The organism is Nonomuraea phyllanthi (assembly GCF_006334985.2).
In the GTDB taxonomy this organism is placed as follows: Bacteria; Actinomycetota; Actinomycetes; order Streptosporangiales; family Streptosporangiaceae; genus Nonomuraea; species Nonomuraea phyllanthi.
Window position 1 is genome coordinate 113760 of the sequence record NZ_VDLX02000019.1, and the last position, 56440, is coordinate 170199.

At 71.4% G+C, this 56440-nt stretch carries 55 protein-coding genes (2 of these 55 only partly in view); 20 read left to right on the forward strand and 35 right to left on the reverse strand.

The genetic code is table 11. The features are described 5' to 3' along the window. The 5 genes in view from FH608_RS39005 to FH608_RS39025 are tightly spaced (at most 59 nt apart) and all read left to right on the forward strand, a layout consistent with a single transcriptional unit that may run on beyond the window. Positions 1-993, forward strand: partial view of a sensor histidine kinase gene (locus tag FH608_RS39005; RefSeq protein WP_226900286.1) — the 3' portion only. It extends 213 nt beyond the left edge of the window; only the last 993 of its 1206 coding nucleotides appear in the window; its start codon lies beyond the left edge, outside the window; its stop codon occupies positions 991-993. A 59-nt stretch (positions 994-1052) separates the two neighbouring features. After that, on the forward strand, positions 1053-1619 hold the full coding sequence (locus tag FH608_RS39010) for a hypothetical protein (protein WP_139635433.1): 567 nt from the start codon (positions 1053-1055) through the stop codon (positions 1617-1619). After that, positions 1619-2671, forward strand: coding sequence for a peptidoglycan-binding protein (locus FH608_RS39015; protein WP_139635434.1), 1053 nt, complete (start codon positions 1619-1621; stop codon positions 2669-2671). The genes FH608_RS39010 and FH608_RS39015 overlap by 1 nt, the downstream gene beginning before the upstream one ends. A gap of 59 nt (positions 2672-2730) precedes the next feature. Further along, positions 2731-3414, forward strand: a complete 684-nt coding sequence (locus FH608_RS39020) for an ABC transporter ATP-binding protein (RefSeq protein WP_317135604.1) — start codon at positions 2731-2733, stop codon at positions 3412-3414. Position 3415: 1 nt separating this feature from the next. Continuing rightward, entirely contained in the window at positions 3416-4597 is a 1182-nt protein-coding gene (locus FH608_RS39025; protein WP_139635435.1) for an ABC transporter permease, read from the forward strand. A 54-nt stretch (positions 4598-4651) separates the two neighbouring features. Here FH608_RS39025 and FH608_RS39030 read toward each other — a convergent pair whose 3' ends face one another. After that, on the reverse strand, positions 4652-5545 hold the full coding sequence (locus FH608_RS39030) for an ADP-ribosylglycohydrolase family protein (RefSeq protein ID WP_317135605.1): 894 nt from the start codon (positions 5543-5545) through the stop codon (positions 4652-4654). Between the two features lie 308 nt (positions 5546-5853). Here FH608_RS39030 and FH608_RS39035 point away from each other — a divergent pair, with 308 nt between their 5' ends. Then, a complete protein-coding gene (locus FH608_RS39035) occupies positions 5854-8250 on the forward strand; it encodes a DUF4132 domain-containing protein (protein WP_139635437.1) in 2397 nt (798 codons plus the stop codon). 153 nt (positions 8251-8403) lie between these two features. Here the strand turns inward: FH608_RS39035 and FH608_RS39040 are convergent, their stop codons facing one another. After that, on the reverse strand, positions 8404-9192 hold the full coding sequence (locus FH608_RS39040; RefSeq protein WP_139635438.1) for a hypothetical protein: 789 nt from the start codon (positions 9190-9192) through the stop codon (positions 8404-8406). A 215-nt stretch (positions 9193-9407) separates the two neighbouring features. Beyond that, positions 9408-9755, reverse strand: a complete 348-nt coding sequence (locus tag FH608_RS39045; RefSeq protein WP_139635440.1) for a hypothetical protein — start codon at positions 9753-9755, stop codon at positions 9408-9410. Between the two features lie 99 nt (positions 9756-9854). Between FH608_RS39045 and FH608_RS39050 the strand changes: the two genes are divergently transcribed. The 6 genes from FH608_RS39050 (at position 9855) to FH608_RS51910 (ending at position 14956) form a co-directional block, all read left to right on the forward strand. Next, complete coding sequence (locus FH608_RS39050; protein ID WP_226900287.1) at positions 9855-10694, forward strand: alpha/beta fold hydrolase; 840 nt, start codon at positions 9855-9857, stop codon at positions 10692-10694. A 354-nt stretch (positions 10695-11048) separates the two neighbouring features. Beyond that, positions 11049-12752: a family 43 glycosylhydrolase gene (locus FH608_RS39055; RefSeq protein ID WP_226900288.1), complete on the forward strand. Its 1704-nt coding sequence runs from the start codon at positions 11049-11051 to the stop codon at positions 12750-12752. Positions 12753-13027: 275 nt separating this feature from the next. Further along, complete coding sequence (locus tag FH608_RS39060; RefSeq protein ID WP_139635442.1) at positions 13028-13252, forward strand: hypothetical protein; 225 nt, start codon at positions 13028-13030, stop codon at positions 13250-13252. A gap of 221 nt (positions 13253-13473) precedes the next feature. Beyond that, complete coding sequence (locus FH608_RS39065) at positions 13474-14010, forward strand: MauE/DoxX family redox-associated membrane protein (RefSeq protein ID WP_193318871.1); 537 nt, start codon at positions 13474-13476, stop codon at positions 14008-14010. A gap of 15 nt (positions 14011-14025) precedes the next feature. Continuing rightward, entirely contained in the window at positions 14026-14574 is a 549-nt protein-coding gene (locus FH608_RS39070) for a peroxiredoxin family protein (RefSeq protein ID WP_226900302.1), read from the forward strand. A 241-nt stretch (positions 14575-14815) separates the two neighbouring features. Then, positions 14816-14956: a hypothetical protein gene (locus FH608_RS51910; protein ID WP_153264594.1), complete on the forward strand. Its 141-nt coding sequence runs from the start codon at positions 14816-14818 to the stop codon at positions 14954-14956. A 71-nt stretch (positions 14957-15027) separates the two neighbouring features. Here the strand turns inward: FH608_RS51910 and FH608_RS39075 are convergent, their stop codons facing one another. From FH608_RS39075 to FH608_RS39095, 5 genes are all read right to left on the reverse strand, one after another. After that, a complete protein-coding gene (locus FH608_RS39075; RefSeq protein ID WP_193318872.1) occupies positions 15028-16962 on the reverse strand; it encodes an AfsR/SARP family transcriptional regulator in 1935 nt (644 codons plus the stop codon). Between the two features lie 181 nt (positions 16963-17143). Further along, positions 17144-20386 (reverse strand): lantibiotic dehydratase, encoded by a 3243-nt coding sequence (locus FH608_RS39080; protein WP_139635448.1) that lies wholly within the window; start codon positions 20384-20386, stop codon positions 17144-17146. 30 nt (positions 20387-20416) lie between these two features. Next, entirely contained in the window at positions 20417-21766 is a 1350-nt protein-coding gene (locus tag FH608_RS39085; RefSeq protein ID WP_193318873.1) for a lanthionine synthetase C family protein, read from the reverse strand. Positions 21767-21902: 136 nt separating this feature from the next. Next, positions 21903-22652: an AfsR/SARP family transcriptional regulator gene (locus tag FH608_RS39090; protein ID WP_193318874.1), complete on the reverse strand. Its 750-nt coding sequence runs from the start codon at positions 22650-22652 to the stop codon at positions 21903-21905. A gap of 306 nt (positions 22653-22958) precedes the next feature. Then, the gene (locus FH608_RS39095; protein ID WP_139635452.1) at positions 22959-23489 is read right to left on the reverse strand and encodes a TetR/AcrR family transcriptional regulator; all 531 of its coding nucleotides are present in this window, start codon (positions 23487-23489) and stop codon (positions 22959-22961) included. 93 nt (positions 23490-23582) lie between these two features. On the opposite strand from FH608_RS39095, the gene FH608_RS39100 reads away from it, so the two are divergent. After that, positions 23583-24290 carry an MBL fold metallo-hydrolase gene (locus tag FH608_RS39100; RefSeq protein WP_139635453.1) on the forward strand — a complete coding sequence of 236 codons (708 nt, stop codon included), beginning with the start codon at positions 23583-23585 and terminating at the stop codon, positions 24288-24290. A 116-nt stretch (positions 24291-24406) separates the two neighbouring features. Here FH608_RS39100 and FH608_RS39105 read toward each other — a convergent pair whose 3' ends face one another. Beyond that, positions 24407-25066 carry an NAD(P)H-dependent oxidoreductase gene (locus FH608_RS39105; protein ID WP_139635455.1) on the reverse strand — a complete coding sequence of 220 codons (660 nt, stop codon included), beginning with the start codon at positions 25064-25066 and terminating at the stop codon, positions 24407-24409. Continuing rightward, a complete protein-coding gene (locus tag FH608_RS39110; protein ID WP_139635456.1) occupies positions 25063-26169 on the reverse strand; it encodes an LLM class flavin-dependent oxidoreductase in 1107 nt (368 codons plus the stop codon). The genes FH608_RS39105 and FH608_RS39110 overlap by 4 nt, the downstream gene beginning before the upstream one ends. Positions 26170-26216: 47 nt before the next feature. Here FH608_RS39110 and FH608_RS51915 point away from each other — a divergent pair, with 47 nt between their 5' ends. The 3 genes from FH608_RS51915 to FH608_RS39120 all read left to right on the forward strand — a co-directional run bounded on the left by FH608_RS51915 (position 26217) and on the right by FH608_RS39120 (position 29398). Then, complete coding sequence (locus FH608_RS51915) at positions 26217-26360, forward strand: hypothetical protein (protein ID WP_193318875.1); 144 nt, start codon at positions 26217-26219, stop codon at positions 26358-26360. A gap of 64 nt (positions 26361-26424) precedes the next feature. Beyond that, positions 26425-27003 (forward strand): dihydrofolate reductase family protein, encoded by a 579-nt coding sequence (locus FH608_RS39115; protein ID WP_139635457.1) that lies wholly within the window; start codon positions 26425-26427, stop codon positions 27001-27003. A gap of 139 nt (positions 27004-27142) precedes the next feature. After that, on the forward strand, positions 27143-29398 hold the full coding sequence (locus tag FH608_RS39120; RefSeq protein WP_139635458.1) for a helix-turn-helix domain-containing protein: 2256 nt from the start codon (positions 27143-27145) through the stop codon (positions 29396-29398). Between the two features lie 48 nt (positions 29399-29446). Here the strand turns inward: FH608_RS39120 and FH608_RS39125 are convergent, their stop codons facing one another. Further along, a complete protein-coding gene (locus tag FH608_RS39125) occupies positions 29447-30094 on the reverse strand; it encodes a dihydrofolate reductase family protein (RefSeq protein ID WP_139635459.1) in 648 nt (215 codons plus the stop codon). 106 nt (positions 30095-30200) lie between these two features. Between FH608_RS39125 and FH608_RS39130 the strand changes: the two genes are divergently transcribed. Further along, the gene (locus FH608_RS39130; protein ID WP_139635460.1) at positions 30201-31067 is read left to right on the forward strand and encodes a LysR family transcriptional regulator; all 867 of its coding nucleotides are present in this window, start codon (positions 30201-30203) and stop codon (positions 31065-31067) included. A 320-nt stretch (positions 31068-31387) separates the two neighbouring features. After that, positions 31388-31684, forward strand: a complete 297-nt coding sequence (locus tag FH608_RS39135; protein WP_139635461.1) for a hypothetical protein — start codon at positions 31388-31390, stop codon at positions 31682-31684. An 80-nt stretch (positions 31685-31764) separates the two neighbouring features. On the opposite strand, the gene FH608_RS39140 is transcribed toward FH608_RS39135, so the two are convergent. Beyond that, on the reverse strand, positions 31765-34056 hold the full coding sequence (locus tag FH608_RS39140) for a polysaccharide lyase 8 family protein (RefSeq protein WP_139635462.1): 2292 nt from the start codon (positions 34054-34056) through the stop codon (positions 31765-31767). Positions 34057-34407: 351 nt separating this feature from the next. Between FH608_RS39140 and FH608_RS39145 the strand changes: the two genes are divergently transcribed. Next, the gene (locus FH608_RS39145) at positions 34408-35490 is read left to right on the forward strand and encodes a cellulose-binding domain-containing protein (protein WP_226900289.1); all 1083 of its coding nucleotides are present in this window, start codon (positions 34408-34410) and stop codon (positions 35488-35490) included. Positions 35491-35555: 65 nt separating this feature from the next. On the opposite strand, the gene FH608_RS39150 is transcribed toward FH608_RS39145, so the two are convergent. The 16 genes from FH608_RS39150 to FH608_RS39225 form a co-directional block, all read right to left on the reverse strand. After that, on the reverse strand, positions 35556-35888 hold the full coding sequence (locus tag FH608_RS39150) for a cupin domain-containing protein (RefSeq protein WP_139635464.1): 333 nt from the start codon (positions 35886-35888) through the stop codon (positions 35556-35558). Between the two features lie 117 nt (positions 35889-36005). Beyond that, positions 36006-36929: an oxidoreductase gene (locus FH608_RS39155; protein ID WP_139635465.1), complete on the reverse strand. Its 924-nt coding sequence runs from the start codon at positions 36927-36929 to the stop codon at positions 36006-36008. 162 nt (positions 36930-37091) lie between these two features. Then, positions 37092-38027, reverse strand: a complete 936-nt coding sequence (locus FH608_RS39160; RefSeq protein WP_139635466.1) for a hypothetical protein — start codon at positions 38025-38027, stop codon at positions 37092-37094. Next, positions 38024-38515: a hypothetical protein gene (locus tag FH608_RS39165; protein ID WP_139635467.1), complete on the reverse strand. Its 492-nt coding sequence runs from the start codon at positions 38513-38515 to the stop codon at positions 38024-38026. Before FH608_RS39165 ends, FH608_RS39160 begins: the two co-directional genes overlap by 4 nt. Before the next feature lie 4 nt (positions 38516-38519). Continuing rightward, a complete protein-coding gene (locus FH608_RS39170; protein ID WP_139635468.1) occupies positions 38520-39740 on the reverse strand; it encodes a macrolide family glycosyltransferase in 1221 nt (406 codons plus the stop codon). Next, positions 39737-40747: a patatin-like phospholipase family protein gene (locus tag FH608_RS39175; RefSeq protein WP_139635469.1), complete on the reverse strand. Its 1011-nt coding sequence runs from the start codon at positions 40745-40747 to the stop codon at positions 39737-39739. The genes FH608_RS39170 and FH608_RS39175 overlap by 4 nt, the downstream gene beginning before the upstream one ends. 116 nt (positions 40748-40863) lie before the next feature. Then, positions 40864-41580: a sigma factor-like helix-turn-helix DNA-binding protein gene (locus tag FH608_RS39180; RefSeq protein WP_139635536.1), complete on the reverse strand. Its 717-nt coding sequence runs from the start codon at positions 41578-41580 to the stop codon at positions 40864-40866. A 289-nt stretch (positions 41581-41869) separates the two neighbouring features. Then, positions 41870-42196: a cupin domain-containing protein gene (locus tag FH608_RS39185; RefSeq protein ID WP_139635471.1), complete on the reverse strand. Its 327-nt coding sequence runs from the start codon at positions 42194-42196 to the stop codon at positions 41870-41872. Beyond that, positions 42193-42633 (reverse strand): cupin domain-containing protein, encoded by a 441-nt coding sequence (locus tag FH608_RS39190; protein ID WP_139635472.1) that lies wholly within the window; start codon positions 42631-42633, stop codon positions 42193-42195. The genes FH608_RS39185 and FH608_RS39190 overlap by 4 nt, the downstream gene beginning before the upstream one ends. A gap of 100 nt (positions 42634-42733) precedes the next feature. Beyond that, positions 42734-43231 (reverse strand): hypothetical protein, encoded by a 498-nt coding sequence (locus tag FH608_RS39195; RefSeq protein WP_139635473.1) that lies wholly within the window; start codon positions 43229-43231, stop codon positions 42734-42736. A gap of 100 nt (positions 43232-43331) precedes the next feature. Next, the gene (locus tag FH608_RS39200) at positions 43332-43727 is read right to left on the reverse strand and encodes a peroxiredoxin family protein (RefSeq protein ID WP_226900290.1); all 396 of its coding nucleotides are present in this window, start codon (positions 43725-43727) and stop codon (positions 43332-43334) included. A gap of 103 nt (positions 43728-43830) precedes the next feature. Beyond that, on the reverse strand, positions 43831-45060 hold the full coding sequence (manD, locus tag FH608_RS39205; protein WP_139635474.1) for a D-mannonate dehydratase ManD: 1230 nt from the start codon (positions 45058-45060) through the stop codon (positions 43831-43833). Positions 45061-45103: 43 nt separating this feature from the next. After that, a complete protein-coding gene (gene dgoD, locus FH608_RS39210) occupies positions 45104-46252 on the reverse strand; it encodes a galactonate dehydratase (RefSeq protein ID WP_139635475.1) in 1149 nt (382 codons plus the stop codon). 5 nt (positions 46253-46257) lie between these two features. After that, the gene (locus FH608_RS39215) at positions 46258-47073 is read right to left on the reverse strand and encodes a carbohydrate ABC transporter permease (RefSeq protein WP_139635477.1); all 816 of its coding nucleotides are present in this window, start codon (positions 47071-47073) and stop codon (positions 46258-46260) included. Next, positions 47070-47978, reverse strand: a complete 909-nt coding sequence (locus FH608_RS39220; protein WP_226900291.1) for a carbohydrate ABC transporter permease — start codon at positions 47976-47978, stop codon at positions 47070-47072. The genes FH608_RS39215 and FH608_RS39220 overlap by 4 nt, the downstream gene beginning before the upstream one ends. Positions 47979-47980: 2 nt before the next feature. Next, a complete protein-coding gene (locus FH608_RS39225) occupies positions 47981-49231 on the reverse strand; it encodes an ABC transporter substrate-binding protein (RefSeq protein WP_226900292.1) in 1251 nt (416 codons plus the stop codon). Between the two features lie 172 nt (positions 49232-49403). Here FH608_RS39225 and FH608_RS39230 point away from each other — a divergent pair, with 172 nt between their 5' ends. Further along, entirely contained in the window at positions 49404-50165 is a 762-nt protein-coding gene (locus FH608_RS39230) for a FadR/GntR family transcriptional regulator (protein ID WP_226900293.1), read from the forward strand. 48 nt (positions 50166-50213) lie between these two features. On the opposite strand, the gene FH608_RS39235 is transcribed toward FH608_RS39230, so the two are convergent. From FH608_RS39235 to FH608_RS39265, 7 genes are all read right to left on the reverse strand, one after another. Then, positions 50214-51401 carry a sialidase family protein gene (locus FH608_RS39235; RefSeq protein ID WP_139635480.1) on the reverse strand — a complete coding sequence of 396 codons (1188 nt, stop codon included), beginning with the start codon at positions 51399-51401 and terminating at the stop codon, positions 50214-50216. Between the two features lie 92 nt (positions 51402-51493). Then, positions 51494-52363: a dihydrodipicolinate synthase family protein gene (locus tag FH608_RS39240; RefSeq protein WP_139635481.1), complete on the reverse strand. Its 870-nt coding sequence runs from the start codon at positions 52361-52363 to the stop codon at positions 51494-51496. Further along, a complete protein-coding gene (locus FH608_RS39245) occupies positions 52360-53895 on the reverse strand; it encodes a tripartite tricarboxylate transporter permease (protein ID WP_139635482.1) in 1536 nt (511 codons plus the stop codon). The genes FH608_RS39240 and FH608_RS39245 overlap by 4 nt, the downstream gene beginning before the upstream one ends. After that, the gene (locus tag FH608_RS39250; protein ID WP_193318876.1) at positions 53892-54389 is read right to left on the reverse strand and encodes a tripartite tricarboxylate transporter TctB family protein; all 498 of its coding nucleotides are present in this window, start codon (positions 54387-54389) and stop codon (positions 53892-53894) included. Before FH608_RS39250 ends, FH608_RS39245 begins: the two co-directional genes overlap by 4 nt. Positions 54390-54415: 26 nt before the next feature. Then, the gene (locus tag FH608_RS39255; RefSeq protein WP_139635485.1) at positions 54416-55402 is read right to left on the reverse strand and encodes a tripartite tricarboxylate transporter substrate binding protein; all 987 of its coding nucleotides are present in this window, start codon (positions 55400-55402) and stop codon (positions 54416-54418) included. A gap of 130 nt (positions 55403-55532) precedes the next feature. After that, the gene (locus tag FH608_RS39260; RefSeq protein WP_139635486.1) at positions 55533-56201 is read right to left on the reverse strand and encodes a GntR family transcriptional regulator; all 669 of its coding nucleotides are present in this window, start codon (positions 56199-56201) and stop codon (positions 55533-55535) included. Between the two features lie 232 nt (positions 56202-56433). Next, on the reverse strand, positions 56434-56440 hold the final stretch of the coding sequence (locus FH608_RS39265) for a M81 family metallopeptidase (RefSeq protein WP_139635488.1). The gene runs 1454 nt beyond the window's last position; only the last 7 of its 1461 coding nucleotides appear in the window; its start codon lies off the right edge, out of view; the stop codon is at positions 56434-56436.

The window sequence follows — 56440 nt, forward strand, 5'->3', positions numbered from 1 at the left end:
GACTCCAAGCTGACGGCGGCGGAGCAGCGCGTCACCGAGGCGGTCCGGGAGCAGGCTGTCCGGCAGCAGACGGAGCTCATGCATCAGCTGCTCGTGCAGTCCGGCGTGGCGCTCGCCGTCATGTCGGTGCTCTCGGCCGTGCTCGGCTGGCTGGTGGCCGGGCGTGTGCTGCGGCCACTGCAGACCATGACGAAGAGCATCCAGCGCATCTCGGCGCGAAATGTGCACGAGCGGCTGGCTGTCACCGGGCCGCGCGACGAGCTCAAAAGTCTGGCGGACACCGTGGACGGGCTGCTCGGCCGGTTGGAGGCCGCACTCGACTCGCACAAACGGTTCGTCGCCAACGCCGCACACGAGTTGCGTACGCCGTTGACGCTGGAGCACGCCCTGCTGGAGGAGACCGCCATCGACCCGGACGCGACGGCGGACTCGTTCCGGGGGCAGTTCGAGCAACTGATGGCCGTCAGTGAGCAGCAGGCCCGGCTCCTTGAATCGCTGCTCGTCCTGGCGACCAGCGAACGCGGCCTGGACCGTCCGGAGAGCGTTGAGCTGTCCGGGCTGACCGGCGACGTGCTGCGGGCCGTCGGCCCGGAGGCGCGACGACGAGACCTGGCCGTCGCAGCGGAGGTCCGGCCCGCCCGAGTCACCGGCGACCCCGCCCTCATCGAACGGTTGGTGGCCAACCTGGTCGACAACGCGATGAGTTACAACGTCCCGGATGGACGGGTGGAGGTGGCGACGGGCACGGAGGGCGAGCGCTCCTTCCTGTCGGTGACCAACACCGGGCCGCCCGTCCCGCCGGAGATGGTGGACCAGCTTCTCAGCCCGTTCCAGCGGCTCGGCCGGGCGGCCGACGATGACGGTCATCACGGCCTCGGGCTGTCCATCGTCCAGTCGATCGCCGCCGCCCACTCGGCGGACCTGACCGTGCGCGCCCGGCCGGAGGGCGGCCTCGCGATCAGGGTGCTTTTCCCCGCTGCGGAAACCACGTAAGAGCGGTCAAGCGTTTTTTGTGCCCGTCGTGTGACCGGTCGAAGCGTAGAACAAAACGCATGTCCACGAATACGAAAAAGCCGCCGGCGAGGAAGACGACGACGCGACGAACGCTTGCCGCGGTTGCTCTGATGCTGGCCGTGGGAATGACGGGTTGCGCCCGTCATGACGACCCGATGGTGGCGACCGCCGGCTCCGGCGCGCCCAAGGCCGGCGCCGGCGCGGCGGCGGGAGACGATCAGGCCTCGGCCCTGAAATTCTCGCAGTGCATGCGCGACCAGGGCCTCACGTGGTTCCCCGACCCGGATGCCGAGGGCAATCTGGGGGTGCACGCCCCCGAGGGCACAGACCAGGGCAAGGTCGACAAGGCGGAGGAAGCGTGCAAGGCGTACTCGCCCTGGAGGGGCCGGCAAGGCCGGCCGATCAGCGACGCGGATCTCAAGAAACTGCGGCAGGTTTCGCAGTGCATACGCGACCACGGATTCGCGAAGTATCCCGACCCCGATGCGAACGGCTCCATCAAAATCCATTCCGACGACATCGAGCCTGAGGACCCGGCCTTCCAGAAGGCGAGACAGGAATGCGATAAATACATGCCGGCTCCGCGGGGCAGGGAAAACTCCTGATGGGTGCCCGACGCATCGCGGGCATGGTCGCCGGCGTGCTGTCGGCCGGTGCCGTGGCCGCCGCGATCACGGTCTTCAACCTGCCCGTGGCGGGGGAAAGCCCCGGCTCCGCCGCCAGCACGCCGGTGGCCACCGTTGAGATCGCCAAGCTGACGCTGGTCGACCGGGAGAGCCACGACGGCACGCTCGGCCACGGCGACACCACGTCGGTCTTGTCGCGCGGCAGCGGCACCGTGACCGGGCTGCCCGCGGAGGGCGCGACGGTCACCCGCGGCAAGGCGATCTTCCGGCTCGACGACAAGCCGGTCACTCTGCTCTACGGCTCGCTCCCCGCCTACCGCACGCTCTCGACGGGGGTCAAGGGTGCCGACGTCAAGCAGTTCGAGCGGAACCTCCGGGCGCTCGGCTACCGCGGCTTCACCGTCGACGGCACCTACAGCTGGGCGACCGCCTCCGCAGTCAGGGACTGGCAGGACGACCTCGGCCTGACCAGGACCGGCACGGTGGATCCCGGCCAGATCGTGTACGCCACCGGCGCGGTGCGTGTGGACTCTCTTACCGCGCAGGTGGGGACCGTGGTGGGGCCCGGTGCCGTCGTGGAGAAGGTCACCGGCACGTCGCCGATGGCCACGGTCAGGCTGGACACGAGCTCGGGACGGCTCGCCAGGCGGGGCGCCACGGTGCGGGTCACGCTTCCCGATGGGAAGGTCGTCCCAGGAAAGATCATCAAGGTTGCCACGTTCGTGAGCCAGGGCGAGAACGGTGAAGCGGACACCACTGGGATAAAGGTGACGATCGGCTTCACCTCGAAGGTCAAGAGCAGGGGGGCGGCTGCCGTCACCGTCGCCTTCACCGCCGGCAAGCGGCCGAACGTGCTGGCCGTTCCGGTGGCTGCGCTGCTCGCGCTCGCTGAGGGCGGGTACGGGGTGCAGATCGTCGACGGAAGCCTGACGCGAGTCGTGGGGGTGGAGACCGGGCTCTTCGCGGACGGCAAGGTGGAGATCACCGGGAACGGGCTGCAGGCCGGCATGAAGGTGGCGGTGCCGTCGTGAATCCCCGCGAAACCGTCGCGAGTCCCTCCGAAACCGTCGCGAATCCTCTCGAAGCCGTTGTGACCGCCCGGGACACCCTCGTCGGCCACCCGGTGATCGAGCTCGCCGGTGTCACCAAGACCTACCCCGGCGGGGTCACCGCGCTGCGCTCGGTCGACCTCGTCGTCGACTACGGCGCGCTGCTGGCGATCGTCGGACCGTCGGGCTCGGGCAAGTCCACGATGCTGAACCTGGTCGGCACGCTGGACCGGCCCTCGCAGGGCACCGTGCGCATCGACGGGCACGACCTGGCGACGCTGTCCGACCGGCAGCTCTCCGCGCTGCGCGCCCGGCGTATCGGCTTCGTCTTCCAGCAGTTCCACCTCGCGCCGGGGCGGGACGCGCTGGGCAACGTCGCCGACGGCCTGCTCTACACCGGCGCCGGCAAGCGCGAACGCGAGCAGCGCGCCGAGGCCGCGCTGGTGCGGGTCGGCCTGGAGGAGCGGCTCACCCACCGCCCTCACCAGCTCTCCGGCGGAGAGCGCCAGCGGGTGGCCATCGCCCGCGCGGTCGCGGGCGACCCGCCGCTGCTGCTCGCGGACGAGCCCACCGGAAACCTCGACTCGGTCTCCGGCGCCGGGGTGATGAAGCTGCTGCGCGAGCTGAACGAGGCGGGCACGACGATCCTGGTCATCACGCATGACCGCGAGATCGCGGACAGCCTGCCGCGGCAGGTGCCGATGCGCGACGGGCAGGTGGTCTGAGATGTCGTTGCACCCCGCCCGGCTACGCCTGTCTGACCTGGCCCGGCTCGGCGGATACGGCCTGCGCTCGCGCCCGCTGCGCGCCGTGCTGTCGGCGCTGGGAATCGCGATCGGCATCGCGGCGATGACCGCGGTGGTCGGCATCTCCGACTCCAGCCGCGCCGACCTCGACCAGGAACTCGCGAAGCTCGGCACCAACATGCTGACCGTGTCACCCGGCAGCACGATGTTCGGCAAGCGTGCCACGCTGCCCGATGAGTCGGTCGCGATGATCGAACGGATCGGCCCGGTGCGGTCGGCCACCGCGACCGGCATGCTCGGCGACACGTACGCCTATCGCAACGACCGGATCCCGGCGGCGCAGTCCGGCAGCCTGTCCGTGCTCGCGGCCAAGCTCGATCTGCTCAAAACGGTCGGCGGCACGCTCGACCACGGTGCCTGGCTCAACGCGGCGACCGACCGGTATCCGGCGGTGGTGCTCGGCGCGACGGCGGCCGAGCGGCTCGGGAACGTGCCCGCCGTCCACATCGGTGGCCGATGGTGGGTGGTGGTCGGGGTGCTGCAGAAGGTGCTGCTCGCGCCGGAGCTCGACTCGGCCGTGCTCATGGGGTGGCCGGCCGCCACCACGTACCTGGGCTTTGACGGGCATCCGACGACGGTCTACACGCGGTCGGTGGAGTCGCAGGTGGAGGCCGTGCGTGCGGTGCTCGCGCCCACGGCTAACCCGTCGGCGCCGGGCGCGGTACAGGTGTCGAAGCCGTCCGACGCGCTGGCCGCGCGCCGGGCCGCGAACGCCACATTTGACGCACTGTTGCTCGGGCTGGGCGCGGTCGCGCTGCTCGTCGGCGGGATCGGCGTCGCCAACACGATGGTGATCTCTGTCCTGGAAAGGCGCTCGGAGATCGGCCTGCGCAGATCGCAGGGCGCCACAAAAGGCCAGGTCCGTATGCAGTTCGTCGCGGAGTCGCTGCTCCTGTCGCTGCTCGGTGGCGCGTTCGGTGCGCTGCTCGGCTATCTGGTGACCGGAATGTACGCCACGACGCAGAAGTGGCCCACGGTCGTACCACTGTGGGCGCTCGCCGGTGGCGTCGGCGCGACGGTGGTGATCGGTGCGATCGCGGGCCTGTACCCCGCGATCCGCGCGGCCCGCCTGGCGCCCACGGAGGCCTTGGCGGCGACCTGACGCGCATTGTCTCAGGGAGGCTCACGAGGCCTCCCCGAAATCTGCTTGCCAGGCTCAAACCCGGCGGCTCCACCTAACTCGGCGTCGTACAGCGTCATCAGGGTCGAGCGGCGGGGCACCTGCCCAGTCCGGCAGGGGTTCGCAGCGTCTCCGCCACTGCGGCGGCAGGCGGATTCCCTCGGCAACGGCGACGATGCCCCCGACGATGGCGCACGTGGTGTCGACGTCCCCTCCGGCCACCGCCGTGGTCCACATGGCCGCCTCGTAGTCGTGGCGTTGACGGGCTGCCACCCAGAGGGTGAACGGCACCGTGTCGTGTGCGGTGACCTGCCGTCCGTTTCCGAGCATCCGGGCGGCGAGCGAGGGGTCGCTGATGGTGAGGAGTTGCCGGGCCTCGGCGATGCCGTCGCGAACCATGCTCGCGGGGACGTGTTCGCTGATGCGATCGAGGAAGTGCCCGGCGGGCAGGTCGGGTTCTGTGGCGGTGACGGCCGTCGCCACCGCCACGGCCACGGCGCCGGCCACTGCCTCGGAATGCGTGTGGGTGACCTGCGCCGACAGGGTGGCCTGTCGGACCACTTCGGCCAGGTCGCCGGCGAACCAGGCGCCGAGCGGCGCCACCCGCATCGAGGTGCCGTTGCCCCACGAGCCCTTGCCGTCGAAAAGCCCGGCGGAAAGCGCCCGCCAGTCGCCTCCTTCGCGTACCAGCCGGAGCATGCGGTTCGTCGCCGGACCGTATCCGCGGTCGAAGTCATGACGGAGGGCGAAATCGGTGGCGAGCTCGTCCTGGTTGACGGTGCCGTGATCCGCCAGGACACGGTAGACGGAGCACGCCATCTCCGTATCGTCGGTCCACTGCCAGGGGGCCGGTGGAAGAGAGCGGGAAGAGAGCGCGTGACGGTTGGCCGGAACGAAGAACTGGGAACCGAAGGCGTCGCCGACAGCCAAGCCATGGAGAGAGGCTGCGGCCCGGGCAAGAAGGTGAGCTGACATTGCTCTCTATTGTGAAGGAGGCATCTGCTCCACCGCGGTGCGACGATGCAGGTTCGCGAGCGAGGCCGAATGTCGGTGCCCGTTGATAACTATGGCTCGTCACGTTGACCGACCGACGACGATGGAGCCCCCCATGGCCACGGCCATCTTCATAGACGAGAGCGCCACCGGCAGGTGCCCAGTCGAGATTCCCCTTCCCGCCCGGCCCGGCACGAGCCCGGCGCGCGAGCTCGTCCGCCTCTCGTCGCGGGCGGGGGACTGACATGGGCGTTCTCGACAATTTTCCCCAGTCCCAGCGCCACCTGATCACCTACCGCGTCCAGGGGCTGCCCCATGAGTGGTTCGCCCGATATGACGCGGGCGGGCGGCCCGGCGCCGACGAGGCCGGGCGCAGGGCGTTCGGCATGTGGGCGCAACTGCGGCTCAGCCTGGGCGACAAGGGTGGCCACGAGCATCCCGAGGAGGTGCTCCGGCTGGTGCGTGAGGTGGCCGGTGGCGACATTCCGTGGACGTTCGAGGACACGCGCTCTCTGTGGGAGATCGCCGACGCGCTGTCGGCTTCCGGCCACACCGGCCACGCCGAGCTGTACCGGATCCCGCTGGCCGCCATCGCGGCGCTCGGATACCCCGAGCGCCGTCAGATCCTTGGTGACGCGCCGTCGTGGCACCCGGCCAGTCGCAGCCCGGGCCGGGCCGCGTTACGCAAGGACCTGGAGCGGGTCCTGACCGAGCCGCCGGAGCACGGGGCGGCCGGAGTGGTGCGCAGCCTGGTCTGGGACGGCGACCCGATCGCCCGCGCCATGGCAGGGAAGTACGCCGAGCGGCTGGCCGACCCCGCCGTGCTCCCCCTGCTGAAACACTGGCGCAAGGCCAAGGCCGGCAGGCCGAGCGAACCCTGGCTCGCCAAGGTCCGCACGTTGCTGACCGACGACGGCGTAGCGGTGCTGCGCGAGATCCTCTCCCGCTTGGCCACGCACCGCGAGAGCCGCGAGCCCGGCGGCAGGGTCTTCCTCGCCCGCCGCACCGCCCTCCCGCTGCGCGGCATGCTGTGGACCTGCGAGGTGATCGACGCGCCCTGGGTGCCCACGCTGCTCGGCGACGTCGCCACGAACTGCGGCATCGGGCGCAACGGCACCGGCGGCGCCGCCGTCTGCCGCAACGAGAGACTGGCCAACGCCGCACTGAACGTGCTGGCCAAGCGGGGCGGCCTCGACACGGTGGGCGTGCTCGCGCGCGTGCGAGCCAAGGTGCGCAGACCGGCCCTGCTGGCGAAGGCGTCCGAAGCCCTCGACGCGGTGGCCGTACAGGAGGGGCTGACCCACGAACAGCTCGTCGACCGGACGGTCCCGGCCTTCGGGCTCGGCCCCGACGGGGTCCGGGAGGAGCGGGTCGGCGACTGCGTCGTCCGGCTCGACGTCGACGGGCCGGTGCTGCGGTACGTCAACGCGTCCGGGCGCGTCGTCAAGTCGGCGCCCCAGTCCATCCGCAAGGACCCAGGGCTCGCCGATCTCAAGGCCACGCTGAAAGACCTCAAGCGCACGCAGGCCGCCGAGCGGCTGCGCCTGGAGCAGATGCTCATCATCGAACGCGAGCTGTCCTGGCAGGAGGCCGAACAGTACTTCTTCGACCATCCGGTCACCGGCCCCTACACCCGCGCCCTCATCTGGCGGCTCCCCGACGGGTTCGCCGGGCTGCCGGTCAGGAGCGGCGGCGGCTGGGCACTGGCCGACGCGAGCGGCGAGACCGTACGTCCGGGCGCCGACACGCCCGTCCGGTTGTGGCACCCGATCCTGGAGAGCGCCGAGGGGGTGCGCGGCTGGCGCGACCACCTGCTGGAACGGGGGATCAGGCAGCCGTTCAAGCAGGCGTTCCGCGAGGTCTACCTGCTCACCCCGGCCGAGGAGCGCACCCGCACCCACTCCGACCGTTTCAAGGGCCACTTCGTGCGCTACGGGCAGGCCAAGGCGCTGCTGGAGCAGCGCGGCTGGAGCGGGCTGTCGATCGGTCACTGGGACTACGAGTGCGACGGCGACGTCGGGGCGGCCGTCAAGACGCTCGCCGGCTGGCAGGCGAGCTGGGGCATGCGGGTCGCCTCCGACCCCGAGCAGGACGCCTGGGGCACGGCCTCCTGTGCCGCCACCGACGCGATCCGGTTCCGCCACGCGGATCTTCCCGGCGACGCGCCGGTCGCCGACGTGCCGCCGCTGGTGTTCTCGGAGCTGCTGCGCGACGCCGACCTCGCTGTAGGGGTCGGGTCCCTGGGGCTCGACCAGCGGGCGGCGGCCGGGCACGACGGCTACTGGCAGTCGTACGGGTTCGGCGAGCTGAGCGAGACCGCCCGCACGCGGCATGACGCGCTGGCCCGGCTGCTGCCCCGGCTGAAGATCGCCGACCAGGTGGAGTTGACGGACCGGTTCCTGCGCGTGCGCGGGCACCTGCGCACCTACCGGATCCATCTGGGGTCGGGCAACATCCTGATGGAGCCGAACGACGCCTACCTGTGCATCGTCCCTGTCCGCGACCGCGCCGCCTCGTCGGTGTTCCTGCCGTTCGAGGAGGACGGCGGAATGCTGTCGGTCATCCTGTCCAAGGCGTTCCTGCTGGCGGACGACACCGGGATCAGCGATCCCAGCATCACCCGCCAGCTCGTCGCCACCTAGGCCCGATGCCTACGAGGGAAGGCGCGGCTCCAATCACGCACCCACTTCGGCCCGATGCCCTCCGGGGTGTCCGGCGAAGTGGTGCGGGCGCCGCACGCGCCCGCGGCCGGGCCGAAACCGGACGCGGCGACGGCGGCGAGTCGCAGACGAGGATCAGCAGCCCACTCTCCGGCTGCTCAGCGCGATGTCGTCCATCCACACGTCGTAGCCGGCCGGGGTCGGGTTCTCCTGGTAGAGCTGCCAGCCCAGCTTGATCGTGTCGAACCGCGGGAAGACGAAGTCCACCGGGTTGCCGCCGTGCTCCCGGGTGGACACGGTGAGCTCCGGCTTGGCCACCCCGTCGAACCACACCGAGATCCGGTTGTCGCCGGCGTCCATGTGCCACTCCACGCAGGTCCATGTCCCGGCGACGGAGGGCGCGGTGGTCTGCCAGTTCGTCCAGTCCCCGGTGGGGCCGCCGTCCGCGCCGACGCCCCAGTACGCGGCTCCCCCGTGGGACGGCGGGGCGTACTGGCCGCCGAGCGGGCGGACGATCTCCGGCCCGTCGCCGGTCGCCTCGACCAGCGTGTAGTGCGCCCAGTCCGGCGCGGTCGGGAACGCGCTCGCCCGCAACCGTACGCGCCCGTAGAAGCTGTTGCCCGGCGCGGCGAAGTCGTCCACCTTCAGGAACGCACGGCCGTTGCCCTCGGTGTGCACGCGCAGCACCTTCTGCCCCCGCCGCCCGGCGCGCTCGACGGTGAGCGTGCCGTGCTTGGTGTCGATTCCCCAGCGGAGACTGCTCGCGCCGCCGACGGGCATCGCCTGGAAGTCCTCGCAGAACAGCAGGTTCGCTCTCGCGCACGTACGCGCGTCCGTGTGAGCCGAGGCGGAGGAGGCCGCCGGGGCGGCCGTAAGCGGCACCATCAGGAAAGACACAACGGCGCGGGCCAACCATGTACGCACGACGACTCCCTCTGACGCGGATGTGGGTGAGCGGGAGTAAGGTACGCCATCCGGCGATCAGGGGAGCGTGCGCGGCGACGGCCGCCGACAACGGCGCTGGTGGAGGGGCTGTGGCTGGGGAAACTTTCAGCCGGAGGCCCATCAGGAGGCTTCATGGCCCTCGTCTCCGCGGGACGTGACCCCGAACAGGACTGCGGCACTGAAAGATCTTGCTTCTAATCCGGCGGTAGCAGGTCCGGATCCTGCGGCGCGTCGCGCCACCCTGGTGCGGCTTGGGCGATCTTGCTTGCCTGCTGTCGAAGCTCGCCGTCAGCCGGCGGAGCCCCACGCAGGGCTTCCCCGTCGTCGATGAGGAGGTTCAGTTCCCAGATCTCCTCGGGGGTGGTCCATTTTTCCCTGAGTTCGAGGATCAAGAAGTCTGCACCCTTGCCGATGGGAAGCGTGCCCTCCGCCACGGCCTGCGCCACATCCCGAGCGACGACCCACGGCTCGCGCTGGAGGTCGATGGCCGGGAAGCCACTCTCCGCGAGCACCTGGCGAACCAGCGGCTCGACCTCTTTCATGGGCCCGACGGACAACGCGTAAGGGTGTGGACATGGGTGCGCAATACGCCGACTGCGAACCCAGTCGAGAAGCTGCGGTACGACTCATACGATCTGGGCGTGACGAGGATCGATGGTCTGGCCTGTGACGAGGTGGGTGAGGGTCCTGCGGTGGTGCTCGTCCACGCGGGGATTGCCGACCGGCGGATGTGGCGCCACCAGCGCGACTTCCTGTCCGATCGTTATCGGGTGATCAGTTACGATTGGCGCGGGTACGGCGAGTCGGCCGAGCCGGCCGGTGATCTCGTTCACCACGAAGACCTGTTGCGCGTGATGGACGGACTCGGCGTGGAACGGGCCGCGCTGGTGGGCGATTCGATGGGGGGCTCCTACGCGGTGGAGGCGGCGTTGGTGGCTCCGGACCGCGTGGCGGGGCTCGTGCTGATCTCCTCTGGGCTGTCGGGCCACACGTGGCCTGACGACATGATGGCTCAGGCGCGGGAGCGGGTGCACAGCACCGTTCCCGCCGAGAGGCTGGCCCGCTATCGGAGCGGCACGGCGGGCAGGGTGCTTCCCGAAGATCTCGATGCCTTTGCCCGGGCGCATGCGCTGTGGCAGGTGGCCGGGCCGGATCGGAGGCTGGACGATCTCGATCCCGAGGTGTGGGAGCTGGCGTTCGCGATGATGCGCCAGGTGTTCGAGCGCTCCTGGAGCCGTCGGCCGGTGCCGGAACGGCACCTGCCGGCCAAGGAGCGACTCCGCGAGATCACCGCGCCCACGCTGGTGATCAACGGGCTGGCGGATGTGCCGGGCATCCAGGCGGTGTCGGATCTGCTGGCCGACGAGATCGCAGGCGCCCGGCGGCTCGATCTGCCGGCGACGGGGCACCTGCCGCCGCTGGAGCGGCCCATGGAGGTCAACGCGGCGCTCAGCAGTTTCCTTGGCGATCTGAGCTGGTGAGCTGCGAGCGCCCCAGGCCTACTTCGGCGCGGCGCCACTGTCGTGTTGGCCGCCGCCACCAGCCCGATGCTGGCGGGGTCGGCGGCGTGACGCGGATGATTCCGTCTCGGTCTTGACGGTCGCTCTGTTCGCGCTAACACTTGCCACCATTCCGGTCCGAGTTCGGCGCTGCTCCCGACCTGGCTGAGGAATGTCAGCCATAACGTTGAGTGGGGTTCCATGAAGCGGTTACGTACGGCACCGCCCGGCACGGCGAGGTTCCCGGTGACGCCGCCGCCACCCACGACGGCGGGAGCGGGTGCACGCGATCCGGCCGGGGGTTGTGGAAAGCCGTCAAGGAACCGCCGCCCCCGCGTGCTGGGCTCTGTGGCCGCACTGCTGGTCGGGGTGCTGATCAGCGCGGCCGCGACGGTGCCGGCAGTCCCGGCCGCCTCGGCTGCCCCGACTGCCCCGGTGGCGGCGGCGGGGGAGCCGTCGGCGCAGCCCTCTCCGGATCCGATCGCCCACGATCCGACCCTCATCAGACAGGGCCGGTACTACTACGAGATCATCACCGGCGACATCGAGACCCGCACCTACCTGCCGATCCGCCGCTCCACCGACCTGGTGCACTGGACGTTCCTCGGAACGGTCTTCACCATGCCGCCGCAGTGGGTGGTGGACGAGCTCGGCGTCACGCCGGGCGACTTCTGGGCACCGGATCTCTCCTACTTCGACGGCGAGTACCACCTCTATTACGCCGCCTCCTCCTTCGGGACGAACAACTCCGTCATCGGTCTGGCCACCAACGCCACCCTCGACCCCGGCAGTCCGGACTACCGCTGGGTGGATCGCGGCATGGTGCTGCGCTCGCGCACGTCCGACAACTACAACGCGATCGACGCCGACGTCACCTTCGACGAGGACGGGGTGCCGTGGTTGTCGTTCGGCTCGTTCTGGGACGGCATCAAGATGCGCCGCCTCGACGCGGCGACGGGTCTGCTGTCGACGGAGGACGCGACGCTGTACTCGCTCGCCTCCCGGGGCGGGGCGGCGATCGAGGGCCCGTCGATCGTCCGCAAGGGACGGTACTGGTACCTCTTCGCCAGCTTCGACTTCTGCTGCCGTGGCGTCAACTCCGACTACCGCATCGTCGTCGGCCGATCGACCAGCCTTCATGGCCCGTACGTCGACCGCGACGGCCGGCCGCTCCTGCAGGGCGGTGGCACCGAACTGCTGCGCGGCTACAACGGCTTCCAGGGCACCGGTGGCGGTGACGTCCTGCTACGCCGGGGCAAGGGACCGGACCTGTACGTCCACCACTACTACGACGCCGCCGACGGCGCGCTGCCCAAGGGCTCGGTGCGGCCGATCTCGTGGGACGGCGGCTGGCCGCGCCTCGGCGACCCGCTCAGCGGCAACCGTGGCCACGGGCGCGGTCCCGCGTACGTGACGCTGGTGAGCCACGACGGTGCGGGGTCGATCGACAACTCCACCTGCGGCTACGAGGGTGCGGACATCCGGCTGACAGCCACGGAGGCGGGAGACGCGTGCCGGCAGTGGCGTCTGGAATATCGGGGCGGCGGCTGGTCGAGCATCCTCAACCGGCACAGCAACAAGGTCGCCGAGGTCGCCGCCTGCGTCAACGCGGACGGTGCGCGCGTGGCGCAGTGGGGCTGGCTCGACAACGACTGCCAGAAGTTCCGGTTCCTGCCCACCGACCATGGTTGGTCCCGCATCGAGAACAAGCTGGCCGGTCGCGTCCTCGACGCCTGCGACCGGCCGGACGGGGCCGTGCAGACCTTCACCTGGCGCGGGGAGGCCTGCCAGCAGTTCCGCATCCAGCCGGTCGGCGACGTCCTGATCACCGACCCGGCCGACCGCAAGCGGCTAGGGGACACCTGGCGCTTCGTGCACATCGACGAGGGCTACTACCGGATCGCCGACTCGCGCACCGGCCGTTCGCTCGGCGGGCGCGGCTCCGTCTGGCGCGTCGAGGTCACGGACGCCGGCACGTACCGCCTGGTCACCCGGGACGGCGGCACCACGCGAGAGGTGCTCCTGCTGACGCCTCACTGACCGGTGCCACGCCCCACACCCGGAACGTGTCGTCGTCGTTCACCGTGGCCGGCACGACGGCGGGGCGTGTCAGGGCCATCTGGCCGTCGTACTCGTCCAGGGTGAGCAGCCGTAGGAACACTCCGGGCCAGCCGCCGCTGCGCGCGGCCGCCGTCCGCGCGCAGGACCTTGAGCGCCGCGCGCGCGTCGCACAACCGGGGCAACACCGCCGCCACACCCGGGCTCGCTAGCGTCCGACGCAGAGAAGAGCCACGCGTAGCAGGGAAGGAAACACCATGTCCATCGACACGATTCAGGTGGCCGATCCGATCGCGTTCGCCGGGGCGCACGCTCTGGACACAAGATCGCAGGACCCGGCGGACATCGCTCTCATGGACGAGTTCGACCTCGACATCCTCGTGTCGTCGATGCCCGGCGAGATCAGGGCCGGCGAGTGCGACAGGTGGTCGAACTGCGTGTGCATCACCGTTTGCGCGACCCACCCCTGGAGCTGCGCCTGAGTATGTGGGCAGACGGACGGGCGACGGTCGGTTCGGAGCGGCTTGTCTCCGAGGATGAGGCCGGTTTCCCGTAGGCGGCTCACCGCTGCCGAGCCGTCGGCGATCGGGATCGTGTCGAATCGGATCTCGACGGCTCGGCCGTACGGCTCTTCATGGTCGGCGGGATCACAGCGTGGAAAGGTCCTGGTGACTCGCACGCCCTTTTTGCCGTGAGGACTCAGATGTTGATCGCTTATATCGGATTCGGTTGCCGTATATTGCTCGCGTTGGTTTTCGTCGCCGCTGCCGCGAGTAAGTTGCGCGGGCGGCGAGATTTCATCGAGTTCCGTGCCACCGTAAGTGCGTTCGGCGTGAAACCGCGCTGGAGTTCCGCTGCCGCCGGTGCGGTGATCGCGTGCGAGCTGGCCGCGGCGGCACTGATGCCGGTCGGCGTCACCGCGCCCGCGGGATTGGGCATCGGGGCCGCGCTGCTGATCGTCTTCTCGCTGGTGATCGCATCAGCCCTGCGGCGTGGCACGTCGACGAGTTGCCGGTGCTTCGGCACGTCGACGCGGCCGCTCGGGGTGCGGCATCTGGTACGCAATGCGATTCTCCTGGTGATCGCCGGGGCGGGCCTGGCGGGAACCGTGCTGACCGGCCACACGGGGAGCGCCGGGTTCGATACGGCGGCCTTGATCGTTTCCGGGTTCGCGGCCGTCGTCGCGGCGGCACTGGTCATCGCGTACGACGACCTCGTGGCCCTGGTTCTACCCCGCTGAAGGAGGAACGTGTCGATGGATGGTGCAACGGTCGCCGCGATCGTCGTCGTCGGTGTGCTGGGCGGGCTCAACCTGCTGCTGGTGCTCCTTGCGCTGCACCGGTTGCGCGAGTACACCGGCAAATGGGCGCGGGCGGGTCTCGACCAGCTCTTGGAGCGTCATTCCGTACCCCGGGCCGGAGACCGCGTCACCGATTTCACCGCGACCGCCACCGATGGCGGGACGGTATCCCTGGGCGGACTGAAAGGCCCGCTTTTCGCCGCGTTCTTCTCCGCGGGATGTTCCTCCTGCCGCCGGGCGCTGCCCCGCTTCGTCGAGTATGCCAAGGCACTGTCGGGTGGCCGGGAGCAGATTCTGGCGGTGGTCGCCGGACCGGCCGAGCAGGGCGCGGACATCGTCGACGCCGTGCGAGAGGTCGCCCGCGTGGTCGTCGAGCCGCAGACAGGCCCGGTGTCGCAGGCGTTCGGTGTGCGGAACTGGCCCACCTTCGTCGTGCTCGACCAGGACGGCACGGTCCGGAAGAGCGCGGGCGATCTGCGCGAGGTCACGCCTGCCAGACCGTGACCTTCGCTCTTCCGGCCTGCCGAACACACGGAATCGTGTCTGTTCGGCAGGCCGGCCTGCATATGATCGCGGTGCGATCAGCGATTCGCCACCCACGCATTCCATTGCATCAGCGGGCTGCCTCAATTCGGCATCACGCCTGACTCGGAGGATGCGAAAAACGAGGCAGATCCCATGCGCATTTGAGGATGGCCGGCCTTTTACTGATGTCGATGGTTCTCACTGAGGAATGGAGTCCCTCATGAAGTTCTTCGCACGATTCCTTGCCGCGACCGCCGTGGCCGGGCTGGCGCTCGTGGGAGCGTCGTACGCGAGCGCGGCCAACGCCTCGACCGGGGTCCAGGCGAGTGGCATCTTCGACAACGACTGCTGCAACAACTGACGGGACGGGTCGTGCACGCGGCGCCGCAACCGCAGCCGCCATGGTGAGGCGCGGCTGCGGCGCCCGCACGCCTACCCGTCGTGCTCGGCCAGGGCCCCTCGTGGAGGGCAGGGCAGGCCGAGGAGCGGCGCGGCTCGCCCCGTCGGGCTGCCGCCTTCTTCCATCGCCAGCTCCGCGCCGTGATCGCGTATCAGGCCGTGGAAGGCGTAGCGGCCCGGGGCCGGCTCCTGCAGCAGGTTCACGTCCATCAGGCCCTCCAGAAGCCGCTCGGCCGCCATGGTGTCCGTGCCCATGAGGGCGGCGGCCTGGTCGGCGCTGAAACTCTTAAAGCCGTGCCCGCAGAGCAGCCGGTAGGCGCGCTGCAGGCGGTCGGGGAGGCTCCGGTACGACATGTCGATGGCGACGGCGACGCTGCGCTCTCCGACCGCCAGCTCGGCCAGCCGCCGGCTCGCCGGGGTCAGCCGGGCCAGGAGCCGGACGACGCTCCAGGTGGGATGGGAGCGCAGCCGCGTGGCGGCCAGCCGGATGGCCAGCGGGAGAAGCTCGCACCGCGTCACCGTCTCGGCCAGCGTTCCCGCGGCGGTGCCGGCCACCCGATGGGGTCCGGCGACGCGGGTGAACATCGCGATCGCGTCGGCCGGTGACGGGACGCCGAGCGTCAGCGCGCGTGTTCCGTCCAAACCTGTCAGGCGTCTTCTGCTGGTGACCAGTACACGGCAGCTCGCGCTGCCCGGCAGGAGCGGCCGGATCTGTGCTTCGCCGACCGCGTCGTCGAGCACGAGCAGGACCTTCCGGTCTGCCAGCAGGTCGCGATACAGCGCGGCCCGGTCCTCCACGTGGGGCGGGATGCGGTCCGCGGGCACGCCGAGGGTGCGGAGCAGGCGATGAAGCGCATCCTCCGGCGGTACCGGAGCGCAACCAGGCGTGTGGCCGTGCAGGTCGATGAACAGCTGGCCGTCGGGAAAACGGGCGGCCACCTGATGGGCGTTGTGGACGACGAGCGTCGTCTTGCCCACGCCGGCCATCCCGTCGACCACGATCGCCGTCGCCGGCTCCGCCCGCACCAGGGCGGCCAGCGAGGCGAGGTCGCGTTCGCGGCCGACGAAGTCCGCCGTGGCCGTGGGGAGCCGTCGCGGCGACGTGGCGAAGAGCGATGCGACCTCGGTGGGACGATCCGGTGGACCGCCCGTCGCCGAGAGGCCGGCAACGGCAGGAGCGTGTGGATGGTCGGCGCGCGGTTCCGGGTAGGCCTTCAGGTGATCGGCGCGCGGTTCCGCGTAGGCCTTCGGGTGATCGGCGAGCTGTTCCGCGTACAACCGCTGGATGGCGGGATCGGGATCCACGCCGAGTTCGTGCGCCAGCCGCGCCCGGAGTTCCTCGTACCGATCGAGAACCTCCGCCCGTCTGCCGTCCTGGACGAGCGCCCGCAGCAGGCGCAGCCACAGCGATTCGCGCAAGGGATGCCGGCTGGTCAGCCTCCTCAGATCGGCGGTGAAGCGGCTCTTCCGCCCGCCGACGAGGTCCAGGTCGACGCGCCGCTCCAGCGCCGCCAGGTGCCGCTCGATCAGGTGCGGCGCCTCGCTCTCCCGCAGCCAGGGGGAATCCACGTCCTCGAACGGCTCGCTCCGCCACAAGGCCAGCGCCTCGTCGAGGAGCCCGCGTTCGGCATCGGGGTCCTGAGCCCGCGCGGCCCGGTCGAGAGTACGCAGGAAGCGCAGCGCGTCGATGTCACCCGCGTCGGCGCGCAGCAGCAACCCTCCCGGGCACGTTTCGATCAACCGATCGCCCATGGCGCTCCGCAGGCGTGCGGCGTAGTTCTGCAGGCTCCGCCGGGAGTTGGCCGGGAACCGGTCGCACCACACCATCTCGGCCAGCCGTTCCACCGAGACGACCCGGCCCGCCGACATCGCCAGGGCCGCCAGCAGCGCGCGCGGTTTGCCGGCTGTCAGCCGGATCGGCCGCCCTTCGACCGCGACGTACAGGGGACCAAGGACTCCGACCGTCAACCTCGGCAATGTCGTCCCCCTGTGCGGTTCCTCACCGAGGTGAGGCGTCACTTGGCTCGTCCTGGTAACCGGCCGCCTGCAACCGGAACAGCCGGGCGTAGAGGCCGCCGGTCGCGATCGGCTCGTGGTGACCGCCCTCTTCGGCGACGCCGTATCGTGCGCAGCAGGACATTCAGGCGGTTCACCGTGGGGCTCCGGCCGTGGCGGCGGGGCGGCTGCGGATCGCGCGCCGGCTGAGCGACCACAGCGCCCAGCTCAACCGCTCCTGGTCACGGTCGATCCCGGCCAGCCGGATCGACTGCATGTGCGCGAGACTCTCGATGATGTCGCGCTCGCCACCGGTCAGCAGCCCGCGGGAGGCGAGATCGCGGACCCACCGGCCCGCCTCGGCCAGCGGCCGCCGCTGCCGGGCGAACACCGGCTCCAGCGCGGCCCGATACTCCGGCGCGCGATCGTCCGGGCGGCGCTCGCCCGGTGTGAGGATCTCGCAAAGCAGGGGACGCACGTCACGGAAGCGCTTGCGGGCCGCGTCGGTCATCCACGTCGCCACGCCGTCGCCGTCGAGTGGCGGCGGGCCGGCGCCCCAGGCCTGGTACAGCTCGTGGAGCGCGGCCACGCGCACGAGGTCGGGGTCGAACCGGCCGGTGCGCAGGAGGCGGAGGAGCTCGACCGCGGCCTGGCTGTTGGCCCAGAAGGCGGTCTCCACCGAGTCGATCGCATGCCCGCCGCCGTACCGCTCCACCTCGCGGTCGTAGCTGCAGAACACGAGGTCGGTGGCCTGGCCGGCGTGTACGAGGCCGCGGGCCCAGGTCGCGCACCGCGACATCACCTCCGCGGCCGGCTCAGGACCGCGGGCGTGGAAGCGCAGCCGCAGGTGGGGCAGGGGGTCGGCGTACCGGATGAAGAACCAGCGGTCCACCAGGCGGCCGAATCGGTCGTCGGCCAGCAGCTCCCGCAGCGGCCCTGTGATGATCGCGTCGTGCAGCTCCGCGGCGGCGTACAGCTTCAGGTGGGTCCACTCGTCGCCGGCCAGCCAGCGGCGCGTCGTGGTGGGCGGCGCGGCGGTCCTGGCGGCGGCCGGCTCCGGCATCCGGGTACGGTCCCGCAGCACCAGCGGCACCGCGAGCTCGGCGTGATACGGGCGCCCGGCACGGTCGCGAAGCCACAGATCGCCGGGTCCCGGCAGCGCCTCGTGCAGGCGGACGGACTCGCCGGACCGGGCCGGCAGCCGGGTCACGTGGCGGTGCAACCAGTCGACCCAGGTCGGGTGCTCCAGGTCGAGCAGGAGCCGGTTGTCCAGTTCGACCAGATAGACGTACCGGGGGACCATCCACTGGCGCCGCCAGGTCCGGCAGGCGCGGAAGAAGTCGTCCGGGTCCTGGCACGCCGGGAAGGTCGCCGCGGTGATCGTCCACTGCGCCGGCTGCACCACCACGTTGCCGCGGGTCAGGCGCGGGAGGAACGGGGCGTCGGCCGCGGCGCCCCAGTCGAACCGGCACGGCGGGGTGTAGCCGTCCTCCGAGAACTCCAGCAGGGCACGGCAGATGTTGGGCGCCCGCGTGGCGGTCAGGGCGTGGGTCTGGCCGACCGAGAGGGTGCGGCCCAGCGAGACGGATCGGAGGTGGAAATGGTCCGCGTCTGCGCAGAGGACGATGTCGGTCAGCGGAATCTGCCGCACGGGCGGCCCCGTGGCGGCCGCGTTCACGCACACTTCGTGGTCGCGCGTGGGCGGGTGGCCGGCCACGTTCCCGCCCCGGTGCCTGACCCCGTAGTTGAGCTCGGCGAAGATCGTATCCGGGCGCAGCGCCTCCTCCAGGCGCTGCTGAGCGCGGATGCGGGTCACGGCGGCCTCGTCGAAAAGGTCGAAGAACCGGCCGAAGGCCTGCCAGCCGCCGAAGACCCCGATCGTGTTGAGCACCATCCGCCACCGGCCGTCCCGTATCGCCTCGGGCGAGTCGGCGGCCAGCGCGAAGAACAGGTCCAGGGAGGTGCGCGGCCGGCTGTGCTCCGCGTCCGGGCGCCAGACGGTGAGCCGGTCGATCAGCTCGTCGTCGAGGTCGACCGTCGGCCGGCCTTCCCGAGCGGCGTGCAACGCCAGCTCGACCAACGTCCGGTCACGTTCCGGGTGCGTCTGCCCGGCCTGCCGCGGCCATGGATGCCGGCCGGCGGGCCGGGTGTACGAACCGGGCGGGCCGAGCCCGGTCTCCGGGCTGAGCACGTCGAGCAGCGGCACCTCCGCATCGATGCCGTAGTGCTCCAGGAACACCTCGTGGTAGCCGGCGATGTGCGGGCGCCGCTGCTGCACGCAGCCGAGCCTCATCAGCAGGTCTGCCGCCTCCGCCGCGGCCGCGGCGACGTCCGCGGGCAGGGTCGCGGGCTCCAGCGCGAGCGCGGTGTCGATCTGGAACGCCGGGCCGGTGAAGTCCGGCGCCATCGCCCGCTGGTGGGCCTCCAGCCGCGCCAGACCCGCCACATCGCCGTGGCCCCGGTCCACGCCATCAGCCAGTTGCCGCAGGCGGGTCAGGCCGTCGATGACGCCGGTAGGGGCGTCCTGGTCGATCAGCCGCTTGGCCAGATGCACCTCGGGCAGCGGCTCGGTCGGGGAGGGCAGCAGGTCTGGAAGGAGAACGCCCAGGTCCCAGAGCCGGTCGAGCAGAGCGCGGATCTTCTCGGGGGACGTGCTCGGGAAGCGGTGGGCCAGCGCGGCCGCGAGCTCGCCGTAGGCCGGCTCGTGCCCCGCCAGGTCCAGCACCGCCGCGAAGGCGGGGTTGACGGCCAGCTCGATCCGCTCCGGCTCGTCCATGCCGTCGGCCTTGACCAGCACGGCTCTGTCCCCGGCGCGCCGCAGCAGCGCGTTGACCCGTACCCGCAGCCTGTCGCGGACCTTCGGGTCGCGCCCGATCCGTTCCACCAGGTTGGCCAGCCATGCGCTGTCGGCTCGGGTGCGCGTGGCCCGCACCGGGTCGCGGTCCAGCGTCGCGATCCCCTCGCCGCCCGCCGCGGGCTCGCTCAGGAACGCACCGGGGGCGACTCCGGCGAACAATCCCAGGGGGGTGGGGCGGGTCGACATCCGGATGAGGTAGCGGAGCAGCGCGGCGTACGCACGGTCGGCGGTTCGGTCCCGCGGGACGTTCTCGTCGAGTCTGGGCAGTGCGGCGGCCAGGCTCGGGCTGGCGACCTGAATCGCCTGGCGGACCCGCGGCGAGGCGGCCAGCGTGCGAAGGGTCCCGCGGCCCTCGGCTCGGGCGGCGGCCAGCGTATCGGCCGTGCCGGCAGGCGCCGGCACGGCCGCGTTCGCGCCCAGATTGACGAAAGTGTCGGCGGGCAGCACGGGCGCTCGGAGCACGAACAGGTCCGATGCCGCGTACAGGCCGGTGCCGTACGCCCGCGCGGTCGCGACGGGGCCGCTGCCAGGCTGCGCCATTCGACTTTCCTCCCGGTCTCGGATACTCGGTCAGTTGACGAGAACGGCCCGGGCCCAGAAGGGGGGTACGGGCGTGGCGACGGACAACAGCGTCAGCGCGACGCCGGCGGCGCCCTCCAGCAACCCGGGGTTGTCGACCCAGGTGCCGTCCGGGTCGAGAGCCGACGGCGATCCCGGCTCCGCGGCCTGCACCGGCCGGTAGTCCCGGACGAGCAGGGGGCGGTCCGGGTCGCAGTGGCCGAGCAGCCGGTCGACCAGACGTTCCAGCGCCGATCGGGCCGCCGCGCTGCCGGTCTGGGTGGCGAACTTGCGGCAGATCAGCACCATCCCGGCGTCGCCGTGGCACAGCCCTGGGTAGTTCAGCGCCGCGGCCGGCAGGTCCTCCATCTGGCGCAGCGCGGCCTCGAAGCCCTCCACGGCGACGGTCCGCATCGTGTCGTCCCCGAGCGCGTCGGCGGCGTCGAGCAGCGCCGAGGCGATGCCGGGAGCACCGTAACAATAGGAGGGCCGGGTCGGGCGGCCTCTGTCCGGCGCGACCTCGCCCGCCTCGTCGAACGGCAGGACTCGCGGCCAGGTGCGGCCCCAGTCCTCGTGCCGCGACGCCGCGACGAGCTGGTCGCCGAGGGCGCGGATCGCTTCGCGGAGCCCGGGGGCACGGTGCCCGGCCAGCCAGGCCCGGCTGAGCGCCGCCAGGGGTCCGGGGATGCCGTGGGCGAGCCCGAGATTCACGAAGCCGTACGGGTTGAGCCGGACCTCCTCCTTCCAGCGGTCGTAGTGCTTCCGGGCGATGAACCAGGGTTTCCATGGCGCGGTGCGCAGCGATCCGCTCTCATGCTCGCGAGGGCCGGCGGTGTCACAGCGGGCGATGAGGCGTTCGACGATGCCGGAGGCCACCCGCAGCGCCGTGGGATCCGCAAGATGGGGGGCCAGCTGGCCGAGAATCCCGGCCGGCCCGGTCATCACGTCGTAGTCCGGGTAGAAGAAGTCGTGGTCGTCGGCCAGGTCCGGCCGGCCGACCTGCTCGGAGAGCCGGGTGTGCAGGCCGCTCAGCGTCCGGGCGTACCGGCCGTCCGGGTCGCATCCGGCTACGGCGAGCGCCATGCCGGCGGTCCCGTCCGAGAGACCGGGGACCACCAGGGGCTTGTCCCGGGTGCCGGCGGCGGCCAGCTTCAACCAGCGGTGGGCCTGGGCCCACCAGTGCTCGGAGGAGTCGGGGCAGGCTCGCGCCGCGTACGCGAAGGCGAGCGCGCTGCCGGCGGCACCCGCGTACAGTGACGCTCCAGGCTCCCAGACCGGCAGGCCCATCGTTCGCGACGCGTCCTTCGCCACCTCGGTGACGAGCGTCTCGTCGGACAGGCGATGCATGATCGCCGTTGCCACGGCGGTGGCCTTCGACGTTGTCGCCGGAGGCAGAAGGTGGGCATCAGGCATGCTGAAGATCTCCAAAGTGGGCCGTGAAGAGCCGACTCACGCGGGAACGGCGATCACGAGGGGGTGGGGATGGGCGGGCGGACGGTCACCGCTGGGGGAAGCCCGCCACGTCGACGCGGTCCTGGAGCAGCGCCTGGTGAAGTTCCACGGTCTGCCGATCGGGCTCGAGCCCGTAGTCGGCGGCCAGCCGGAAACGCAGGCGCCGGAAGACGTCGAGCGCGTCCAGCCGCCGCCCCGTACGGTGGAGCGCCGTCATGAGGTGGCGATGCAGCGACTCGCGATGGGGATGTGCCGCAGCCAGCCCGACCAGGTCGGGCACCACCTCGGCAGGCCGGCCGAGGCTGAGCCGGGTCGCGATGAGCGACTCCTGCGCGGCCACGTACGCCTCGTCGAGCCGGACCGCGTACGCCTCGATGGCGGGGCTGCGGGGCACGCAGTCGAAAGCCGGCCCGCGCCAGAGGTCGAGCGCCCGGGTCAGCTCGCCGACCGCCCTCTCGGACGCGCCGGCGTGGAGGGCGACGCGCGCGGTGTCGACCGACCTCTCGAACTCCAGGACGTCGGTCCCGTCCGCGGGCAGGACCATCCTGTAGCCCGAACCGGTGGTCACCAGCCGGTCGGCGAACGGCCCGAGCGCGCGGCGCAGCCGCCAGACGTAGCCCTGAACGGTCTTCCTCGCCGTGCTCGGAGCCAGGCCCGGCCACAGCTCGTCGATGAGCATGCCGACGTTCACGGTCCGGTTCGGATTGGCGAGCAAGATCGCCAGCACGGTCCGATGCTTGGCGGCGGCTATCTCGATACAGCCTTCCTCCCACCAGATGGCCAGCGTTCCGAGCACGCCAAATCGCAGTGCTCCCAGCGTGTTGGGGCGTCGCGATGATGGGTCAGGGAACATCGCATGATTCACATGGACATCCTTGAGCGAGCCCGGGAACCGTTCCAGGGTCTCCGCAGGACATTAACCGGACATCGCGGCGAGCCTCGCCGAAACCGTGACTGCACGGACGCCGACAACGGACGGCCCTGACGCACGGAACCTCAGCGGTCGACTGCCAGGCTTCGCCGGGCTGGTGTCGGGCGTAGGAGATCGCCTCGAACTCGTCGGGCGGGAGGTGTCCGATGGCTGCGTGCAGGCCCATGTTCGCTAGGGAGCGGTCGCCAGTGCTCGGCGTATGCCGGCCAGGCCGTACTCGAAGGCATGGTCGACGTCGCCGCCGAGCCGGAAGGCGCCGATGAGCTCCATCTCGATGAAGCCGTTGGCCCAGGCCGTGACCAGGCGCGCGGCTTCGAGCGCGTCCCGTTCGCCGACGAGTCGCCTGGAGGCGTCCAGTACCGGGACGGCCACGCGGGCGAGGGCCTCGGGCGGCGCGTCGGGGGAGAGCATCAGCCGGAAGCCCTGCGGCCAGGCATGGGCGAATCGCCGGTAGCCGCGCGCCAGCCCCTCGAGCGACCCGTCGGTCGACTCCAGCAGGGCGATCAGGTCGTCGATGGTGGCCTCGGCGACGGCCGCCAGCAGGGCCGCGCGGCTGCCGACGTGCTTGTACAGGGACGGGGCGCGCACTCCCACCCGTTCGGCGACGTTCTGCATGGTCAGCCCCTGCTGGCCGTGCGCCTCCAGCAGATCGCGTCCCGCGGCGACGATCCTGCGCAGCGAGGTCTTCTCAGGGGTCGGCATCGTTGGTCATCCCGGACGAAAGCTATTGACGTTAGCCATCATGGCTAATTATGTTAGCCATGATAGCCGTCCAGGGTTCCGAAGGAAGTCCCGATGAAACTCGCGCCCCATCTGCACCGCCTCGGTAACGATCTCGTGGCGTGCTACCTCGTCGACACCGCCGAGGGCATCACGCTCATCGACGCGGGACTGCCCGGCCACTGGCGGGATCTGCAGCACGAACTCCGCGCTCTGGGCAAGTCCGTCGACGACATCCGCGGGCTCGTGCTGACCCACGGCGACTCCGACCACATCGGCTTCGCCGAACGCCTGCGACGCGCGCACGGCGTACCGGTGTTCGTGCACGCCGCCGACGCCGTCCGCGCCCGCACGGGGGAGAAACCCAAGGTGGCGGTCGGCCCCATGCGCCTCGGCCCGACGCTCGGGTTCTTCGGCTACTCCATCCGCAAGAACGGCCTGCGCCCCCGCTACGTCGGCGAGGTCACCGAGATCGGTGACGGCGACGTCCTCGACCTGCCCGGAAGCCCGGTGATCGTGGGCATGCCGGGGCACTCCCCAGGCAGCGTGGCGGTGCACGTGCCGGTCGCCGACGCGGTCTTCGTCGGCGACGCCCTGACCACGCGGCACGTCCTCACCGGGCGCGAAGGCCCGCAGCCCGCGCCCTTCACCGACGATCCGGACGAAGCGCTCTCCTCCCTCGACCGGATCGCCGGCCTGTCGGCGTCCTGGGTGCTCCCCGGCCACGGCGCCCCCTGGCGCACTTCACCGGCCCAGGTGGGCGAGGCGGTCAGGAAGGGCTGATCCGCCCCGATCCAGGCCGGGCGTCCCTGGCAGGAAGCGCGTCCAGGTCCGCGAGTTGTCGGCCGAACGATGGATCTCCTGCACCTGCGTACGGACCTGCCCGTCGCCGTACGGCGTCACCTCCTGATCGGTGAGGGGGCCGAGCGCGCCTTGAGCAGGTCGAGCACGTCGGTGATCGCCATCTCGACGCGTCCGTAGACGCGGGGGTTGAGCAGGCTGGTGCCGTCGAAGTCACCCGACGAGGCGAAGACGGCCACCGGGACGGTCATCGCCTGGAAGAACCCGAACAGCGGCCGGAGCGCGTGTTCCAGGACGAGGGCGTGGTGGTCGCCGCCGCCGGTGGCGGCCAGCAGGACCAGCTTGTTCGCGAGCGCGTACTGGTCGATCAGGTCGAAGAAGTGCTTGAACAGGCCGGTGTACGAACCGCGGAACACCGGGGTGGCCGCGATCAGCAGGTCGGCCTGCTCGGCCTGGCGGAGCGCGGCCTCGACCTCGGGTGCGATGTGCTCGCGCTCGACGGCTCCGGTGAATGCGCTGCCGAGCCGGTAGACGTCGATCCGGGTCTGGTCGACCGCGACGCCCTCGGGGGCGAGCTTGGCGCTCAGTTCCTGGAGGACGACGTCGACCAGTCCCATGGTCTTGGACTTCTCGCTCGGGCTGCCGTTGACGACCACCACGCGCAGCGTGCGGCCAGGCGCGTCGCCCGCGCCGTCGACGCCGGCAGCGTGGACGGCGGATGCGGACGGTGCGGTGGGTGCAGAGGGCGGGGCGGTCATGCCGTCCTCGCCTTCCGCGCGGCGACCTCGCGCCGCACCACGGGAGCCACTTCGGTGCCGAGGAGTTCGATGGCGTCGAGCACGTCCTTCTGCGGCATGCCGCCGAAGCCCATCTGGATGAGGGCGCGGTCCAGGCCGTAGATCTCGTGGTAGGCGAGCAGCTTGTCGATCACCTCTTGCGGGCTCCCGACGACGAGGCCGGCGTTCGGGGAGGTCTGGGCGTCGAACGCGGTGCGGGGCATCGTGAACCCCTTGCCGCGCTGGTGGTTGTTGTCCATCATGCCCCGGGCGAAGTACGGGTACATGGTGTCGCGTGCGCGCCGACTCGTGCGGCTGACGTACCCGTGCAGGTTGATGCTCGTGCGCAGTGCGGCAGGGTCGTGACCGGCCCGCTCGGCGGCGGCGCGGTACATCTCGACCGTCTGCTCGTGGTACGTGATGGGCCCGAGCAGCAGGGCCATGGCCATGGGCAGGCCGAGGCGTCCGGTGCTGATCGCGGACGCCAGGGTGCCGCCCACGCCCACCCATATCGGCAGCTCGTCCTGGAGCGCGCGCGGGCCGATGTCGGCGTTGTCCAGCGCCGGGCGGAACCGCCCCTTCCAGGTGATGGGGTTCCGGGCGCGGATCTCGAGCAGGAGGTCGAGCTTCTCGCGGAACAGGTCGGCGTAGTCGGCCAGGTCATGGCCGAACAGCGGGAACGACTCCGTGTACGAGCCACGGCCGGCGATGATCTCGGCCCGGCCGCCGGAGAACTGGTCGAGCGTGGCGAACTGCTCCCACACGCGCACCGGGTCCTCGGAGCTGAGCACGGTGACCGAGCTGGTCAGGCGGATCCTCTCGGTCGCCTCGGCGGCGGCGGCCAGGACCATCGGCGGGGCCGAGCCGACGAAGTCGGTGCGGTGGTGCTCCCCGACGGCGAACAGGTCGAGGCCGACCTGGTCGGCGAGGCGGGCCTGCTCGATGGTCTCCCGCGCCCGCTGGTGCGCTGACGGAGGCGCGCCGGTGCGCGGGTCCTTGGTGATCTCGACGAACGTCATGAAGCCGATCTCGAAGGGGGACGGCTGCGTCCTGGTGGTCGCGGTGTTGATGGCGGTGACACTCATGATGATCCTCCGTGATGCCCGGGTGGAGCGGTTCGTAGCGTATAAAGATGTCTGCGCAGACAGATATTCCCGAGCGCATCGCCACGTCCGGCGAGGGATCGGAGCCGGCCTCGCCCGCTGAAGATGAGCATGGCCGGCACGGCACCCTGTCCCTGCCCCTGTCCCGGCTGTCACGCGAGGAGCGGCGATGAGTTTCGCCGTGGCCGGTGGTCTGTATCACTGACACGCCACCAACGGGCACTCCGGGAGAGCGACATGACCGCTACGTACACCTTCGACGTCTTCAGCAGCCTCGACGGCTTCGGCGCCGCCGGCGGCAACTGGACCGGCTATTGGGGCAAGCAGGGCCCGGAGCTTCTCGACCACCGCCTCGCCCTGTACAGCGAGGAGCAGCGGATGGTCTTCGGGGCCACCACGTATCGGGCGTTCGCGGAGATGCTGGCCTCGAGCACCGAGGAGTCCGAGGTGCGTGACCCGTGGGTCACCCGGATGACGAACCTGCCGGCGACGGTGGTGTCGACGACGCTGCAGGGACCCCTCGACTGGCCGGACGCGACCGTCGTGAGCGGCGACGCCGTCGAGGTCGTCGCCCGGCTCAAGGAGGAGTCCGAGGTGCCGCTTCGCTCGCACGGCAGCCTGGCGATGAACCGGGCGCTGATGGCCGCCGGCCTGGTCGACCGCGTGCAGGTGACGCTCTTCCCCGTGATCACCGGGCAGACCGGAGCGGACCCGATCTTCCAGGGGGCGGCCGACTTCGACCTCGAACTGATCGAGCACCGGACGCTCGACGGCCACATCCAGGAGCTCGTCTACCGGCCCGCCCTGCACGTCTGAGCCCTGCCGAACCTGACTGGACGTTCCTCCGGCCTCTCACATGGCCGCCCCGGACCGGGGCTCGCTGACCGCTGATCGCCGGAACTCCGGGTATTTTGGAGCAATCCGCCCGGAGCGCCGGCGGTGCTGAGGAGGACGGATGGTCAGCTCGTTCGGCCCGCTCCTGCGGAGTTTGCGGCAGGCCGCGCACTTGACGATCGAGGAGTTGTCGCACGCGTCCGGGGTGAGCGTGCGGGCGATCGGGAGCATGGAGCGCGGTGCCAGCCGGGGCCCGCAGCAGCGGACGGTGCAGGCGCTGGCCGAGGCGTTGCGGCTGAGTGATGAGCAGCGGGCGGAGCTGGTGGAGGCCGCCAGGGCGGGCCGGCCGCGGCCGCGTGGGCCGGTGCCGGGCGCGTGTGAACTGCCACGTGAGGCGGGCGATTTCACCGGCCGGGCGCGAGAGCTGGAAACGCTGCGCCTCCTGGCGGAGCAGGCCGGCCCGCGAGAGGCCGCGGTGGTGGCTTCGATCTCCGGCACCGCCGGGATCGGCAAGACTGCCCTGGCCGTGCACACCGCCCGGCAGTTGGCGGAGGAGTTCCCGGACGGCTGCTTCTACGTGGACCTGCGCGGCATGGACAGTGCCCCGCTGACCGTGGCGACGGCGTTGCTGCGGCTGTTGAAGGCCCTGGGCGTGACCGAACGGCGGGTTCCCAGCGATGAGGAGGAGCGCGCGGGGCTGTACCGGGCGCTGCTGGCCGATCGGCGGTGCCTGATCGTGCTGGACAACGCCGCCGACGAGGCGCAGGTGCGGCCGCTGCTGCCGGCGTCCGGGGCGGTGATGACGATCGTCACGAGCCGGCGTTCCCTGTCCGGGCTGGAGGGGGCGCGGCAGATCCCGCTGGGCCAGCTGACCGATCAGGAGGCGGCCGGGCTGTTGCAGGCGATCGTGGGCGGGAAGCGGACCGAGGCCGATCCGGACGGCGTGGCGCGATTGGCCCGGTTGTGCGGGAACCTGCCGCTGGCGGTGCGGATCGCGGGGAACCGGCTGCTGAGCCGGCCGGGCTGGACGGTGAGCCAGCTCGCGGGCCGGCTGGGTGATGAGGAGCGCCGCTTGGAGTCGCTGGCGGCGGGGGACCTGGCGGTGGCCGCCGCGTTCGCGCTCTCGTACCGGCAGGTGTCCGGGACGGCGCGGGTCGCCTTCCGGCGGCTGGCGCTGGCCGCCGCGCCGGACTTCGGGGTGCCGCTGGCCGCGGTCCTGACCGGGGCGGACCTGTACGAGGCCGAGGACGCGCTGGAGGAACTGGTCGAGCTGGGCCTGCTGACCTCCCCGTACGCCGGCCGTTACGTCTTCCACGACCTGGTCCGGTTGTACGCCCGCACCCAGCTGGAGCAGGAGGAGCCCGTCGCGGTGCGCCAGGAGGCGCGCGTGCGGATGGAGAGCTGGCTGCTGGACGTGGCAGGGGTGGCCGGACGCTGGTTCAAGGACGGTGCGCCGCCGCCGGAGTGGCGGTCGACGGTCACGCTCGACAGCCGGCAGGAGGCGAGCGACTGGCTGCAGACGGAAGGCACGGCCTGGCTGGAGGCACTGCGCTCGGCGGCCCGGCGTGGAGAGCACGCGACGGTGGTCGAGGTGGTGGGGTCCCTGGATTGGTTCGCCGACCTGTGGAGGCCGTGGGGGCACTGGCGGGAGGTGTTCGAGCTGTCCTCCGGCGCGGCGCGCGCCATGGGCGACCGGTTGCAGGAGGCGGTGCACCTCAACTGGCTGTCCTGGGCGCTGACCGTGGAGCGGCGTCACGAGGAGGCGGAGGCGACCGCGCTGCGGGGACTGGAGGCCGCCCGTGAGGTCGGCGACGTACGCCAGCAGGGCTGGGCGCTGGCGTATGCCTCGGAAGCCCTTCCTCGCGCCTCCACGGAGACCCTGGAGCGCGACCTTGACTACAGCCGGCGAGCCGCCGAGCTCTTCCTGCAGGCCGGGGACGCGGAGGGCTATCCCCAGGCCATGATGCGTCACATGAGCGCGCTGCGGCGGGCGGGCCGCTTCGAGGATGCCGTGGAGCACGGCCTGTCGGTGGTGGCCACGATGCGTGACCCCGCCTACGGCGGTTCCTCGGCCATGGTCAGCTACGGCCTCGGGGCCGTCCTGAGCCAGCTCGCCCACGCCTGCCTGGCGCTCGAACGCTGGGAGGACGCGGTCGAGTTCTTCCACCAGGCTCTGGGCGAGCTGAGCGCCCACCCCATCCTTCAGGTCGTGGGCAGAGCCCAACGCGGGCTGGGCGGCGCGCTGCGGCAGCTGGGCCGGATCGAGGAGGCCCGGAAGGCGTTGACGGAGGCGGCACGGCTGCTGGAGGAGTGCGGCCTGACCGAGGAGGCCGCCAAGGTGGCCGAGGAGCTCGGAGACCTGCCGGACCCGGCGTAGCTGCGGCGCTCGTGATGAGCCGCCGTACGAGTGGCCTTCCCTGCGCGGTCACCGGCGCTTGGCGGTGAAGGTCAGGTGCGTGACGCCGCTGGGGGTCGAGACCGCCTCGATGTCGTACACGTCCTCGATCGCCTCCAGGCCGTCCCAGATCCGGACGCCGCGGCCGAGCACGATCGGGACCTGGACCAGGTGCATGTGATCGACCAGCCCTTCGGCGACGAAGTCGCGAATCATCGTGGCGCCGCCGCCGAGCCGCACGTCCTTTCCATCGGCCGCCTCGCGGGCCTTCTTGAGCGCCTCGGCGGGTGAGGCGTCCAGGAAGTGGTACGTCGTGCCGCCCTCCATCTCGATCGACGGCCGCGGCCGGTGGGTGAGGACGAAGACCGGCGTGTGGAACGGCGGGTTGGGTCCCCAGGCGCCCTTGTAGTCGGGGTCGTCCTGCCAGCCGGGCGGGCCGAACTTGCCGGCGCCCATGATCTCGGCGCCGATGCCGGCGCTGTGCATCGCGGCGAACGCGTGGTCGGCGCCGGTGCCGCCCTCCCGGCCGCCACCCATCTCATGCCAGAACCGGGTGGTGAACATCCATTCGTGCAGGCGCTCGCCGGCGTGGCCGAACGGGGCGTCGGCGGACTGGCCGGCGCCGGTGGCGAAGCCGTCGAGCGAGATGGAGAAGTTGTGCACTCGTACGTCGGACATCAGGTGCTCCTTCGGCGTCGTTCTTCCTGGCGAGCACCAGCATGGACCAATGCATTTATGGCGTCTAATGCTAATGTTTCGACAATTGCATCGATATTCTCGATGAATGCTGAACCTGATTCATCTCAAGGTTCTGGCCGCGGTGGCGCGGCACGGGTCCGTGACGGAAGCGGCGAAAGAGCTGCACTACTCGCAATCGTCGGTGAGTCACCACCTGGCACGCCTGGAAGCGGACACCGGCGCCAAGTTGATCCAGCGGGTCGGCCGCGGGATCCGATTGACCGCGGAAGGGCGACTGCTGGCCGTCCGGGCCGCCGAGATCGTGGGACGGGTCGACGCGGCCGCCAACGAGCTGGCGGCACAGGTGGGCCTGGAGGCGGGGCGGGTCCGGCTGGCCGCCAACGCGTCGGCGCTGAGCACGATCGTGCCCAAGGCGGCCGTCGCGCTGGACCAGGCGCACCCGGGACTCGAGCTGATCCTGATCGACAGCCACCCGGTCGAGTCGCTGCAGATGCTGCGGCACGGCGAGATCGACCTCGCGCTCATCTTCCAGCACGCGGACGCGCCGCTTGAGGAAGAGGAGGGGTTCCGCCTCGTCCACCTCTGCGACGACCGCATCTACCTCGTCAGCCGGCGGCCCGGCGACAGCATCGCCGACCACCGCCATTCCGCCTGGATCGGCGGGTGCCTGCGGTGCCGGAACGAGCTGGTCAACGTGTGCGGGAAGGAAGGCTTCACCCCGCGCATCGCGTCACTCAGCGACGACATCGTGGTCGTGCAGGCCCTCGTCGCCGCCGGCCGGGGCGTCACCACCCTGCCGGGTCTCGCGCTCCAAGCCCACCGCCACCCCGGCGTCCACGCCACCGAGCTGACCGGCTTCTCCCGCCAGATCCACGCCGTCACCTACGGCGACCCGCCCGACCCGCCCGCCATCGCCGCCGTGCTGAAGGCCCTCGCCGAAGCGACCAGGTGAACGACGCCCAAGACGTCCGCGACGCCGGCGCCACGATCGGTCTCCCGGCCGCGGCATCACGCCACGCCGAAGTGTCGCAGCTCTCCAGATTTTGCCTGTGACCCTCGTCACATCAGCTCGGTCGCACTGTGTGATCGAGGTGTGACGGACGATCGATGTCGCGCCATCATGCGTGGAACGACAAAACATGGCGGATCACCACCATTAGAGCATTCCTATCTAACCGACAAGCCGCTGGTCGGATGCCTAAGGTCCGCCACAACGGGAACACGCGATCGAGGTTCGGGCGCGACGCAGTAAGTTCAATTTCGTCACTCCACGTGAACGCCCTCTGGCTCGCGACAGGGGATCACCGACGACTCTTCCATGACAAGGACACCGGCATGAGCCCACACTCGGGTCGACCCACTCCAGAGACCCTTGCCTGGCACAACACCTCAAGCGAGAAAGCCCTGCTGTCCGTCCGCTCGGCCCTGATCTTCACGATAGCGACCGTGATCGGCGTCGCCGTGGGCGCGCTCGGTCTCTGGGCGGGCTTCTCCGTTCCTGAGCTGATCATCGCTGCCTGCGCCGCATTCGGCTCCGCCGTGGCCTTCCTCAACGCGATCATCGGCTGACGTGCCTCAGCCGCCCCGGTGGCGGTCGCCGTCGGCGCCGCCGGGTGCGTCCTCACACGGTTGATGGAGCCGGTCAGACGTCAGACGGCCACCACCGCGGTGCGGGCGTGCCCGCGGCTGCCGCCGACCTCCACCGTGACCGCGCCCCTGGCCCTGCGCACGCCGCGGTCGCCCTCCTTGACCGACTTCACCGGCCAGGGCAGCGTGATCTTCACCTCGTCGGCGGTCCTGGAGGGGTCGGAGACCGCGAGCCGTACGTGCTCGCGGTCCAGGCGGGCCAGCAGCGTGCACGGGCCGTCGGCGGCGAGCGGGCCGTACACGGTCTCGACGGTCGCCGCGCGCCAGAAGACGGCGGCGAGCAGGTTGTCGCGGGTGATGGCCTGCACAGACGCCGAGTTGGCGAGGATCTCGACCCGCCCTCGGTAGGCCGCGGTCTGCGTGGCGGAGGCGCCGGGCAGCACGGCATAGGCGTAGCGCGCCTTGCGCGGATCGACGCCGTGGTCGATGAGGATCGTCGTGTAGTGCCTCGTGACAGGCGTCGTGTCGCCTCCGGTGGTGGCGCCCTTGTCGATGTCGCGCCAGCGGCCGGTGCGCTCCATGCGGATCGCCTTCGCGTCGGCGCCGTCGAGCAGCGCGTAACCGGCCACGCCGTTCAGGTGGAACCAGCCGTCGCCCTGGGCCAGCGGCGGATGGCGGTCGTGGGTGTTGCGGTTCTCGACGACGGTCTCGATACGGCGGCCGTCGGAGGCGGTGATGCCGGTGCCCAGGGCGATCACCGCGTCGTCGAGCAGGAACCACGCCTTCTTGGCCCGCAGCGAGGAGCCGCCGGCGACCAGCTTCATGGCCGCCACGCCGTACTCGCCGTCGAGCGCCACGCCGCCCGCCCACGGGGTGGGCGGCAGGCGGCGCCTGCCGTGCGCGAGGTCGGCGCGCCTGCGGGTGTCGACCGTCGTGCCCGGCAGGCGGTACGGGTCGATCGTGGGCCACAGGTCGTCGTTCCAGTGGGTGAGATCGCCGGTGTAGAGGTAGGTCATGCCGTCGCCGGTGTACCAGCCGTGCAGGTTCTCCCGGTTCATGGCCTCGGCCGCGCCGATGCGCTCCGAGCTCATCGCGATCGCGTACGCCCAGGTGGGGCGGCGGTGCACGATCCGGTCCATGTCGGCGAAGACGTACGTGCCCGTCGTCCGCGGCCCGACCGGCACCGACGGGTCGTCCAGCAGCGCCCTGGCCCTCGCGACGCTCGGCAGCGGCGCGAGCGTGTCGTAGGGGATGGCCCGGTTGCGGGTGAGCCAGCCCTTCACCAGCGGTTTCCAGCGCCTGGCATAGCGGTCGGGCGCCGTCTCCAGTAGGGTGAGGACGGCCTCGACCGCCTTCTGCCCCGAGTGGTAGTCGCGGTGGCCCTGCACGGAGATCTGCCGGCCGCGTACGCAGTCCATCATCAGCCCGTCGAAGATGAACGGCACGAAGGAGCGCTCCACGATGTGGTAGACGTTCCCGATCCCGTTGATCTCCCACGGCGACCTGGACAGCATGGCGATCAGCTTGGCCACGCTCTCCAGGTAGTCCACGCCGTAGCTGCCGGTGTACGGGTACACGTCGTGCTGGATGAACGACCCGTCACGGTAGAAGCCGTCGCCCGGTCCCGAGGTCGGCCGCAGCAGGTCGGAGACCGCGTCCCTGGCCCGCTTGACCAGGCGCGCCTCGTAGGTGAGCAGCCCGCGCATCGCCACCGCCATGGCCTTGCTCGCCCGGTTGGCGCCGGTCTCGACGACGCCGGGGTGGCTGATGCGCCGCTCAGGGTCGGGGCACCACCGGCGCAGGGGGCGCAGCCAGCGCCGGAGACGGCGCTCGGGCAGGCCGTCGTACAGCAGGGCGCAGGTGTCGGTCAGCGCGCGGGGGACGCCGATCTCCCACCAGAACCAGTTGCTGCCCCGCCGGTCGAGGTCCTCGTGGTAGGCGTGCTCGTACAGGAAGTCCAGCGCCCTGACCGCGGCCTCGGCGACCTCCCTGCTCCGGTGCATGGCGGTGCCCGGGGTGGCCCAGCCGAGCGCCAGCGTGCGCATGCGGTTGTAGGAGCGGTTGAAGTTGCCCGTACGGGGGTCCTTGAGCGGCAGGTCGGGCCACAGGCTGGGGCGGCGAGGGTCGGGCTCCATCTTGCGCAGCACCGCGTTGGCCGAGCCCTCGATCGCCTCCGTCTTGTCGGTGTAGGCGTAGTTGTACGACCCGCCGGCCAGCAGGCTCACCCACCGCTCGCGCGTGGCGTCGAACGCGGCGGCGCCGACGGCGGCCTCGGCCGGGCCGTCCCACAGGGCGAGGCCGGCCACGGCCCCGGCGCCCAGCAGGGCGGACCGCCGGCTGAGGGGGTGGGACATCGCGGCCTTTCCGACAATGGGGTCCGACAATCGGGCGAATACCAGCGGAAAAGATCCTATGTCGAAGGGCGGTGGGCGGCGCACGCCCGCCGGGCGCCCCTGAATGGGAGCTCCAAATGTTAGCGCTACCAAAATATGGGAGCATGCCGGCGATGTGAAGAGTCGTATGTGACGTGCTGTCATGAAACTTTCCTGGATGGCCAGGCATATTCGCACGTCAACAGGTGCTCTTCCCGAGCGCCCTTGACCGCATCGGCGATGGCTCTGCACGATGTCGCTCTGTTAGCGATAACAGAATTGCGCCTCCCGTCCCGAACCACAGTCCCGTTCGAGCCACAACGGAGGAATCACATGCACCAACGACGCTTACGCGCCGGCATCGCCGCCGTCGCCGTGGCCGCGTGCCTGACCGGCATGGCGGTGGTGACCGCGGTCCAGGCGCGCGCCGTCGCCGCCGGCTGCCAGATCGGCTATGCCGTCGCCTCGCAGTGGGCCGGCGGCTTCGGCGCCAACATCACGATCAGGAACCTCGGCGACCCCCTGTCGAGCTGGACACTGCGCTGGACCTTCGGCGCCGGGCAGACGGTCGGCCAGGCATGGAACGCCGACGTGACGCAGAGCGGCAGCACGGTGACCGCGACCAACGCGAGCTGGAACGGCTCCCTGGCGACCGGCGGCAGTACCTCGTTCGGGTTCAACGGCACGTGGAACAACTCCAGCAATCCCGTCCCGACCGGCTTCACGCTCAACGGCGTCGCCTGCACGGGCGGCACGACCGCTTCCCCCACGCCGACCCCGACACCCACACCGACACCCACCCCGACCGTGACACCCACGCCGGGAACCCCGCCGGTGCGGACCGTCCGGGCCTTCTGGCTCAAGCCGTCGGACGTGGCCTACGACCAGCGTTACCCGGACGGCATAGCGAACGTCATGCGGGAGGCGCAGCGCTTCTTCAAGCAGCAGCTGGGCAAGACGTTCACGCTGAACAGCCCGGTCGTCGAGGTGGTCAACGGCGACCAGCCGCGCACCTGGTACGAGAACACGCCGAGATGCGGCGAGAAATACTGGTGGGCGGTCTGCAACATGCAGGAGGAGCTGCGTCGCAAGTTCGGCCTCGGCGCGCCCGACAGCCGCTGGGTCAACGTCGGCGAGGTCAGCGCCGAAGGTGAGGGCGCCGGTGGTGGCGGCGGCAACGGCTGGGTGATCCTCAGCGGCCACGACGCCGACGGCGCCGCCGGCGTCAACGGCCCGATGAACCGCTGGTACGGCGGCATGGTGCACGAGCTGGGACACGCCTTCGGCCTGCCCGACGCCACGTCCACCGATGGGACGTGCATGTCGGCGTCGTTCTACGGCTACCCGAACTGCACCTTCAGCCAGACGCAGAAGGACAGGATCCTCAACGGCCCGTACGGGAGCTTCCTGTCCTGATCAGCCACGGGCGGTGTGACCGGCCTCCCACACCGCCCGGAAACCACGGTGGCCCTGGCGGCGTGTCAGGACGTCTTGGCGACCGTCAGCAGCGCGGCGGCGTCCTCGATCGCTTCGAGGCTGTGCCGGGCGGGCGGCACGATGAGCAGGTCTCCGGCCATCCCTTCCCAGGAGGCGTCGCCGCTGCGCAGCCGCACCCGCCCGCGCAGCACGAGCACCGTGGCCTCGCCGGGGTTCTCGTGCTCGGCGAGCGTGGTGCCCGCGCTCAGCGTGATGAGGGTCTGGCGCAGGACGTGCTCGTGGCCGCCGTAGACGGTTTCGGAGCTGCGGCCGGTCGAGGAGGCCGCCGCGCGCTCGAGGTGCTCGCGGATCTTGGCCTCAAGGGAGTACTTCTGCATGGGACGTACCTACCGTTTCCATATCAAAGAGCGGACGCCGGTGCCGAACCACGACGCCACGCTGTCCCGATAGTCGTTGCCCGCGCCGAGCAGGTTGACGCCCGCGGCGCGGAGGTTCTAGGACGCCGTGCTCCGGTGCAGGTCGTCCAGGACCGCCAGGTCGGCCTCGGTGAGGCGGAGGGCCCCGGCGGCGATGTTGTCCTCGAGGTGGCCGGGGTCGCCGGTGCCGGGGATGGCCAGCACGTGCGGGCCGCGCTGGAGCGACCAGGCCAGGCGCACCTGCGCGGGAGTGGCCTGGTGGGCGCGGGCGATGCCGTCGATCTGCTCCGCCTCCGTGCCCTGGGGGCCCGCTTCGCGGCCCTGGCCGGCGATGGCGAAGAACGGGACGAAGGCGATGCCCTGCTCGCCGCAGAGGTCCAGCATCCGGTCCTGCCGGGCCGGGGCGCCGATGCCGTACGGGTTCTGCACGCAGACCACGGGGGCGATGGCCCGGGCCTCGGCGAGCTGGTCGGGGCCGACGCTGGACAGGCCCAGGTGGCGGATGAGCCCGGCCTGGCGCAGCTCGGCCAGGGCGGCGAAGCGTTCGGCGATCGGGCCCGGCCCGTTGACCCGCAGGTTGACGAGGTCCAGGTGGTCGCGGCCGAGCTGGCGGAGGTTCTCCTCGACCTGGCCGCGCAGCTCCTGTGCCGTGGTGGCCCACGACGCCCAGCGCCCGGACGCGTCCCGCGCCGGTCCGACCTTCGTGGCGATGACCAGGTCGTCGGGGTACGGGGCCAGCGCGGCGTTGATCAGCTCGTTGGCCGACCGCAGCGGCGAGAAGTAGAACGCGGCGGTGTCGACGTGGTTCACCCCGAGCTCCACGGCGCGGCGCAGCACCGCGATCGCCTGGTCGCGGTCGCGCGGGACGGCGTCCGGGACCAGCGCCCGGCCGGTCTGCGGCAGCCGCATCGCCCCGAACCCGATCCGGTTGACCGTCAGGTCCCCGAGCCGCCAGGTGCCCGCAGCCGCAGCCGAGACCGGCTTCGTGATGGTGTTGATCATGCCCTCCACTCGGCTCAGTGCATCGTGATGTCGGTACGGCATCGCCGACCGCCTGACCACAATGCCACGCCGGAATCGCTTGCTGGACCATGCGCGGGGTGTGGTGCGCGCCGAGGACCGGGCCGGGCGGCCCCGGACCGGCGTCTGCCCCTGCCACGACGTTCAGCTGACCGGCGTGCGGGTGGTGGGATCGCCGTGGTGCGCGCGGATGAGCGCGATCACGGTGTCGGCGGTGCGCTGGAGGTAGGTGCGGCCGTCGGGCAGCCGCGTCTCCGGGTTGATGTAGCTACGCCGCCCGACGTGGGTGGCCGTCTCGAGCGGATGCGCGCTGATCTTCCCGGCGCGGGCGGCCCGGTTCCATCCGCTGCGGCTGAACAGCCGCCGGCGCTGCGGGAAGATCCAGGTGCAGATCCGCTCGATCCGGTCGTCGGCGCTGGTGAGCCGGTAGAGGTGCTGGGCGTGGGTGAGATCGTTGGCGCCGTTGTGGAACCCGCCGAGAGTGATCAGTACGAGCGGGGCACGCAACCGGGTGTACAGCTCTTCGACCGCGCCCGTGGCGACCTGGGCGCCACCGCTGTAGCCCAGCAGCACCACGGGGATCCCGCTGTCCGGCTGGTACCCGGCTTTCCGCAGCTGGGCGGCGATCTGGCCGCCCACGGCGCGGTTGTACAGCGGCCGGTACCTGTGGTCGGCGGCCACGAAGATCTGCATGACGTTGTGCAGGAACAGCAGGAGCCCGACGTGGTGGCGGAGCCACTCCCACACGGGCCGCTCGACCAGCGGGTGGGCGAGCGGCGAGTAGGGCTGCACCTGCCCCAGCACCCGCAGCTCCGGCGCCCCGGCGAGCAGGGCCTTGACCAGCTGGCCTCCGTCGCGGGTGTCGCGGAAGCGGCGCTTGCCGATGCCGTCCAGGTAGACGAGGTAGGCGTCGGGAGGGCGGTCGGGGTCGGCGCCCCTGGCGTACGGCATGCCGTGCGGAAGGTCGGTCCTGGGAGACCGCCATCCGGCGGTGTAGACCAGCACCTCGTACCGGGCGAGCAGGGCCTCGGCGAGTAGGACCGGACCGAGCACCAGGACGAGAAGCGAGAACTCGGTCATGCGACCAGCTCCTGGTGCCCGGTGGGACTGAGCTTCACGACCAGGCGGCGGACGCCGTCCACGGTGGCGGCGAGCCCGATCGCGGCGACGGCCACGCAGCCCGCGGCGGCCCACCAGCCCAGCCCCGTCGCCGCGGCCAGCGGGGAGACCAGGCCGGCCCCGACCCCCACGAGGAGCAGCAGGTGCAGCAGCGGACCGAGCAGCGGGAACGCGATGAGGGCGGCGAGCAGCAGCGGCGCGACGAGGCCGGCCGTCCAGGTCAACGTGGCGCCGGGGGCCAGGGGAGCCGGCAGCATCAGCTCCGCCAGGGTCGTCGCGGCCAGCGGCCAGAGCGCGAAGACGGCGCTCTCGACCACGGCGCCGGTCAGCAGGAGCAGGATCGCGCTGGCGTGCGACACGCCGGGCCGGCGTGCCACCAGGGGCAGGAGCCGCCCGGCGGACTCGGACAGGCCGGCGAGCAGCAGCAGGGCGAAGACGACGGGTGACATGGGCTCATCGCTCCCGTGGGTCCGCGGGCGCCGCCGGGCGGGCCCGGCCGCCGCCGCGCAGGTGGCGTTCGAGCTCGTCGGCGGCGCGCAGGTAGCCGCCGGCCTCGCGCTGGGCGGCCCGCAGGATGGCCGCCGCGTCGCGGAAGCGCGGCTCGTCGAGCAGGCGCCGGGCGAGGGCGTTCACGGCCTGCGGGGTGGCGTCCTCGGTGCTGATCGACAGGCCGGCGCCCAGCTCGACGACCCGACGGGCCACGAGCGGCTGGTCGGCGCCCTGCGGGACCACGAGCATGGGGACCCCGGCGTACATGGACTCGTTGACGCTGTTCATCCCGCCGTGGGTGACGAACAGCGCGGCGCGGGCCAGCACCTCCGGTTGCGGGACGAACGGGCGGGCGAGCACGTTGGCCGGCAGCGGACGCAGCGCGGCGGGGTCGGTCTGCCCGGTGGAGAGGACCACGGTGCCGCCCAGCGGCGCGAGCGCGGCGGCGAAGGTGCGCAGCAGCCGCGGGTGGTCGTTGAAGACCGTGCCGAGCGAGGCGTACAGCACCGGGTCGCGCAGGCTGCCGGCCGGGAACGACGGGTCGGCGGGACGGGCGCCGACGCTCGGGCCGACGAACCGGTAGGACGGGCCGAAGCCGGCGGCGCCGGGCTGGAACGCGCGCGAGGTGAAGACCAGGTTGAGCGGCTGGCGCACGTTCCCCAGGTCGAGCAGCGGCAGCCCGCGGGTGTCGTAGCGCCGGTGCAGCTCCCGCCGCGCCCGGACGTAGCTCCGCGCCGTGCGGGGCCGGGCCGCCGCCGCGGCCAGGAGCTGCCACGAGACGCGGGTGGGGCTGGGCGTGTGGCGGTTGAACGCGAACGTGGTGAAGGCGGACGCCGCCGGCACCCCGAGCTCGCGCGCGGCGACCGCGCCCCAGGGGCACATGGAGCCGTGGACCACCAGGTCGGGCCGGATGCGGCGCAGGTCGGCGAGCACGGTGGGCAGCAGGCCGAGGGCGGCGTTCGCGAGTCCGTCCAGCAGCGTGAACGGCGTCGGCGGGTCGGGGAGCGACGGGTCGCCCCCGGGGTAGCGGCAGACGGTCGCGCCGGCGGCCTCGATCTCCGCCGCGAACGCGGGCGAGGTGTGGTAGGTGACGGTGTGGCCGCGGCGGGCCAGCTCGGCGACGACCGGGAGCGTCGGGTTGATGTGCCCGTGCATGCCGATGTTGAGGAACGCGACGGTGCTCACGTGAGCGCTCCCGACACGGAGGCGGCACGCGCCCTGCGGGGGGCGGCCGAGATCGCCGGAGGACCGTCGGCCCGGTACAGGCCTGGCCCGCTGACGCGCAGTCCGTCGAGGAAGGCTCCCGCCGTGTGGAACGCGGTGTTGATCAGCCGCCGGGAGTGGCCGAAGTCCCACGGGGCGGGCCAGGTCTCGATGCCGGTCGGCAGGACGACGGTCGGGATCTGTTCGGACACCTCGTGCAGGTCGCGCTCGATCTGGTGCTGCAGCAGCAGCACGCCTGCTCTGGCGGCGACCGCGCCGGCCCGCAGGGGCGTGACGGCCGGGTTCAGCCGCCTGCTCTCCGGCCCGATCGACATCACCACCACGCTGGCCGCCCCCGCGAGCCGCGCCGCCCGTACCGGGACGTAGGCGATCACGCCGCCGTCGACCAGCGTCCGGCCCTCCCGGTCCACCGGGGGCAGGACGCCGGGGATGGCCGCGCTGGCCAGCAGCGCCGTCTCGAGGTCCCCGTGGTCGAGCAGCGCCTCGGCGCCGTCGGCGAGGTCCGTGGCCACCGCCGTGAAGGGGATCTCCAGCTGCTCGATCCGCGACGGCAGTGCGGCCTGCGCGATCAGCCTGCGCAGGCCCCGGTCGGTGAAGATGCTGGCCCGCGAGGGCAGGTAGCCGAGCGGGAACACCTCGCGGCGGCGCAGGCGGGTCCACACGCCGTCCAGCCAGGCCGCGGCCTTGCCGGGGTGGGCGGCCGCGATCGCGCCGTTGAGGGCGCCGACCGAGGTTCCGACGATCAGGTCGGGGACGAATCCGCGCTGCTCCAGCGCGTACCCGACGCCGACGTGCGCGGCGCCGAGCACGCCGCCGCCCCCTACCGCCATCGCCACCGGACGGGGAAGGTCGTGCAGGCCGTCCAGCTGCGGACCCCCGGTCGGTCGGCCGGGTGACGCGGGACAGGACTCCTCGCTGGGGTCGCTGAGAGCCGAGGAGGCCCGTTTCCGGCGATGTGCGTCTGTCATGGCTCACCTCTCGCCACGGCAAATCGGTCGGTTCGTAGCTAAGACCGGACAGTCACTCCGTCCGTGACAGGCACGCGCCCCTTGTGTGAGGGAGGTCACTGAGGGCCCTGGGCCGATCAGGAGGCGAGGCCGTGTCCGGACGCCGGCTTAAGGCTCCGGCTGAAGTGGCCGCGCCGGTGCCCCACGGCCGTCCGGCCGTGCGTGGCGACGTCGGCGGCCAGCAGGTCCTCCAGTTCTGCGAGGTCGCCGGTCTGCGCGGCGGCGAGGAAGGCGCGTACGAGGCGCCGGTGCGCGGTGGAGCTCACCGGGCAGCTCCGCGCGGTGGCGAGGTGGTCGCGGGCGCGCCGCACGAGCTGCCGCGCGTGGTCCTCGCCCAGGTGGAGGATCTCGGAGATCCGGCGGTACGGGTAGTCGAAGGCCGTGCGCAGCACGTAGACCGCGCGCTCAGCGGGGGTCAGCCTCTCCAGCAGCAGCAGGATCGCGCCGTCGACCGCGTCGTGCCGTTCGGCCGACGTCTCGGGCCCGATGGAGGGGTCCGTCGTCTCGGGGAGCCAGGGCCCGGCGGTGGTCTCGCGGCGCCTGCGGGCGGACTGGGCGACGTTGAGCGCGAGCCTGCTGGCGGTCAGCGCGAGGAACGCGGGCGGGTTGATGACGACCGAGCGGTCGGTGCGGGCCCATCGCAGCCACGTCTCCTGCACCACGTCCTCGGCCTCGCCCACGTCCTCCAGGACGCGCAGCCCGATCGAGAAGAGGCGCGGCGCGGCGCGCACGAACGCCGAAGCGGCTCCATCCGGCTGTTCCCCGTGGTCTCTGTACGACTTCAGAAGGCTCATGGTCACGATCTCGACTCCGTTCGCGCGCGGCATCCGGCGATGTCGCTGCGAACACGGTCGCCTCCCAGGTGCCTCGGTCGCGCCCTGGGGAGAGCGTGGTCCTCACCCCCTGGCCCCGGGGCCCCGTGGGCCCTGGCCCGTGGCCTCCGGTCCCTGGCCCCGTGGCCCGTGGCCCGTGGCCGACGGCGGTGACCCGTGGCCCGTGGCGCTGGACGACGGCGGTGACCCGTGGCACCGGCCCGGCACGACAGAAGGCGGGAACCGGCCGGGTTCCCGCCTTCTCCGTCCCTCAGCGTGCGGTGGTGAACAGGAACGCGCTGTCCTGCACGGCCTCCACGCGGTGGCGGCGTTCGGGCATGACCAGCAGGTCGCCCGGCAGCCCGTCCCACGAGTGCGGCCCGGCGACCAGCCGTACCCGCCCGTGCAGCACGTGCACCGTGACCTCGCCGGGGTGCTCGTGCTCGTGCATGTGCTCGCCCTTGCGCAGCGCCATCACGGTCTGCCGCAGCGAGCGGTCGTGCCCGCCGTGGACCGTGGTGGCGCTCCGGCCGCTGTCCGCCTCGCGGGCGAACGTGAGCAGGCCCCGGACGAGGGCGGTCAGCGAGACCTTCGTCATGATTGCGGCGCGCGGCGGTCCCGCCGGGCCTCCAACTCCTCCGGGCTGACCGGGATCAACATGGGCTGGCCGGGCGCGCAGAACATCGTCACCACGAATACCGACTCCTCGTCGGACAGGTGGTTGCCGTCCTGGTAGTGGATCACGTCCCCACCCGGCTCCCAGAACGCCTCACCGGCCCGGACGACCCGCACGGGGTCGCCTTCCAGCTCGAAGTTGATGGCTCCCTTGACCACGTACCCGTACGCGGGGCCGGAGTGCCGGTGCGGCGGCGCGCCGGGGCTGTTCGGCGGCAACGTGACGAGGATCGTCATCGCCTCGGCGCCCTCCGGCGCGGGCGGCGCCCCGGCGACGGTGGCGACCACGTCGATCTTCGGCGGCGGGCCGCTCTTGTCGGGGTTGTCGAGCTGGTGGGCGTGAGCGTGATCGGTGCTCATCAGGTTTCCTCCGTGAGACGGTGGCTGGCTGGATCCGGCCGTACACCAGCTCAGACAAGGCAGCACCCTGATGTGTGACAACGGGACAAAAGGGATGAAATCACAGCGCCAGTACGGCCATGAAAGCCATGCTGGCCGCCATCCCGGCCGCGCACGCGTCCTGGCCGAGCGACCCCGGCCCGTCCGCGTTCCTCCCGGGCAGGACGCGGACGAGCCGGACGCACGTCCAGGCCAGCCCGATGGCCAGGGCCACCGGCGCCAGCGACCCGCCGCCGTGCGCGTGCCCGGACGGAGTGCCCGTGAAAGGCGCGGCCCCGCCGAACGCCGTCAGCACCAGGAGCATGGACATGACCACGAAGTCCTGGATGTGGTGCCCCGTCTCCGCGCGGCGGGACGGCGAGCCGCAGAGCCAGCCGGCGGTGAACAGCGCGAGCACCGCGGCGGAGAGGAACCAGCCACCCAGGTGCCCGGCCGCCATGCCGAGCGCCATGACGACGTGCGGCCACCTCCTGGCCGAACGGGCGGACGGCAGCAGGGCGGGGGCGAGGGCCAGCCCGCAGCCGACCGACACCCCCGCCGCGTGCAGGAACGCCGGCATCAGGCGGCCTCCACCGGCTGCTCCGGGCCCGTGGCCGCGGCCGGGTCGCCGGAGGGGCTCACGCGGGAATCCATGACGCGCTCCTTGCCGTTGTCGCTCGTTACCTCCTCCGACAGGACAGCTCGGGGGATTGTGACAGGAGCGGAAGGATCCTCCCGCGGATCACGCGCGGGCGCGGAGGCCCCGGACGGCCGCGGCGATGCCCTTCCTGTCGTAGCCGCCGGTGGGCAGGGTGGCGCCGTGAGCGTGGCGGACGACGCCCCGGGCGTCGACGAGGATGCTGCCTGGCCGCGACGAACACCTGGACGCCGTCGTCCTCGTACGCGGTGCGCTCCCGGACGAGGTCCTGGACGTGCCCGTCGCAGACCGGGCACGAGGTCGAGCGCATGAAATAGATCAGCACGGCCTGCCGGCCCCGGTGGTCGGACAGCCGCACGGCCCTGCCGTCGGTGTCCTCCAGCACGATGTCGGGTGCGGGCGATCCGGTTTCGAGCATGGCGAAACCTTCCCTAGAACCCATGCCCGTCTCCTGTCCCGGTGTGGCCGTCACCTCATAAGAGGCCCTCGCACCGCGAAAGGATTCACCGTCCGGCGCGTGCTCACCAGTCGTGGACGGTGCCGTCCTTGAGCCGGTTGAACGGCAGGTACGCCGGTTGGTACGGGAACAGCCCGGCGGCCTCCTCGTCGAGCTCCACGCCGAGGCCCGGCGACTCGCCCGGGTGCAGGTAGCCGTCGGTGAAGGTGAACGACTGCCGGAACACGTCGTTGGTCACCGCGCCGTGCTGCATGTACTCCTGGATGCCGAAGTTGTGGATCGCGAGGTCCAGGTGCAGGGCGGCGGCCATGCCGACCGGCGAGATGTCGGTCGGGCCGTGGATGCCGGACTTGATCTGGTACTGGGCGGCGTAGTCGAGCAGCTTCCGCATGGCCGTGATCCCCCCGGTGTGGGTGACGGCGGAGCGGACGTAGTCGATGAGCTGCTCGCGGATCAGCGTCTGGTAGTCCCACACGGTGTTGAAGACCTCGCCGATGGCCAGCGGGGTGGTGGTGTGGCGGCGGACCAGGCGCAGCGCCTCCTGGTTCTCCGCCGGCGTGCAGTCCTCCAGCCAGAACAGGTCGTACGGTTCGAGGGCCTTGCCGAGCTTGGCGGCCTGGATGGGGGTCATCCGGTGGTGCCCGTCGTGCAGCAGCGGCAGCTCGGGGCCGAACTCGTTGCGTACCGCCTCGAAGACTCCGGGCAGGTGGCGCAGGTAGGCGCGGGTGTCCCAGTCCTCCTCGGCGGGCAGCGGGGTGCGCTGGGCCGGCTCGTAGTCGTAGCGCTTGCCGCCCGCGCTGGGCTGGGCGGCCACGCCGTACACGGCGTTGATGCCCGGCACGGAGGTCTGCACCCGGATCGACCGGTAGCCCAGCTCCAGGTGCCGGCGGATCGAGTCGAACAGCTCGGGCAGGTCACGGCCCGAGGCGTGCCCGTACGCCATGATCCCGTTCCTGGAGGCCCCGCCGAGCAGCTGGTAGAGCGGCATCCCGGCGGCCTTGGCCTTGATGTCCCACAGCGCCACGTCCACGGCCGCGATGGCGGCCATGGTGACGGGCCCGCGCCGCCAGTAGGCGGAGCGGTAGAGGAACTGCCAGGTGTCCTCGATGCGATGCGGGTCGCGCCCGATCAGCAGGGGGACGACGTGGTCGGCCAGGTACGACGCGACCGACAGCTCCCGCCCGTTGAGGGTGCCGTCGCCCAGCCCGGTGATCCCGTCGTCCGTCGTGATCTTGAGGGTGACGAAGTTGCGGTCGGGACTGGTGACGATGACGTCCGCTGCGATGATCTTCACGCGGGTGCCTTTCTCACATGGGCCGTGCGGTGGAAGGTTGTGGTCACCATTCGGCGTACGAACCGTCCCGGTGCCGCCAGATCGGGCCGCGCCAGGCGTGCCCCTTCCTGTCGGCGGCGCGGACCGCCGGATCGTCGACCTCGATGCCCAGGCCGGGCGCGGTGAGCCGCTCGACGTGCCCGTCCACGAACGCCAGCGGGGCCTTGTCGACGCAGTAGTCGAGCACGTCGGCGCCACGGTTGTAGTGGATGCCGAGGCTCTGCTCCTGGATCAGGTAGTTGGGCGTGGCGAAGCCGACCTGCAGGCAGGCCGCGAGGGCGATCGGGCCCAGCGGGCAGTGCGGGGCGAGCTGCACGTCGTACACCTCGGCGAGCGCGGCGATCTTGCGTACCTCGGTGATGCCGCCGGCGTGCGAGAGGTCCGGCTGGGCGACCGCGATGCCGGCCTGGAGGACGGGCAGGAACTCCTGCCTGCTGTAGAGTCGCTCCCCGGTCGAGACCGGGATGGTGGTCGAGCGGACGAACTCGCCGATGAGGTGCGAGTTCTCCGGGACGACCGGCTCCTCCAGGAACATCGGCCGGTACGGCTCCAGCAGCGGCGCCACCCGGCGGGCACTGGCCAGGGTGAAGCGCCCGTGGAAGTCGACGGCGACGTCGCGCTCGTCGCCGAGCACCTCGCGGGCGGCGGCCACCCGGGCGACCACGCCGTCCAGCTCGGCGACCGACGCCGCCGGGCTCATCCGGCCGGAGGCGTTCATCTTCACCGCGGTGAGCCCCGCCTCGACCTGGGCGGCGACGTGGTCGCGGACCTCGCCGGGCTCGTCGCCGCCGACCCAGCCGTACACCCGGATCCGGTCGCGGACCGGGCCGCCGAGCAGCTGGTGCACCGGCGCGCCGAAGTGCTTGCCGGCGATGTCCCAGAGGGCCTGGTCGAGGCCCGCCACGGCACTGGCCAGGATGGGGCCGCCCCGGTAGAACGAGCCTTTGGTCAGCACCTGCCAGTGGTCCTCGATGCGCAGCGCGTCCCGGCCGACGAGCAGCTCCGCGAGCTGGCTCACGGCGGTGCGCACGGTCTCGGAGCGGCCCTCGCAGGTGGCCTCGCCCCAGCCGACGATCCCGGACTCGGTCTCCACCCGGACGAAGAGCCAGCGGGGGGCGACGAGGAAGGTCTCGACGCGCGCGATGGTCGTCATGCCGCTCAGCCCTTCGTCGCGCCGGCCGTGAGACCGGAGACCACGTACTTCTGCACGAACAGGGCGATCACCATGATCGGCAGGGTGACCACGGTGGCCGCGGCCATCAGGCCGCCCCAGTCGATGCTGGCGTAGCCGACGAAGTCGAAGATCGCCACGGGCAGGGTCTTGGTGTCCGCGTCGGAGAGCACCAGCGCGAACATGAAGTTGTTCCAGGAGAAGATGAAGGACAGGATGCCGGCGGTGGCGACGCCCGGCAGCGACAGCGGCAGCGTGATGCGCCGGAACGCGCCGACGTGGGTCAGCCCGTCGACCAGCGCCGCCTCCTCCAGCTCCGTGGGCAGGCTGTCGAAGTAGCCCATCATGATGTAGACCACCAGCGGCAGCGCCACGAACATGTGGCTGATGATCAGCACCCCGAAGCCGCCGACCATCCTCAGGTTGGAGAAGACGTAGTACCACGGCACCAGCAGCGAGACGCCGGGGATGACCCGGGCCATCAGCACCACCAGCGCGGACTTCTTCATGTTGAACCGGCTCATCGAGTACGCCGCGGGCAGGCCGAGGACCAGCGAGGCCACGGTGGCGGCGAACGCGACCCAGAGGCTGTTGACGATGAACTCGACGTAGTTGGCCTGCTTGAGCACCTTGGCGTAGTTGTCCAGGGTGGGGGAGAAGGACAGCGCCTTGCTCGGGTCGTAGATGTCGACGTTGGTCTTGAACGACGCGGCGACCATCCAGACCAGCGGCGCCAGCAGAACGAGCACCACCACGGTGAGCGCCACCACCCGGAACACCTGGTACGAGGCCCGGGGCTTCATCGCTGCGCCTCCTTGCGCCGGGCGGTCAGGGCCCACATGGCCCCGATGATGATGAGGAAGAAGAGGATGAGGACGGTGGAGGAGACGCCGTAGTCGTTGTAGTCGAAGCTGAGGCCGTAGGCGTACACGTTCAGCGTCTCCACCTCGTGGAACGAGCCGCCGCCGCGGCCTTTCGTGGCGTACAGGATGTCGAAGGTCTTCAGCGCGTCGATGCCGCGCAGCAGGATCGCCACGGTCAGCGTGGGCATCAGCAGCGGCAGCGTGACGTGCCGGAAGCGCTGCCAGGTGGTCGCGCCGTCGATGCGCGCCGCCTCCTGCGGCTCGTCCGACAGCGAGGTGAGCCCGGCGAGCAGGATCAGCACCACCATCGGCGTCCACTGCCACACGTCGATGAAGATCGTGGTGGGCAGGGCCGAGTGCTGGCCGGCGAGCCACGGCTGCGGGCCGATGCCGAACCAGCCGAGCACCCGGTTGGCCATGCCGATGTTCGGGTCGAAGATGAGCCGCCACATCATGCCGACCGCCACCGGGGTGGCGACGAGCGGCAGCAGGATGGCGACCCGGACCCACCTCTGACCTTTGAACGGCCGCCAGAGCAGCAGGGCGATCGCCATCCCGAGGCCCACCTCGAACAGCAGCGCGACGACGGTGAACGCGGCGGTCCGCCCGACGGCGGGCCAGAACCTGGCGGTGTCCGTGAGGACGTCGAGGTAGTTCTGGAGGCCGACGAAGTCGCTCTCCGCCCGGACGGATCCCTCCGCGTCGGTCAGGCTGAGGTAGAGGGTCCAGGCCAGCGGGAACACGAGCAGCGCGGCGACGAAGATCATCGCGGGAGCGGCGAAGAGCCACTTGCGATGGTCGTCGACCCAGCGCAGCCAGCCGGGGGTCTCGGGGGCGTCGGCCACTGCTACTTGGCCTCGTCGTCCAGGAACGTCTGGAACGCGGCGTTGGCCGTGTCGGCGGCCGCGGCGGCGTCCTTGCCGGTGATCGCGTCCACGATCGGCTGGCCGACGATCTCGCGGGACTCGGCGACCTTCACGACCAGCGGCCGGTCATGCCCGACGCCCGTCTTCTCGCTGGCCGCGATGGCCTTCACCAGGTCCTCGGGGAAGGTCGAGGTGCCCTCCGGGTTCGCCCAGACGGAGCTGCGGGCTCCGGGCACGCCGGACTTCTGCTGGGCGAGCGTCTGCTCCTTGCTGGTGGCCCACTCGATGAACTTCCAGGCGTTGTCAGTGTTCTCGGAGGCGGCGTTGATGCCCAGCGCCCACGACGGGATGCTGTACGGCTTCGAGCCGGCCGGGCCCGCCGGGAACGGCGCGAAGCCCACCGTGTCCGAGACCTTGGACTTGGCCGGGTCGGTGGCGTTCTTGTAGAGCGAGTTCGCCTCGGTGTAGAAGGCGGCCTTGCCCTGGGTGAAGATGGCCATCGCCTCGGGCCAGCTCATGTCGGTGCTGACGTTCGCGGGGCCGGAGTCCTTGATCAGTCCGCCGTAGTAGGCGTACGCCTGCTTGGCCGCCTCGCTGTTGAGCGCGGACTTGCCGCCGCCGTCCACGAAGTCGCCGCCGAAGCTGTAGAGGAAGCTGGAGAACTGGGTGACCGCCGCGGACTTGCCGGTACGGGCGACGAAGCCGGCGACGCTCGGGTCGGCCGCCTTGATCTTGGCGGCGGCGGCCTTGAGCTCGTCGAGGGTCTTCGGCGGGCTCTCCAGCCCGGCCTTGGCGAGCAGGTCCTTGCGGTAGTAGAGGACCTCCTGCTCGGTGATGATCGGCACACCGACCGGCTTGCCCTCGTACGTGGTGGCCTCCACCGGACCGGCCTGGAAGTCGCTGAAGTCCCAGTCCTTGCCGGACTTCACCTGGGCCGACAGGTCGGCCAGGTACTTGTTCTTGGCGAAGAGCTTCCCCTCCTGCAGGGGGCGGTACATCATCACGTCGATGTCGGCGGAGCCGGCGTTCAGCTTGACGTTGTACTGGTCGGAGAGCTGGTCCTCGCCGAGCTGGGTGATCTCGACCTTGAGCCCGGTCTGCTTCTCGAACTCGGGCAGGGCCTTCTTGATGTTGTCGGTCCACACATGGTTGGCCAGGGTGACCCGGACCGTCTTGGACGCGCCGTCGTCGCCGCCACCGCCACAGGCGGACAGGCTCATGGCGACAACCACGGCCAGAGATGTACCGAGAATCGATCGACGTCGCACGTCATCTCGCCTTTCTGTCATGGCCGCCGCCTCCACGAGAGCGCCACACTCACGTAACGTCGGCTTAATGCCGGGATGCTAGGACAAAAAAGATGACTTATTCAAGAGTCGTCTTCTAACTGATATGCTTTATCGCGTGAACCAGTCCTCCCCAGGGGGCGCACGCACCCAGCACGCCCCTGCCGAGGCCGGGTTGCACGCACGTGTCCTCCACCACCTCGGCACCGCCATCTGCAGCGGCGACGTGGCCACCGGTTCCGTCCTGAGCATCGAGGACCTCGTCGACCGCTACCAGGTCTCCCGCTCCGTGATCCGCGAGGTGCTGCGGGTGCTGGCGTCCATGGGTCTCGTCGAGACCCGGCGGCGAGTCGGGATCATGATCCAGAGCGCCGAGGCGTGGAGCGTCTTCGATCCGCAGGTGATCCGCTGGCGGCTCGCCTCGGAGGGGCGGATGGCGCAGATGCGCTCCATCACCGAGTTGCGGACCGCGATCGAGCCGCACGCCGCCTGGCTGGCGGCCGAGCGGATCGACGACGACGACGCGAGCGAGTTAGTGGGGCTCGCGGCCAAGATGTGGGCCGCCGGGAAGGCCGGTGACGAGGCGCGCTTCCTCCACCTCGACATCGACTTCCACCGGCGGGTGCTGGCCGCCTCCGGCAACGAGATGTTCGCGAACCTGCACCAGATCGTCGCCGAGGTGCTCGCCGGCCGCCACCACTACCACCTGATGCCCCACTACCCGGACGAGCAGGCGTTGCGGCTGCACACCGACGTGGCCCAGGCGGTCCAGCGGCGCGACGGCGAGCGCGCCAGGCAGGCCATGGTGGAGATCATGGAGCAGGGGTTCGCCGAGATGAAGTCCATGTGGGAGCGCACCGCCGAGCCCGGCGGCGCGTGACCCGCGCGGAGCCGGATCTGGCGCCACGGGCGCCAGATCCGGCCGGGCTCAGCGCGACCTGTTCCGGTACGCGCAGGCGGACGGGTGCCCGAGCCGCCCGTTCCGGTACTCGACGGGCACGGGCCGGGCGTCGGACGGCAGGTCGGCGCCGGCCCGGACGAACTGCTCGTTGAAGACGAGGTGCCGCATCGACTCGCGACGGTGCGTGTAGCCGAGATGGATCATGCCGTCGTCGGTCTGCAGCAGGTAGGGGTAGGAGAACTCGGCGCCGGGCTCGGACTCGACGTCGACGGAGCTCGACCAGGTCCTGCCCTGGTCGGTGGAGAGGGCCAGGCGCAGCGTGTCCCGGCCGTCGGTGATGGGGTTGAAGGCGAGGACGAGGGCGCCGTCGCGGAGCTTGAGCAGGGCCACCCTGGCGTTGTTGTTCGGCAGCCCGGTCGGCTCGGCCGCCGACCAGGTGCGGCCGTAGTCGAACGATTCGGTCCGGTAGATCTCCTGGTCGCGGGTGCGCAGGTAGGCCAGCAGGTGCCCCGGTTCGAGTTCGACGGTGGCCGGCTGGATCGCGCCGTTCGGAGAGCGCGGCCAGTCCGCGTCGTCGCCGGACGGGTGAGGGACCCACGTGGAGTAGTCGTCGCCGGGGATGTACCAGCCGGACGCCCACCGCGCCTCGCTGTAGATGGGGACGAGCACCTCGCCGTTGGACATGCGGAACGGCCTGGTGCCGAACAGCCAGCCGAACTCCTGGCGGATCTGCTCCGGCTCGGACCAGGTCCTGCCGCTGTCCCGCGACCGGATCAGGCGCAGGTCCGCCTCGGTCCACCCGTCGCCGCGGATGGTGGAGAAGAACAGGTAGGTGCTGCGGCCGTCGGCCCACAGCACGGCGTTGCCGTCGGGCTGGCCTGGCTCGTCGAAGATGACGCGCGGCTCGGTCCAGGTCCTCGCCCCGACGGGTAGCCGGCTCATGTACGTCGCGACGTCGTCCGCGCCCTCCTCCGTGCCGGCGTAGAAGGAGTAGAGCAGGTCACCGTTGGGCGCCTTCTCGAGCGAGGCGACGTGCACGCCGGGATAGTCGGGGTCCTGCGGATGGATGTCCTGGCGGCACGCGTAGGCGCGGGCCCGCTCGTCGTGGCCGGACGGTTCGGCTGCTCCGGCGGTGGTTGCTGTCAGGGGCAGCGCCAGCACGGCGGCGAGGCCGGGAGCGAGCGCTCGGCGCAGCATGGTCAGGTGCGCGGACATGAGGTCTCCTTCGGACAGGGGAGTGTCGGTCGGTGACGGGGATGGGTCATGTCGCGGGACGGGCAGGGGGATCGGCCGGCGAGTTGGAGCGGTCAGGGCGTCCCGAGCTCGACCACCTGCTCGACCAGCCGGACGAGACGGGACCGGACGGCGGGGTCGACCTCCCGGGCGGCCATCCGGCTGGCTCCTCCGGGCAGCCCGCGCAGCCGCAGCGCGAGCTTGAGGTGCGCGATGTTCGGGCCCACCGCGGCGCCGGCCTCGTCGGCCACCTTCTGGAGGGCGTCGCGCGCGGCCGTGTCGCCGCCGGCGACGGCGCGGGCCAGGCTGCCGAAAACTTCCGGGAAGGCGACGGACAGACCGGACACGACGCCGGTGCCGCCCTGCTCCGCCACCGCTGCGAGCCGCACGTCGTTGCCCGAGTAGACCTCGTACCCCTCCGAGGCCAGGGCGACGTGCGCGGCCACCTCGCCGGAGGCGCCGCCGGAGAGCTTCACGCCGGCCAGGCCCGGCACCGCGGCCAGTTGCTCCGGCGAGACGTCGGTGTTGGTGAGATCGGGATAGAGGTAGGCGTAGAGCGCGGCGCCGCCCGCCGCGTCGCGGATCCGCGCGAAATAGCCGCGTACGACGTCCGGCCCGGCCGCCAGGAAGTACGGCGTGATGGCCGCGAGCCGGGTCGCTCCGGCGGAGACGGCGGCGGCGGCCAGCCGGGCGGCCTGGAACGCGCTGGGCGCGCCGACGTGCGCGATCACCCGGTCCGGCCCCGCCTCCTCCAGCGCGATCTCCGTCAAGGTCAGCCGCTCGGCGTCGTCCAGCGCCGGGAACTCCCCGGTGGTGCCGCCGATGAGCAGGCCGTCGACGGTGCGGTTGACGGCACGGAACAGCTCCCTGGCGGCCTCCGGGTCGAGGTCGCCCGTGGGGCGGAACGGGGTGGGCAGCGCGGCGATCACCGTCGGCGTCGTCATGAGGGCGGTCCTTCCGGCGGGTTCGGGGATGGCAGGCTGCCTTCGGGCGTCCGGCCGGCGGCCCGGGACGCGCGCGTGCGGCGACGGAGCAACGGCCAGGCCAGCGCGAGCACGCTGAGCACCAGCAGGGCGGCCGCGATCGGATTGGTGAAGATCTCGCCGGGTCCGCCGATCACCAGTGTCCGCCGCAGGTTGGCCTCGGCCAGCGGGCCGAGCAGCAGCCCCAGCACCAGCGGGCCCGCGGGGAACCCGTACCGCCGCATCGCCAGCCCGACGAGCCCGGCGATCAGCATCACCAGGACGTCGCCCGGGTTGTTGTTGATCGAGTACGTGCCGACGGCGCAGCAGATCAGGATCGTGCTCCACAGGTAGTGGCGCGGAAGGTCCAGCAGGCGTACGACCCCGCGCAGCCGCAGCAGGCTGAGGAGGAACGCCAGCGCCGTCGCGAGCAGCAGGATCCCCGACACCGTGGTGATCAGGTCGGGATGGTCGCGGAAGAGCGTCGGGCCCGGCGTCAGGCCCCAGATGATCATCGATCCGAGCAGGACGGCGCTCACCGAGTCGCCGGGCAGCCCGAGCGCGAACGACGTGATGAGGGCGCCGCCCACCTGCGCGTTGTTCGCGGTGTCCGCGGCCGCGAGCCCTTCCAGCGATCCCTTGCCGAACTCCTCCGGTCGCCGGGACGAGCGCCTGGCCTGCGTCCATGACACCAGCCCCGCGATGTCGCCGCCGGCGGCGGGCATGACCCCGACGACCACGCCGACGCCGCTGCCGATGGCGATCGGCTTGCGGATCCTGCGCCGCTCCTCCCGGGTGGGCGTCCAGCGGCCCATCTGGGTGATGACGGTGCTCTCACCCTTGCGGTGGGTCAGCATCTGCTCGAAGACCTCGGCGATGCCGAACAGGCCGATGATCACGGCGATGAAGGGCAGGCCGGAGGTGAGCAGCTCCACCCCGAACGTCAGCCGCGGGTCACCGGTGATCGGGTCGAGCCCCACGACGCCGAGCAGCAGGCCGGCCAGGCCGGCGAACAGGCCCTTGACCAGCTGCCCCTCCGCGACGGTGACCATCATGGTGAGGCCGAAGACCACCAGCGCGAACATCTCGGCCGGGCCGAACTGCAGTGCCACGCTCGCCAGCGGGTTCGCCGCGACGATGAACAGGATGATCCCGGCCAGCCCGCCCACCAGCGAGCCGACCGCGGAGACGGTCAGCGCGAGCCCGGCCTTGCCCTGCCGGGCCAGCGGGAAGCCGTCGAACGTGGAGGCGATCGAGGCCGGGGTGCCCGGCGTGTTGATCAGGATCGCGGGCACCCGGTCGCCGAAGCTGGCGGCAACGTAGATGGGCAGCAGCACCGCGAGCCCCTGCACCGGCTCCAGGGTCAGCGTGAACCCGCTGGCCAGGGCCACGGCCATGGTGACGCTGATACCGGGAAACGTCCCGACCAGCATCCCGAGGACGGTGCCGAGGACCAGCCCGCCGATCACGCCCGGTTCGGTGAGAGCGCCCAGCCCGTCCAGCACCGCGTTCACAGCGGCACCTCCAGCAGGTAACCGAACAGCAGCCACAACAGGGCGGTGAGCCCGATCGGATAGGCGACCAGCGGCCGCCAGCCCCGCCCGCCGCCGATCGCGGCCAGCGCCGCCAGCAGCAGGGGAGTGCAGACCCGGAAGTCGAGCAGGTGCCAGGCGGCGCCGTAGACGACGAAGGCGGCCAGCGCGGTCAGCACCTTGGCGGGACCACCGGCGGCCACTTCCTCCACGGCGTCCGCTCCGGCGCTCGCGCCCGCCGCGTCGGCCTGCCGCCGGCGGGCGGCCTCCGAGACGGCTCGCGCCAGCATCACCAGCGCGAGCACCCCCATGCAGGCGGCGAGGACGGTGGGCCAGGCGGCCGGCCCGATGTCATGGCTGCGCACCGCCGGCTCGATGGCCCGCGACGACAGGAGGGCGGCCGCGGCCAGGACGAGCGCCCCGGACGCGATCAGCGTCTCCCGTACGGGCACCGCGCCCGCCTTCGATCCCTTCATCGTCATCACGCTCCGGTCGCGCCCGCTCACGAGCCGGAGGGCTGGAGGACGTCGGCGAAGCGCGTGTACTCCTGTTCGGCGAAGGAGGCGAACTCCTCCGCGCTGCGATAGGTCGGGACCGCTCCCGCGTTGGTCAGCGTCTGCGTGAAGCCCGGCGCCTGGGCGGCCTTGCTCACGGCGTCGCGCAGGCGCTGCGCGACGGGCTGCGGGAGGCCGGCGGGCGCGCCGATGCCGCCCCAGCCTCCGACCGTGATGTCGTGCCCCTCTTCCTTGCCTGTCGGCACGTCGGGAAGCTCCTTGGACCGCTCGGCGTCGAGCACGGCCAGCGCGCGTACCCGGCCGTCCTTCACCGAGGGAGCCACCTCGCTGACGCCCGCCACCGCCGCGTCCACCTTGTCACCGGCCGCGGCGGCGACCGCGGGCGCGCCCCCGTCGAAGGGCACCGGCTTGAAGCCGACGCCGGCCTGGTTCCCGAGCAGCGTGGTCGCGGCCTCCCAGATGGAGCCGGGACCGGAGTTGGCGACGCTGACCTCGTCCGGCTTGGACTTGGCCGCCTTGATGAGGTCGTCGAGCGACTTGTTCGGGCTGTCGGCCGGCACGACGACCACCGCGGGGACGTTCACCACCTGCCCGAGCATGGTGTAGTTCCCGGGCTTCACCTCGTAGCCGCGGTGGCCCAGCATGGACACCTCGACCGGGAGATAGCCCAGGGTGTACCCGTCGGGCTCGGCCGAGGCCAGGAACTTCATGGCGGTCGAGCCCGAGGCCCCGGGACGGTTCTCCACCACGATGCTGCGGCCGAGGTCCTTCTCCAGCTCGGTCGCCAGCGCGCGGGCGGTCATGTCCGACGCCCCGCCGGCGGCCGCGTGCACGATGAGATGGATGTCCTTCGACGGGTACTTCTCGGCCTCGGCGGAGCCGGCAGGGGTGCGATCGCCGGCGCAGGCCGCCGAGGCGATCAGGACCGCACCGAGGAGGACAGTAGCTGGAGCGGTACGGCGGAAGACGACCATGACCGCCTCCTTCCGGGAGATGCCTCGCTGCGGAGGCGTACTCGGACAGATCAGATAGAGGTCGGGCAGTTGGTTGGGCTGGTGACGCGCCGCTCCCCCGGGACGGCTGTCCTGACGACCGATCTACCGCTCAGTGGGCGCCCTTCGCGCGCGCGGCACGCATGCGGTTCTTGGCCCCCAGCAGGTGCGCCGACAGCTCCCGCACCGTCGACTCGACGTCGCCGGAGCGCACCCCCTCCAGCAGGGCGACGTGCGCCTCCGCCGACGGATGGAGGTCGGCGTCCTGCGCGTTGGTGACGCTGAGCAGGACCGAGAAGGTCGGGCGGTACTGCTCCCAGACGCTGACGAGCCGGCGGTGCCCCGACAGCTCGTAGAACCGGCTGTGGAACTCCAGGTCGGCGGAGGCGAAGTCCTCGGCCGAGCCGCGATCGGCCGCGTCCCGCATGGCGTCGATCGGTCCCTGCAGCGTGGCCCAGTCCTCCGGCGTCGCCCGCTCCATGCTCCGGCGCAGCGCCAGCGACTCCAGGGATTCGCGCAGCGTGTAGAGCTCCTCGACGTCGCTCTCGTCGAGGCCGACCACGAAGAGGCCGCGGCGCCGGGACTCCAGCAGGCCCTCGCCTTCGAGTTTGCGCAGGGCGTCGCGGATGGGCCCGCGGCTGATGTCGAACTCCCGGGCCAGCCGGTCCTCGACGAGGTGGGTGCCGGGTGCCAGCCGGCCGGTGATCACGAGGTAACGCAGCCGCCTGACCACTTCCTCGCCGAGTGTCGTGGCCTGGCGCAGGGACGTTATCTCGTACATGGCACCGCGTTTCGTTAACCGTCGACGGATATCGGTTAGCCGAATTAAACGCGCGTTACACAGCGGTGTCAATGCCTCAACTCACGGTGCGCTCGTCACGGCGGGCACTCCGTGAGCCTTCACGACCGGCCATGACAGAGGGCCACCCGCGTCGGCGCGTGCGGCCCACCGTGCTCTGCCGTACAAGAGAGTGGTGAACGGCGCCGCACAGATCACGGACGCCGCGGCCCGGTCAGGCG

Bases quoted from the DNA above. Each gene is read 5' to 3' on its own strand.
- FH608_RS39010 (WP_139635433.1), top strand. From the start codon at position 1,053: ATGTCCACGAATACGAAAAAGCCGCCGGCGAGGAAGACGACGACGCGA.
- FH608_RS39015 (WP_139635434.1), top strand. From the start codon at position 1,619: ATGGGTGCCCGACGCATCGCGGGCATGGTCGCCGGCGTGCTGTCGGCC.
- FH608_RS39025 (WP_139635435.1), top strand. From the start codon at position 3,416: ATGTCGTTGCACCCCGCCCGGCTACGCCTGTCTGACCTGGCCCGGCTC.
- FH608_RS39035 (WP_139635437.1), top strand. From the start codon at position 5,854: ATGGGCGTTCTCGACAATTTTCCCCAGTCCCAGCGCCACCTGATCACC.
- FH608_RS39045 (WP_139635440.1), bottom strand. From the start codon at position 9,755: ATGAAAGAGGTCGAGCCGCTGGTTCGCCAGGTGCTCGCGGAGAGTGGC.
- FH608_RS39060 (WP_139635442.1), top strand. From the start codon at position 13,028: ATGTCCATCGACACGATTCAGGTGGCCGATCCGATCGCGTTCGCCGGG.
- FH608_RS39065 (WP_193318871.1), top strand. From the start codon at position 13,474: ATGTTGATCGCTTATATCGGATTCGGTTGCCGTATATTGCTCGCGTTG.
- FH608_RS39070 (WP_226900302.1), top strand. From the start codon at position 14,026: ATGGATGGTGCAACGGTCGCCGCGATCGTCGTCGTCGGTGTGCTGGGC.
- FH608_RS51910 (WP_153264594.1), top strand. From the start codon at position 14,816: ATGAAGTTCTTCGCACGATTCCTTGCCGCGACCGCCGTGGCCGGGCTG.
- FH608_RS39080 (WP_139635448.1), bottom strand. From the start codon at position 20,386: ATGGCGCAGCCTGGCAGCGGCCCCGTCGCGACCGCGCGGGCGTACGGC.
- FH608_RS39095 (WP_139635452.1), bottom strand. From the start codon at position 23,489: ATGCCGACCCCTGAGAAGACCTCGCTGCGCAGGATCGTCGCCGCGGGA.
- FH608_RS39100 (WP_139635453.1), top strand. From the start codon at position 23,583: ATGAAACTCGCGCCCCATCTGCACCGCCTCGGTAACGATCTCGTGGCG.
- FH608_RS39105 (WP_139635455.1), bottom strand. From the start codon at position 25,066: ATGACCGCCCCGCCCTCTGCACCCACCGCACCGTCCGCATCCGCCGTC.
- FH608_RS39110 (WP_139635456.1), bottom strand. From the start codon at position 26,169: ATGAGTGTCACCGCCATCAACACCGCGACCACCAGGACGCAGCCGTCC.
- FH608_RS51915 (WP_193318875.1), top strand. From the start codon at position 26,217: ATGTCTGCGCAGACAGATATTCCCGAGCGCATCGCCACGTCCGGCGAG.
- FH608_RS39115 (WP_139635457.1), top strand. From the start codon at position 26,425: ATGACCGCTACGTACACCTTCGACGTCTTCAGCAGCCTCGACGGCTTC.
- FH608_RS39120 (WP_139635458.1), top strand. From the start codon at position 27,143: ATGGTCAGCTCGTTCGGCCCGCTCCTGCGGAGTTTGCGGCAGGCCGCG.
- FH608_RS39125 (WP_139635459.1), bottom strand. From the start codon at position 30,094: ATGTCCGACGTACGAGTGCACAACTTCTCCATCTCGCTCGACGGCTTC.
- FH608_RS39130 (WP_139635460.1), top strand. From the start codon at position 30,201: ATGCTGAACCTGATTCATCTCAAGGTTCTGGCCGCGGTGGCGCGGCAC.
- FH608_RS39140 (WP_139635462.1), bottom strand. From the start codon at position 34,056: ATGTCCCACCCCCTCAGCCGGCGGTCCGCCCTGCTGGGCGCCGGGGCC.
- FH608_RS39145 (WP_226900289.1), top strand. From the start codon at position 34,408: ATGCACCAACGACGCTTACGCGCCGGCATCGCCGCCGTCGCCGTGGCC.
- FH608_RS39150 (WP_139635464.1), bottom strand. From the start codon at position 35,888: ATGCAGAAGTACTCCCTTGAGGCCAAGATCCGCGAGCACCTCGAGCGC.
- FH608_RS39155 (WP_139635465.1), bottom strand. From the start codon at position 36,929: ATGATCAACACCATCACGAAGCCGGTCTCGGCTGCGGCTGCGGGCACC.
- FH608_RS39160 (WP_139635466.1), bottom strand. From the start codon at position 38,027: ATGACCGAGTTCTCGCTTCTCGTCCTGGTGCTCGGTCCGGTCCTACTC.
- FH608_RS39165 (WP_139635467.1), bottom strand. From the start codon at position 38,515: ATGTCACCCGTCGTCTTCGCCCTGCTGCTGCTCGCCGGCCTGTCCGAG.
- FH608_RS39175 (WP_139635469.1), bottom strand. From the start codon at position 40,747: ATGACAGACGCACATCGCCGGAAACGGGCCTCCTCGGCTCTCAGCGAC.
- FH608_RS39180 (WP_139635536.1), bottom strand. From the start codon at position 41,580: ATGAGCCTTCTGAAGTCGTACAGAGACCACGGGGAACAGCCGGATGGA.
- FH608_RS39185 (WP_139635471.1), bottom strand. From the start codon at position 42,196: ATGACGAAGGTCTCGCTGACCGCCCTCGTCCGGGGCCTGCTCACGTTC.
- FH608_RS39190 (WP_139635472.1), bottom strand. From the start codon at position 42,633: ATGAGCACCGATCACGCTCACGCCCACCAGCTCGACAACCCCGACAAG.
- FH608_RS39195 (WP_139635473.1), bottom strand. From the start codon at position 43,231: ATGCCGGCGTTCCTGCACGCGGCGGGGGTGTCGGTCGGCTGCGGGCTG.
- FH608_RS39200 (WP_226900290.1), bottom strand. From the start codon at position 43,727: ATGCTCGAAACCGGATCGCCCGCACCCGACATCGTGCTGGAGGACACC.
- dgoD (WP_139635475.1), bottom strand. From the start codon at position 46,252: ATGACGACCATCGCGCGCGTCGAGACCTTCCTCGTCGCCCCCCGCTGG.
- FH608_RS39215 (WP_139635477.1), bottom strand. From the start codon at position 47,073: ATGAAGCCCCGGGCCTCGTACCAGGTGTTCCGGGTGGTGGCGCTCACC.
- FH608_RS39235 (WP_139635480.1), bottom strand. From the start codon at position 51,401: ATGTCCGCGCACCTGACCATGCTGCGCCGAGCGCTCGCTCCCGGCCTC.
- FH608_RS39240 (WP_139635481.1), bottom strand. From the start codon at position 52,363: ATGACGACGCCGACGGTGATCGCCGCGCTGCCCACCCCGTTCCGCCCC.
- FH608_RS39250 (WP_193318876.1), bottom strand. From the start codon at position 54,389: ATGAAGGGATCGAAGGCGGGCGCGGTGCCCGTACGGGAGACGCTGATC.
- FH608_RS39255 (WP_139635485.1), bottom strand. From the start codon at position 55,402: ATGGTCGTCTTCCGCCGTACCGCTCCAGCTACTGTCCTCCTCGGTGCG.
- FH608_RS39260 (WP_139635486.1), bottom strand. From the start codon at position 56,201: ATGTACGAGATAACGTCCCTGCGCCAGGCCACGACACTCGGCGAGGAA.